Origin of the sequence: Enterococcus sp. DIV0703 (assembly GCF_051711065.1) — a bacterium.
GTDB classification, from domain to species: Bacteria; Bacillota; Bacilli; order Lactobacillales; family Enterococcaceae; genus Enterococcus_B; species Enterococcus_B hirae.
Window position 1 is genome coordinate 1 of the sequence record NZ_JBIOLX010000003.1, and the last position, 57,671, is coordinate 57,671.

Here is a 57,671-nt window from a genome sequence, read left to right on the forward strand (position 1 = left end):
AAAGAGATCGATCAACCTGCGGTCAATAACTGTATCATATTAGCGATGAAACTTTATGATTTTTCTTTTGAAGAAGCCATTGGCGATATTTTAGGCAGTGAAGTCAAGGTGTTGTCTGAAGCTGATTATCAAGTGAAGGAGAATGAACCGTTAAACTATCAACGAGACATTAAAGAACAGTCCAATTTTTCAGAAGTGTTTTCTTATTTGACCAAAGAACGAGAAATCGACCCAACGATTGTGACCTTATTTAATCAAGCCAATCTAATTGGTGAAGATCGCTATCAAAATATTATTTTCAAATTTTTTGATCGAACCCAAATCATGAATCCTACAGTGGTGGGCGTGGAATTAAGAGGAACACGTTATTTACCAGAAGAAAAACGGTTGATTAAGGATCGTCCTTATTTTCTTTTCCAACACCCAGGGAATCAAAAAGATGCGATGTTTTTTGCTAGTTTAAACTCGAAAATTCCTACTGGAGAACTAAAAGTATTTGAAGCACCGATTGAAGTGATGAGTTATCTTTCTTTATATAAAGAAAATTATTTTGGTGCGAAAAAAGTATTAGTAAATACTGATTTTTGTGCCATGTCAGGTTTGAAGCACCAAGTCGTAGAATCCTATTTTAGAAAAGTATTAGAATCCAATCGGAAGATGGCAGAAGGGAAGAAAACGATCGTCCCACGTATTTCATTGTGTGTGAATAATGATGAAGCAGGACGAGACTTTGTCGATCGTTTTAAGAAGTATTTGGCACAAAAGGGATATTCAGAAACATTTATCAATTATAATGTTCGTCAAGAATTGCCGGTATCACAATTGGGGAAGTCTGAATCCTTTGACTACAATGATTTATTAAAAGAAACCAATCATTTGAAAACTATCGATCGATCCATGATGGTTCAAGAAGACAACTTGATGGAACGATTTATATTGGCTAAAGAAGATAACGTGGTGGAACGATCCATAGTAACTGAAGAAGATAACATAGTAGAACAGTCTATGATAGCCAAAGAAGATAATGTGATGGAACAGGCGTAGAGGTATCTGAATGAAATGGAAACTAATAGTGTTTGGTTCAGGTCTTCTTTTATTGCTTTTTCCTTTTTTTATTATGCTAAATATGATGATACAAATGATTGGTTCAGTAGGAGCAACAGAGGAAACAAGTTCTTACTCAGAAGGAATGTTTACAGGAGAGTATACGGAAGATTTACCTATTTTTGAAGAAATCAAAGGAAGAGGGCCTATTACAGATGAACATGCGAGATATGCGGTAGGAGCGGCAGTTAAATACAAACTATTACCTTCAGTCATTCTTTCACAATTCGGATGGGAAAGTGCTTATGGACAATCTTATTCTGGAAAAAATGACCACAATTATTTTGGGATAACCTGGTATTCAGGTTGTCCTTACCCTAAAGGAAGTGCAAGAGGTGTCGGAGGAAGTGAAGGGGGAAACTACATGAAGTTTCCTAATGCAAAGGCATGTTATGCATATTATGGGTATATGGTGGCTACTCAATCCAATTTCAATGCGTGTGTGGGAAATAAAGACCCTGGACAATGCCTTTTAATTCTAGGTAGAGGTGGGTATGCAGCGGCAGGAATTACCGAAGGAAGCGCATATTATCAAGGAGCTATGGGAATTATTAAATCCTATAATCTAACTGAATACGATGAATTTGCGATCAAAAAATGGGGAAGTATTGGTTCAACTTCTAGTGGCGGAAGTACTGGTAGTTTAGGTGGTGGATGGTACAATCCGTTTCCTGGATCAAGTTTAGATCGAAGTTCATTTTTGGGAGGACAACTTTTTGGAAAAAATCCTGGAGGAGAATTTCGCGTGAATGGTTTCCATAATGGCTTAGATTTTGGATCGGTTGATCACCCTGGAAATGAGATACATGCGGTTCATGCAGGAACTGTCGTATTTGCTGGTAATCCAAGTATTGCAGCATTGGGTTCATGTGTCATTGTGATAAAGGATGGTGATTTAAGTATGGTGTATCAGGAATTTGGTTCTTCTCCTTCAAATGCACGTGTGAAAGTGGGAGATAAAGTCAAAGCAGGACAAGTAATAGGAATAAGAGATACGGCACATTTACACTTAGGATTTACTAAGAGCGATTGGTATGCTGCACAAGCTTCAGCATTTAAAAATGATGGTGTTTGGTTAGATCCATTACCTTATTTACAAAAAAGTAGAAAGTAGGAGAAAAGATTGAAAAAAGTTATATTATTCAGTTTACTAGCGGTTCTTTTTCTTTCGGGCTGTCATAAAAAAGAGGAAACGAAAGTAACAGAAACAAATACCAGTCATTCAACTATGGTTTTGGAAGATAAAATGACTGAAACAAGTAAAGAGCCCGAAAATCCACGTCCGATGTTATTAGCATTTGGCAATAAATTTCTAAACTTTAATTCATTAAAAGAACGGAATCAATCAGTTAAAGAATATATGACAGAAAAATGCCAAGAAGAGAATGGCATTAATGTGGATTTAGATGCTAAATTTCGTAGTGTAGGAAAAATTATCAAAGTGTTTCAAGACACAGATAGCGAAAAACAATATGCATTATTGGGTGAAGAAGATAGTCGTGGCGTGAAAAACGAAGTCCTATTTGTTGTTCAACTGATTGAAGAAGATGGTCAATATAAAATTGACAATTTCCGCTATGAACAACTTCATGTACATTAAATTCTTAATTTAAACAATTTCTATGTTCATTTATTTTCTATAACCAAAACATTGACGAACGTTAAAGCGTACGCTATAATCAGGGATGAATAAACATAAAAGGATGTGAACATAATGGAAGTCACTACACCGACAAATGCTCGTAATAATATTTATGGGTTGATTAGGCACGTTGTTTCTGATAATCAACCTGTAGAAATTATCAATACAAAAAATGAGAATGAGAGTGTCGTTATGATCAGTAAATCTGATTGGAATGCGATTCAAGAAACATTATTTTTACAAAATACAGGGGTTCTTGATCAAATTAAACGTCACGAAAATGAAGGCACAGAAGAGCTAGGTGAAATTGATTGGGATTCACTATAGAGATTAAGAAAAATGCCAAAAAGGATTTACCAAAATTGAAAGCAGCAGGATTGCATAAAAAATTTGATGAACTGATTCAAGTGATTCGAGAAAATCCTTTTCAAACTCCACCACCATATGAAAAATTAGTTGGTGTTCCATATTATTCAAGAAGAATTAATATACAGCACCGATTAGTTTATAGCGTAGATATAAAAGAAAATGTGGTAGTTATCCTTTCTGTATGGTCACATTATGAACGTGGATTAAATTAGAAAAAATATACTAGCACCATGTAACTCCCAAAGAAAGTTAGAGGTGAGAAAATGACTTATAATTTTTACGATGAATATTCTATCGCGCGTAATCAATGCACTTGAACAAATGGCCAAGGAAGAAAAGCGCCAAGAACAATTCATTGAAAAAGAAAAAGTACAGGAACACGATTTAGAGTTATAAAAAATTGAATAGAAAAGGGTACGCCTTTTCTAAGGAGGGGCGTATCCGCTCCTCCTTCTTTTATCTTTATGGGAGGAGAAAACATGTACAATCAAAAACAAGAAAACTTAAAACAATTATTTAAAGAAACGTTTCAACAAGTTACAACTGATTCTGAATCTTTCATTCAGTTTCTTAATCAAATAAAGTTGCTCCATAAGTATGATTTATCTAGTCAACTCTTTATACATGGTCAGAAGCCACAGGCAACACATATTGCAGATTTTGATACATGGAACTCTTTAGGTAGATATGTAAAAAAAGGGGAAAAGGCTATTACGGTACTTCAACGCGAACAAAATCATATGACTGTAAGCCATTTTTTTGATGTATCTCAGACTGTTGGAAAAGAGATCAAATTTCCTGATTACACATTTAACGATGAAAAATGGGCGCTCTTTTTTTCTCAAGAGATTCAAGATCAAATTGATGAACAAATTGATTTGAATGCTGATCCAATTATTCGTCGGTTATCTATAGATTTAGGAGTATCTTTAGCCAAAAGTAAAAGTTTAGGAGTTGAAATTCCTAAAATAAAGAATATTGAGTTAACTCAGTTACAAAATTTTTCTCTGTTTGTTGAAATTCTAACGAATGTAAACACAATCAATCAATTTCTAAGCAAAGAAATTTTAGTTTATAAAAAAGAAAGGGAGAGAGAAGATGAACTTAGATTACTACGAGAACGAGACAGGACAATTGATTCCGAAAATCGAGTATCCACACAACGAACCACTAGGCAGATTTGGAAAAATAGCCGTCGAAAAGCTTCAGGAAGAAAATCCAGTGGAATATCAGATCAAGTTGATGGAAGGCGAACTAATGAAGTGGGGACACGAGATCAACAAAAAAGTGTGGAACAGAGTAAGCGAATTGACGGAAGCATTGGAAGAAGCCAATCCACTGACACCAGCTCAACAAGCGAATTTCGAGGAAGCGTCGAAGATACGAATGCAATTTCGGGAACAAGCAATCGAAATCGCAATGAGCGAGATTCTATAGATGGAAAATCCAATTCAGATATAAAAGACTTTGAAGAAAAACAATCTTCGGAGTCTTTTTTTGTTGAAAAAAATCCTGATTACGAAGAAATTACTCCAGATTTTACAAAGGAAGAACTAAACAACGTATTGAGACGTGGATCAGGCGTTGAAGGTGGAAAAATACGTATTTACCATTTATATCAACGAACTCTCTCCAAAAAGGAAAGAGCTTCTTTTTTAAAAGAAGAATATGGTTGGTCAGGTTCTACTCTAGATATTCAGGGTTCTTCTTTTTCGATGATGGATTGTCGTCCAGGCAAGGGAATTACGGTAATTAAGAAAATCAATAATGAAGACTATGAACGTGTAATGAAATGGTCAGAGGTTGAGGAACGTATCGGTTTGTTAATTCGTCAAAATGAGTATCTAACTGAAGAAGAACTTAAACTTGTGCAATCAAAGAAAGAAGAATCAGTTAAAGAAGCGTTAAGTCAAATGGATACTGAAGCAGAGGAATTAACGCTATTTGATTTAGAAGAGATAGAAACAGAGGAAAAACCTGTTGTAACTGAAGGATATGGAACTGAAGTCGCATTTATTCCGAAAATAGAAGCTAAAAAAGAGATAATCAATCATGGTGAAACAATATTTGAACAAATTTATCGGAATAAAACAAATGGTTTTTCTTTTGAAAATATAGATGTTACTCAATTTTATCCAAGTAAAGCAAGAGAAAAAATCAAAGCTAATCTTGAAGCGATTCGGTTATCGAAAGAAATTAGTCAGACACCTGGGCGAATAACTACTGACAAAGAACGAAAAATTCTTGCTAAATATGTTGGTTGGGGTGGTTTGGCTGCGATTTTTGATGAACGTGATGATCAATATTTAAGTGAACGAAACCAATTAAAAGTGTTGTTATCTGCAGAAGATTACCGAGCAGCTAGAGAAAGCGTATTGACTGCTTATTATACTGATCCACGTATTATCCAAGCAATCTACAAAAAAATTGAAGCCATGGGCTTTAAAGGGGGTACAATTTTAGATCCTTCGACAGGAACAGGGAATTTCTTTTCTGCTATGCCAAAAACAATAAGAGAAAATTCTACGCTTTATGGAGTGGAATTAGATCCAATCACTGGCAACGATACGAAATCAATCCAAAAGAAACGATGTATGCACGTACGAAACAAGAAGAGCTACAAGAAACCTTTAAAAGTTGGGTGATGAATCATAGTGAGGTATTGGAAGAATTACATGCAATCTATGAAGAACGGTTCAATCGAATTGTGCCGAGGACTTATGATGGCAGCCAACTAGAATTTCCTGGTCTGAATCAAAAAATCACCTTACGTCCTGCACAACAAAATGTGGTTGCTCGTATCTTACATGAAGGAAGAGCGTTAATGGCACATTCTGTAGGTGCAGGAAAAACACTTTCCATGATTACAGCAGGAATGATGATGAAAGAACATGGACTAATCAAGAAACCATTGTACGTTGTGCCTAATCATTTAGTGGGAGATTTTGGTACAGAATTATTGCGCTTTTATCCTGCCAAAAAAGTATTGATTACCACAAAAAAAGATTTTGAGAAAAGTAAACGCAAAGAGTTTGTTTCTCGAATTGCCGTAGGAGAATACGATGCAGTCATTATCGGTCATAGTCAATTTGAAAAAATCACGCTTTCTCCAGAGCGACAAAAGAAAATGTTACAAGAAGAAATTGATCGAGTTTCTGAAGCAGTGGCGGAATATCAAATGAATAATGAAGAAGAATCTTGGTCAATCAAACAGATGATTTCTTTTGAAAAACGATTAAACGAAAAACTTGAGAAATTAAATAAACAAGATAAGAAAGACCATATGATCTATTTTGAAGATTTAGGCGTAGACTTTTTATTTGTCGACGAGGCGCATGTTTATAAGAACCTTTATTCTTATACGAAACTATCCAATGTGGCAGGTGTGAACGCTTCTAATAGTTTACGTGCCAGTGATATGGAAATGAAGGTTAAATATCTGTTAGAAGAAAATAATCAACGAGGGGTTGTTTTTGCGACAGGGACACCGATTTCCAACTCAATGTCTGAAATGTTTACGATGCAGAAATATCTTCAGCCAGATGTATTAGAAGCATATGGTGTCAGTCATTTCGACGCATGGGCGTCAACTTTTGGCGAGATTATTTCTTCTTTAGAGATTACTCCTGAAGGTAGTGGTTATCAAATGAAAAATCGCTTTGCCAAATTCCATAACTTGCCTGAACTGATGAACATGTTCAACTTGGTTGCGGATATTCAAACGCCTGATATGTTGAAACTTCCTGTGCCTGAAGTAAAAACAGGAAAAGCTCAAATCGTTGTTACTGAGCCAATTCCATATCAAAAAGATAAAGTCGAAGAATTAGGGAATCGGGCAATGGCGATACGAGAAAGAAAAGTGACTCCAGACGTCGATAATATGTTGAAGATCACGAATGAAGCCAAACTTATGGCTTTAGATCCACGTTTGCTTGAAGATTATGATCCAGAAAAATATGATTCTGAAGATTTGAAGAAAACGAAACTGGCTACTTGTGCCAATAAAGTATTTGCGATCTGGAAGGAAACGAAAAACACGCATTCTACACAAATGATTTTCTCTGACTCTGGTACTCCAACTCCTAAAAAATTTAATGTTTACGATGAAATGAAACGGTTGTTGGTGGATAAAGGAATCCCTGAAGAAGAAATTGTATTTATCCATGATGCGAAAAATGACAAGCAACGAGAAGAGATGTTTGAGAAAATGAGAAAAGGCTCGATTCGCATTATGTTGGGAAGCACAAGTAAGGTTGGGACAGGAACGAATGTCCAAAACAAATTAATTGCGGCACACCACATTGATTGTCCTTGGCGTCCTTCAGATGTAGGACGGATTTTGCGGACATTCAAAATAAAAAAGAATGTGGAGGTAACAGACAATGGCAAAGACAATTTTTGAGGAAATGGGCGGCAAATACGAAAGGCAAGGCGATTATTTAATACCGTGCTTAACTGTACCCGCCGAAGAAGAACAGCCGATAGGCATCTGGGGACAGCGGCATTTGGATTATCTGAAGCATCACTGCAAAGTTACATACACCAATCTTCTTACAAGCGGCAGACTTAACGCTTACCTTGCCGACATTGACAGACAGGCACAGGAACGCTTTGAAAGGCTCATAGAGGGTATGAAACAGGCACAGGGCATAACGGAACAGCTAAAGGCAGAAAACGCCTTAGAATGGACAGGATGCCTCAATAACATAAGGGCTTGTGCGAGGGAGATTGTGGAAAAGGAAATTATTTTTGCATAAACAGATGATTAGTGGCAGGGGGAAATCCTGCCGCTTTTTCTGCTTTAGTTTGTCAGCTTGACAAATAAAGGGTTAAGGAATATAATTAGATTCAGTATTATACAAGGAGTTAATAAATATGCGGCAAGGTATTCTTAAATAAACTGTCAATTTGATAGTGGGAACAAAAAGTAGCAGTCCCGTTTCACTTTTAATATGGGGCTTAGTTTTTTGTACCCAGTTTAAGAATACTTTTATCATGTAATTTTATATGCCCGAAAACATATAAGTGTTTTGGGGCTATTGGAGTTATTTACCCAGTGATAGGAGTATTTATCACTGGGTATTTTTATGCCCTTTTTTGGGTGTTGATAGGAGGAAAATCACATGAAAATAATTAACTTAGGCATTCTGGCTCACGTTGACGCAGGAAAGACAACATTAACGGAGAGTTTATTGTATACCAGTGGTGCAATTGCAGAACCAGGGAGCGTAGATAAAGGCACAACAAGGACAGATACAATGAATTTGGAGCGTCAAAGGGGAATCACTATCCAGACAGCAGTGACATCTTTTCAGTGGGAGGATGTAAAAGTCAACATTATAGATACGCCAGGCCATATGGATTTTTTGGCGGAAGTATACCGTTCTTTATCCGTATTAGACGGAGCAGTATTATTAGTTTCTGCAAAGGATGGCATACAGGCACAGACCCGTATACTGTTTCATGCACTACAGACAATGAAGATTCCGACAATTTTTTTCATCAATAAAATTGACCAAGAGGGGATTGATTTGCCAATGGTATATCAAGAAATGAAAGCAAAGCTTTCTTCGGAAATTATAGTGAAGCAAAAGGTTGGGCAGCATCCCCATATAAATGTAACGGACAATGACGATATGGAACAGTGGGATGCGGTAATTATGGGAAACGATGAACTATTAGAGAAATATATGTCAGGGAAACCGTTTAAAATGTCAGAACTGGAACAGGAAGAAAACAGGAGATTCCAAAACGGAACGTTATTTCCCGTTTATCACGGAAGTGCTAAAAACAATCTGGGGATTCGGCAGCTTATAGAAGTGATTGCCAGTAAGTTTTATTCATCAACGCCTGAAGGTCAATCTGAACTATGCGGGCAGGTTTTTAAGATTGAATATTCAGAGAAAAGGCGGCGTTTTGTTTATGTGCGTATATATAGCGGAACATTGCATTTGAGGGATGTTATTAAAATATCTGAAAAAGAGAAAATAAAAATCACAGAGATGTGTGTTCCGACAAACGGTGAATTATATTCATCCGATACAGCCTGCTCTGGTGATATTGTAATTTTACCAAATGATGTTTTGCAGCTAAACAGTATTTTGGGGAACGAAATGCTGTTGCCGCAGAGAAAATTTATTGAAAATCCTCTCCCTATGCTCCAAACAACGATTGCAGTAAAGAAATCTGAACAGCGGGAAATATTGCTTGGGGCACTTACAGAAATTTCAGATGGCGACCCTCTTTTAAAATATTATGTGGATACTACAACGCATGAGATTATACTTTCTTTTTTGGGGAATGTGCAGATGGAAGTCATTTGTGCCATCCTTGAGGAAAAATACCATGTGGAGGCAGAAATAAAAGAGCCTACTGTTATATATATGGAAAGACCGCTTAGAAAAGCAGAATATACCATCCACATAGAAGTCCCGCCAAATCCTTTCTGGGCTTCTGTCGGGTTGTCCATAGAGCCGCTCCCTATTGGAAGCGGAGTGCAGTATGAAAGCAGAGTTTCACTTGGATATTTAAACCAATCGTTCCAAAATGCGGTTATGGAGGGGGTTCTTTATGGCTGCGAGCAGGGGCTGTATGGATGGAAAGTGACAGACTGTAAAATCTGTTTTGAATATGGATTGTATTATAGTCCTGTAAGTACCCCCGCAGACTTTCGGCTGCTTTCCCCTATCGTATTGGAGCAGGCTTTAAAAAAAGCAGGGACAGAACTATTAGAGCCATATCTCCACTTTGAAATTTATGCACCGCAGGAATATCTCTCACGGGCGTATCATGATGCCCCAAGGTATTGTGCAGATATTGTAAGTACTCAGGTAAAGAATGACGAGGTCATTCTGAAAGGAGAAATCCCTGCCAGATGTATTCAAGAATACAGGAACGATTTAACTTATTTCACAAATGGGCAGGGAGTCTGCTTGACAGAGTTAAAAGGATACCAGCCAGCTATTGGTAAATTTATTTGCCAACCCCGCCGCCCGAATAGCCGTATAGATAAGGTTCGGCATATGTTCCACAAGTTAGCTTAACAGCTTGCAAAAGTCATATAAAATGAGATTTGAAAGGATTAGAGACTAATTATGATGAAATGCGAATGGATATTGTGTCCTGTTTGTGGGAGCAAAACCCGTAATAAAATTAGGAAGGACACTGTTTTGGAGAATTATCCCCTTTATTGTCCAAAATGCAGACAAGAAAGCTTGATTAAAGTTGACAACTTGAAGATAACTGTCATCAAAGAGCCAGACGCTTAAGACGCAGAGCCGATGAAATTGTGGAACAATTCACGAATCATCGGCTCTTTTTGTTTCGTATTTGAAAGAACAAACTCACCAAATAAAAAAAACGATATTCGGGTGGGTTATTTTGTTATACCCTAAATTACCCTCTGAATTTGTTTTTAAATTTGGAGGGATTTTTTTATGTTCTTTTTTCGGGCGGTTATTCATCTGCTCATACGAAGTAAAATTTATCAATACATAGCATATCAGAGAATGGCAGGAAACCAGTTAAAAAAATTTCTGCCAGTGCAGCGGTACTTCTCACCTTGAAAGTGGAAGTACAATCTCCATACAACAGAATTTGTATTTCCCATAACCGTGAAGGTCACAGAGCCTTTGCGGTTTTTCTTTTGTCGTTTTTTGTTGGAAAGTGCCGCAGGGCTGTTTCTGGTGTGCGTTGCCGCTCCCCGCCTCTCCATCTGGATTTTTACATTTCAAAAATTCAGATTGGAGGTATTAGCGGTGAAATACGCACCAAGAAAAGTATATATCAAAGAAAGCGGCGGCTATGTGGAACTGTCCTATACGGATTTCTGCCGCCGCAGGCAAGCCGACAAGGGATATATGGACAAGCTGTTTATCCCCGTCCAAGGTTGTCTGCTTGAAGTCGTAAGGGAGCAATATGCGGACTTCTACCGTGACAGGGAGCGGTGGCGTTACCTGCAAAAATTAGATGCGAGGAACAGCCTGCTATCTCTGGACGGATTTACGGACAGCGAGGGGAATCCTCTGGACTTTATCGCTGATGAAGCGGCGGACATTGCGGAAACCGTTGTCAATGCTGTTATGGTGGACAGGCTGAAAGCCGCCCTGCCTTTGTTGTCGGATAGTGAGCAGGAGTTGATACAGGCAATCTTTTTTGACGGACTTTCCGAGCGTGAAGTCGGGGCGAGGTTAGGCATAACCCAGAGCGTTGTGAACAAACGCAAAGCCAGAATCCTAAGAAAACTAAGAAAGATAATAGAAAATTAAAATTTAAGGCGTTCAGCCCCCTTGTTTTTTCCTTTGGGAAAATGAGGGGGCTTTTCTCTGCCCTCTCAATCAATTCTGATTGGAGGAAGAAAGAATGGCATACAACCACGGACGGGAGGACAGGAAATGGCGTATCTGGAAAGAAGCGGAGGAAAAGCTGCTGCGTGAGTGCGGCGTTGATGAAGTGACCATTGAGCAGATACGCATAGCGGACAGGGCAGACTTCAATTCCAACAGGCGGTTTTACCGATGGACGAATGACGTTGCGGAATACCTTGAGGACATGGCAGACAGGGAGCGGCAAGCGGAGGTGAATACAGTTGCGGAGTTACTGGACGAGATTGAGAGCGAAAATCTCTATCAAGTATTAGTCACGGTGGACGGGCGTACCTTGAAAATCGTCCTGCTGAAAATGCAGGGGTATTCCACAAAGGAGATTGCCCCACTTGTGCATTTGACGACTGGTGCCATCTATGCGAGGTTAGACCATCTGCGGAAGAAGCTTCGGAAAATTTTGTAAGCGTCTAATACATCCCATTATTCTGCGGGCTACTGGGTGGGGAGTGGAATCTCCCCGCTTATTTTTGGCAGGAGGAAAACGGGATGGCATATAAAGCTAAGGCGTACACGCTTCGGGAGGAATCCACGGAAAGCGGTATAAGGTATTTTATCAGTTTTAAGGACGGGCAGGGGGAACACCACGAACTGGAAGTATCCGAGCAGTTATTCTTTGAATTTCGGCAGATGGAACGCAGGAACAGGAATCTTCTCCAATGGGACGAGCGGCACAGGGAGTTTTCGGAAGTATGGGACGAAACGCTGAACAGGCGGGCGTTAAAGCTGCCTAAGAGCATTGAGGAACAAATGATTGAAGCAGAACGGGCGGAACTGCTCTGTAAGGCGGTTGACAGACTGCCAGAGATACAAAGGCGACGTTTCCTGCTCTACTACGAGTATGAGTTCAATTTTTACCAAATCGCCGCTATGGAGCATTGCACCGCTTCTGCAATACAGAAATCCGTTGCTGTTGCAAAGAAGAAAGTAAAAGCGGAAATGAGGAAATATCTCCAACCATGACCGACACCGCCCGAAAAAGAAATCTGTTTTTTATTTGTGTGGGATTGGCGGTATTACATACTCTCACTTTTTTCGTGGGAGTAAATCTATTTTTAAGGAGGTCAACGCCTATGTGCAACAAAAACAAGATAACTGCCCGAAAGGAGGAAACCCATGCAGAAGTTACAGACAGTCAACGCCGAAACGCTCCTTTATGAGCCGCTTGAGAAGCCGTCCTTTGTGGTGGACAGCCTTATCCCCACAGGCTTGTCGCTGTTCTGCGGCTCACAGAAGATAGGCAAGAGCTGGCTCATGCTGAAGCTGTGCTTATGCGTGTCGCAGGGAATCCCCTTATGGGACATGACGACAATGGAGGGCGATGTGCTTTACCTCTGCCTTGAGGACACGTTCTGCCGCATACAGGACAGGCTGTTCCGTTTGACGGACGAAGCGAGCGGGCGGCTTCATTTTGCCGTGGCAAGCTGCAAGCTGTCAGACGGTCTTATCGTGCAGCTTGAGGATTATCTGAAAGACTATCCAGACAGCAGGCTCATTGTCATTGATACCTTGCAGAAAGTCCGTACAGCTTCAAAAGACAACGCCTATGCAAGCGACTATGGGGACATCTCCCTAATCAAAGATTTTGCCGACAGGCACTCTCTGGCGGTCATTGTCGTACACCACATCCGAAAGCAGAATGACAGCGATGTGTTCAACAAGGTGTCTGGGACGACAGGCTTAACGGGGAGTGCGGACGCTACCTTTGTTCTGGAAAAGGAGAAACGGGCATCTGACACCGCCAAGCTGTATGTAACGGGCAGGGACACGCCCTATCAGGAATACACGCTCCGTTTCCGTGATTGCAGTTGGGAACTTGTGGAGAGGAAAACGCAGGAGCAGCTTGCGAAAGAAACGATACCAGATGTCCTTTTTCGGTTGGTGGATTTTATGAGGGATAAGGAAGAATGGGCAGGCACGGCAACGGAGCTGTTAGCCGCTATGGGGGAAACGGAAACCATACCCACGGTGATTACGAAATGGCTGAATGAATATCACACCACATTTTTAAGCGAGAACCGTATCTGCTACCAGTACAGCCGCAGGAAAGACGGCAGGCAGATTGCCCTTGCAAGGAGGGCGGGTGACAGCGGTGACGGCGGTGACAGCGATATTGGGATACCCCCTGTTACTGTCATTGACGCTTAAAGCCATGTAAAGTTGGCGGCTCTGCCCTGCGGGTGACAGCGGTGACGGCAGTGACAGTGATTTTAGGATACCCTGCCGCTGTCATCCCTACGGGAGAACACCCCGCAAACGCAAAATGCAGGCGTGGGATTCACCCGCCCTTTTCGGGCGTGTAAAATCACCCCTGCGGTCAGAAAAATCTCTCCGATTTTTCCGACTGCGTTTACAGGGTGTAACACACTACACTTTGCCCTGCAAAGAGCCGTGTGCCAGACGTTCCCTCTGGACTCCCTTATGGCAGGTCTTACGCCCTGCTATCCTACGCCTTGCGGCTTCGGATAAAAGAACGGCGGCATGACGGTTACAGCTCTTGCGAGGGAGTATCCCAAAAACACCGTCACCATCGTCATGACCGTCATGCAGGGGATAAGGGTGACAGTTACGGCAATCGGCAGGGGGCATCCCAAAACTGCCGTCACCACCGTCACCGCTGTCACCCAAAGGGCAGTTACCCGCCGAAGAAAGGAAGATGATGGATTATGCCCTATGCAATCCTGCGTTTCCAGAAACGCAAAGCGGGCGGCGTTGCGGCTTGCGAACGCCACAACGAGCGGAAGAAAGAAGCCTACAAAAGCAACCCAGATATCGACATGGAACGCTCTAAAAATAACTATCATCTTGTCGCACCGCCAAAGTACACCTATAAGAAAGAGATTAACCGAAAGGTAGCCGAAGCAGGGTGCAGGACAAGGAAAGACAGCGTGATGATGGTGGAAACGCTCATCACGGCTTCACCAGAATTTATGAACCAGTTACCGCCCGAAGAACAGAAAGCGTATTTTACGATGGCTCTGGATTTCATTTCGGAGCGTGTCGGGGAGCAGAATATCCTCTCCGCAGTCGTCCACATGGACGAGAGAACGCCCCATATGCACCTCTGCTTTGTGCCGATTACACCAGACAATAAGCTGTCCGCCAAAACAATTTTAGGCAATCAAAAGAGCCTGTCGGAGTGGCAGACCGCCTACCATGAGCGGATGTCCTCACGTTGGAATCAGCTTGAGAGAGGTCAATCTTCGATGGAAACCAAGCGGAAACACGTCCCCACATGGCTCTATAAGTTGGGCGGCAGGCTTGATAAGCAGTATGGGGAAATCGTGTCTGCCCTGTCCGACATCAACGCCTTTAACGCAGGGAAAAAGCGTGACAAGGCTCTGGAACTGGTTGCCGCATGGCTGCCCGAAGTGGAGAAATTCTCTAAGGAAATCGGCAGACAGCAGGCGTATATCGACAGCTTAAAGGAGCAAATCGGGCAGGAAGCCGACTATGCAGGGCGTATGCGTGATGAAAAGTACGAGCAGGAATTAAAGGTGCAGAAAGCCAACCAGAGGATATTTGAATTGCAGAGAACCAACGAGCAGATGGGGCGGCTGCTCTCAAAGATACCGCCAGAAGTGTTGGAAGAATTACAGAGAACAGGCAGAAACAAATCAAGAGAAAGGTAAAAAGTGAATGAAGAAACAGGATTTTAAGGTGTTAAAGACCAAAGATTTATACCCGTTTCCCGACAATCCGTTTCATGTTGTGGAGGATGAAACGCTGTCAGAGTTAGCGGAAAGCATCAAGGAATTTGGCATTGTCACGCCGATAATCACACGCCCGAAAGAGGACGGGAACGGTTATGAAGTGATTGCGGGGCAGCGGCGTGTCCGTGCGTCCGAACTTGCAGGTATAAATACCGTGCCTGCATTTGTCCTGCCCTTAGACCGTGACCGAGCCATCATCACCCTTGTAGACAGTAATTTACAGCGTGAAAATATCCTGCCATCGGAGCGGGCGTTTGCCTACAGGATGAAATCCGAAGCCATGAAGCGGCAGGGTTTCCGCACAGACTTAACCTCGTCACAAGTTGTGACGAAGTTGCGGACGGACGACAAAGTGGCACAGGGCTTCGGCGTGGGCAGGATGACCGTCCAGCGTTTTATCCGCCTGACGGAACTGATACCGCCGATTTTGCAGATGGTGGACGAGGGGAAAATCGCCCTCACACCTGCGGTGGAACTGTCCTTTTTGAAGAAAGACGAGCAGGAAAATCTCTTTGCCACGATGGAGAGCGAAGAAGCAACGCCCTCACTCTCACAGGCACAGCGGATGAAAAGCATGAGCCAGAGCGGGCAGCTTGACATGGATATGATATTTTCCATTATGACGGAGGAAAAGGGAAACCAGAAAGAAACCTTGAAAATCAACACAAGCAAACTGAAAAAATACTTTCCGAAGGACACAACGCCGAAGCAGATGGAGGAAACCATCATCCGACTTCTGGAACGTGAGTTGCAGAGAAAACGGAGCAGGGACAGCCGCTAACCTTCTTTTTTCGGGAAGTAAATGCAGGAATTTGGAACAGAAGAAAGACAGAATTTTAAGGAGAATGAGGTAAGGAATGAAAGAAATCCAGTATGAGATTGTAAAGGAAATCGCCGTATTGTCTGCGAGTGACAGCGGCTACACAAAGGAAATCAATCTTATTTCATGGAACGGGAGAGAGCCGAAATATGACATCCGCAGCTTTTCCCCGAACCGTGAGAAGTGCGGAAAGGGTATCACGTTGAACGCTGATGAAGCAGCGGCACTCCTTGAAGCATTACAGAAAGAAGTAAACAGCGGGGATTGATGGTATCTGATTGACAGGGCGGGGCGTTTCCAGACGTTCTCCTGCCCTGTCTGGAAAGGAAGATTTAAGTATGGGCGAGGATAGGAAAACAACTGGAAGAAGAAAGCGTATTGTGCCAAAAGGGCAAGTACAAATGATTATCAGTCGAGAATATATCGGCACACAGACCGTTGCAGAAGCGTTTGTCCCGATTATCTCCGAGGATATTCGGAAGAAGATTGCCGAGGGCGACACCTTCGACAATGAGGGGCTGTCCGCTTAGAATGTACGCAATGGAACATGAAAACGTTAGGACAGATATGGAGGTTTTACAGTATGGCAGGAATAAGAACGGAGAACAAGATTTATGAAGTCGGCATTTACTGCCGCTTATCAAAGGACGATGGCACGGATAACGAGAGTGCGAGCATTGCGACACAAAAATCCATCCTCACGGATTATGTGAAAAGGCAGGGATGGCATTTAGCAAAAACGTATGTTGACGATGGCTACTCTGGAACAAATTTCCAAAGACCAAGTTTCCAGAATATGATTAAGGACATTGAAAACGGGCTGATAAACTGCGTGATTACAAAAGATTTATCCCGTCTGGGGAGGAACTATCTTGATTGTGGGTTATATCTGGAAGTCTTTTTCCCAGAGCATAACGTGAGGTATATAGCGGTCAATGACGGCGTGGACACCTTAAACAAATCCGCTATGGACATCACGCCTTTCCGCAACATCCTAAACGAAATGTATTCTGCCGATGTGTCAGTCAAGATAAAATCGGCGTACCGTGCGAGGTTTCAGCAGGGGAAATTCATGGGAACAACAGCCCCTTATGGCTATGTCAAAGACCCTGCCGACCACAACCATCTGCTGATAGATGACAAAGTTGCCCATGTGGTAAGGGAGATATTCGACCTTGCGTTAGCGGGCAACGGCATCGCCAAAATCCGCAAGCACATCAACAAACAGCATATCCTACGCCCTGCCGCTTATGCGGTGGAGCAAGGGGCAACAGGCTATGAGCGGTACTTTGAGGATAACGAGGAAAACCGTTATATTTGGAGCGAGAACAGCGTGAGGGGCATTTTAAGAAGCCCGATATATGCGGGCAACCTTGCAGGCTACAAGCGGATTGCAGCCAACATGAAAAGCAAGAAACGCCCCTCTAAGCTGCCCGAAGAATGGGAAGTGATACCAGACACCCATGAGGGGATAGTCACGCAGGAGGAATTTGACACCGTACAGCAGCTTATGACGAGCCGCAGGCGGGAGCAGAACGCAGGGGGATTTGAGAATATCTTTTCGGGCGTTATCAAGTGTGCGGACTGCGGCTATGCGATGCGGGCGGCGAGTGCCAACAGGAGGAAACGCCCCGACATCATCGACTGCGTACAATACACCTGCAATAATTATGGCAGATATGGCAATGTTATGTGTACCGCACACAGCATTGAAGCGAGGGACTTATTCAATGCCGTCCTTGCCGACATCAACCGCTTTGCGGATATGGCGGTCAATGATGAAAAGGCGGTCAGAGCCATAGAAAGGCGGCTCACGGAAACAGACCAGAGCAGGGCGAAATCATTAGAGAAAGAAAAGAAGAAGCTGAACAAACGCCTTGCGGAGCTTGACAGGCTGTTTTCCTCTCTCTATGAGGACAAGGTAATGGAGCGTATCACGGAGCGGAATTTTGAGATGATGTCGGGGAAATACCAGAAAGAGCAGCTTGAAATTGAAGCACGGCTGAAAGAGGTAACGGAAACGCTCAATGACAGCTATGAGAAATCGCAGGGCGTGAGGGACTTTCTATCCCTAATCCGCAACTATCAGGGGCTGAAAGAGTTGGACGCAACCATCATAAACGCACTCATAGACAAGATACTTGTTTCGGAACGTGAGAAACTTGCGGACGGGACAGTAAGGCAGGAAATCAAGATTTACTATAAATTCATCGGCTTTGTCGGTGAATTACATATCACACCCACAAAGCGGTGGACGGCGTTAAAGCCTAAAAATTGTACGGTGTGCGGTGTTGAATACGTCCCCAGCTCTGGAATATCAAAGTATTGTCCCGCTTGTGCTAAGAGGATACAGAGGGAGAAATCAAACGAGAGCAAACGCAGGAGTAGGGAGAGGAACCGAAGGGCATGTATTGAACTGTCCGCAAAAAATGACCGACTGATATCCAACAACGTGATGGAAGAATCATTCGACAAGGCAATGAAAATAAAGAAATTCAAATCTTCCGTTATGTGACCAAAGGAACATTTGATAGCTTTTTGTGGCAGATCCAGGAACAAAAGCAAACGTATATCTCTCAAGTGATGTCTGGTAAAGCTATTTCTCGAAGTGTTGATGAATTGTCTGAAACGGTACTAGATGCCTCAGAAGTTAAGGCATTAGCAACAGGTAATCCATTGATTGCAGAGAAGATGAAACTGGACAATGAGATTAGTCGTTTACGGATGTTACAATCTTCTTTCTTAAATGAACAAGAGAGTCTAAAAAGAAAGGTAGAACAAAACTATCCGAAAAAAATACAAGAAATTAAACAATCAATCACTCAATTGGAAAAAGATATCGAATTGTCAAAACAATATTCCAATAATGAATTTGAAATTCAATTAATGAACATGACTTATGATTCTAGAACGGAAGCTACGCAAAAGCTTGAACAGTTGTGTCAAGCCTATAGTCGTTCTGAAGAATTTATAAAAGTGGGGATTTATCAAGGTTTTAGTATCCACCTAAAACGTAGTGAAATGCAATATGGACAGCTTGAAATGAAATTGCAGTCTGAAGGTGGACGTTATACAACCCTGATTGATCCACAAGCAGGTATTGGAATGGTTCGTCGGATTGAAAATATTGTTCAAAAATTGCCTGAACGGATATTAGAAAAACAAGAACAACTAAAAGAAACGGAAGAAAAGTTAGAAATAGCAAAACAACAACTTGGGCAACCTTTTTCACAAGAACAAGAATTAAAAGAAAAAGTAGCAGAACAAACTAGAATTAACACAGAAATTGAGTGTTCACTAAATAAGAAGAAAGGCTCACAATCAGTGACTGATGAAATAGAAGAAACTGTAGAATATGAAGAAGAACACTATACAGAAGAATACAATATAGAAGAAATAGAAATGTAGGGACTCCTACATTTCTATTATTTTGGAGGTAAATAAAATGACAAAAGAAACTCTTTCAATAAAAGATATTTTAACTAGATTAGAAGCTACAGAAGACGGAATATTGCTCATTCCGGAATCAGATGTAGCAATTGTTGATGAACGAGACCTTGAAGAGTTTGATATTCCTGAAACATTAAAAGATTCCAAGATTATTTGTTTCTGGACTACTGATGAAGTTCGAAATTATTTTAGTATAAAAGATGATAAAATGTTGTGGTTTGATAATGAATTAAGCGCACCTGTAAGTTTTTTTGAAGGAAATGTAAAAGAAGATATTGTATTTGTGATCGATGATAGAACGTTTGACTTAAAAATTTTATCAGACGATATTGTTCAGTATGAAGATCACAATTTTTTTGAGGATAGAGAAATAGAAATGTAGGATTCCTACATTTCTATTTTATTTATATACAGGGAAGGAGAAGAAATATGTTAAACAATCATTCTTGGGAAGAAAAGGGAAAGAAAATCTATTAGGCTGAAACGCTACCTGAAGGGTGGAATTGGCATGTTTTTACAGATTATAAAGCATGTTTAAAAGATCCAGAAGGTAAAACTTATTATGAGATTGATGGAATGATTGACGATTCTTATATTCACTTTACAAGTTATGAGGGATACTTATACGGAGCAGATTCTTTCGTAGAAGCTCAAAGAGAAATTGAAAAACTAGTGAGAGAATTATTACAGAAAGAACAGGAGGAAAAATCAATCATTCTGAGGATAAGAAAATTTGTCCTGCGGAAAAATTACCAGAAGGTTGGAAATGGCATATTTACAACGATGGAAGTGGTCATTTGGAATCACCAGAAGGCAATCATTACTGTGGATTTGAAATGCAAATGCATGGAATTGAATATAAAGATCTTTGTTAATGTAACAAAATACAATGTGAAAGAATCGCAAGATACACCAGTAAATCCAACGAATAAGAATGAAGGAATACCAACTAAAAACAATTTATCCAATAGTAGTAAGTACACAGTACCAACGGCTAGATATAATCAAATAAACAATCCTAAAGAGAAAAAATCTTCTGTGGATGGCAAGCGTACTTATTTACCACAAACAAGTGAGAAAACAAATAAATGGTTAACTTGGATTGGTGGAGGGATTTTTCTAGTAGTTAGTGTTGGGATATTTTCTTTAAAAAAGAATAAGTCATCAACCCAAACGGTTGATGACCGAGATAGATAATAATGGAAGATGTAGATTGAAATTTGTATAAAATCATTATATGAAGAAAAACAGTAATTTTATTCTTATTTTTAATCAAAAAAAGATAAAAAATAAGAATGGTTGAAAAACAAGATTTTTTTGATAAAATAGTATTGATAAACGTCCATACTATAGGCTTTATAGGTACTGTCCGTTAGTGAAGTTTCAGGCAGTACCTATCTTTATTAATTTGGTATATAGATGTTATAATCAAGATGCAGTAAGGTAGCATTTTTTGTCTGTTTCTGAAGCAAATTTAGGGGCTATGTTTACGCATAGCTTTTTTTATTTTATTCGTAGTATATCATTTGGTAATTTGCTAATATATTAAATGAAGAGGAAGTGAATAAGTTGTTAGTAGAAGCTGTTCATGTTCAACCAGCACATGGAAGGATAAATGATTCTGTCTACTTAAAAAATAAGATATTTACTTTTCGTGTAGCTGAAAAATTAGAAAAAAAGATTCTAAAGGGAATGCTTGTGTATTCTAAAGATGGTCAATTGGTTTATGTAAAAAACATAATTACTGGTAGATCCGAAGAAGAAGAAAATAAGTATACTGCGATTATTAGTAAAATTTTTAATGAAGCACCGAGTATTCTCCCTGTAAAAAAAGGAGAAAAGTTACCTAAAATACGATTAATAAACAAAAAGACAATTTTTGAAGGGCTATTTTTAGAATTAAAAGATAAGACCTTACACAAAACCAAGCAAAAGGTTTATTTCAAAGCACCATCAACTGTTCATAAAAAAATTGGCATAGGAGATATTGTGATCTTTTCTGTTAAAGATAAAAAGTATCATGTATTAATTATCCAAGTCTACAAACCAACAGAATTGAATAAAGAAGTATCTTTCATTCAACCGAAATTTAAACCATTTTTTTTGAAAAAAGTTGCGAAAGGCTTTAAAAAAACAGACTATATCACTATACCAAAAAAAGAAAGTATTATAACTTCTGAGAAAAATCAACCAATAAATCGTAAACGTCCATTTACGATAAGAAAAATAAGTAAATAAGATTTTGTACAAAAAAACATAAAGACAAACCTATTAATATAAATAGGTTTGTCGCTTTTTTTTAATATTTGAATTCTTGGTAGATTAACGTAAGAGAGTAATAGTTTTTTGAAATCTGATATTATTAGTATTGATATTCTATAGTTGAGTTTCTTATTCGTATATGATAATATAATTATAGAGATAAAGATATCTCTCAATGATCAGGCATTGTAATAACTCGATACTAGAATTGGACTTTGGGCCAATAGTTGGCGAGCAACAGAAAAACTCGATACTAAAATTGAACTTTGGGTCAATAGTTGGCGAGCAACAGAAAAACCTGATTTTTAATGATCTTTTGAGAGTCAAGCTTAGCTTGACTCTTTTTAATTTATTGTGGGAGTAAAATGATGATTGAAAAAAAACATTTCGAACTAATTAGAAACGCATTTTTTATTTATGATAAAGAATTCAATAATTATGAATTTACTTATACATACAAACATAGATTAACCAAAAAAAATATGCAGATGAAAATTGTATTTACTCCAGGTAATTTCATGCACCTGTGTGGCGTAAAATATGACTATAGTGCTACACAATTTTATAAAGCTATAAAAAGAAAGAAAATTTCATTAAAGAAAATACATGTAAAAGATGATGGATCAACAGGACAAAAACTACAAATTATTCATTTACTGGAATTATTATCTTCGTCAGGTGTTAGGATATGTGATAATGGTTCATTTTATAATTTGAGTTTTGACAAAGCTATTCGTACAAGTAAAATGATAATAGCTTTAACATGTGTTAGGACGGAAAACCAATATGCGCCACAGTCATTATTAGCGTTAAATGGGACAACCAATAAAAACTTATCTAAATCTTTATTAGAATCTCACGAAGTTGTAAAAATCGAGAAAGTAAAAATAGGCACAAATGATATTAGCAAAACTATTTTCGAGAAGACAGATAAAAAGGTCAAAAAATAAAAAAATTTTGACCTTTATTTTTTTACGCATTTTCTTACTTTTTTAGTAGTACATTTAATTTTGTTAACTTAGTGAAAACAAGAAGGTCAATTGAGTATACTCTGTTGGGTGTTGAACTATAATTAGAATATGTGTATTACTTTGAGGTCATCAATATTAGGCATAAGGGGTTATTTTTTAACTGTGAACTTGTAGTATAATATAAGTAAAATATATATTTGGGAGAATACAATGTCAAAGGATAACAAAGATGATGATTTAGTAAAAAATATTAGAAAATATGCGACTACGAAAAGATTGAATTTTTTGTTAGGATCAGGGGTTTCATATCCAGCTATTCCGTTAATGGGAAGTATAGAGGGTAAAAGTGAAGAAGAAAAAAATGGAAAATTATTAGAAAAAGTAAAATTAGTAAGCGATAAATTAGTTACAAATGAATTCTGTAATGATACTGATATATACCATACACTAAGAATGTATAGAGAATTTATTTTAAATATTATTGGTATTTTACATCTATCAAATTCTAGACAAATTCCTCGAACAGCCAATATTTTTACAACAAATTATGATTTGTTTATTGAAAAAGCAACAGATAAAGTTCTAAAAAACTTTAAATTTGTGTTTAATGATGGGGCAAGTGGATATTTCGATAGAAAATTGGAAAGTACTAATTATAATAGGACAGTATCTTATAAGGGGTTAAATGACAACTATACAAATGAGTTACCTTCTCTAACTTTAATAAAACCGCATGGTTCAGTAAATTGGGAAAAAAATGAAGAGTTTCTGTATATTAGAAATCATGTCATAGCAAATCCCTGTGTTGTAAAACCAACTGGAAGAGAAGAAGAAGAAACATTTTTAAGTAATCATTTTCATGAAATGCTGCGTATATTTCAACTTGAATTAGATAAACCACAAACTATATTATTTGTAATAGGTTTTTCTTTTCAAGATAAACACATTGCAAAAATGCTTAAACGTGCGTTGCAGAATCCAGAGTTAATGACGTATATTTTTGCATTTGATGAGGTTGATAAAGATAAAATAACAAGCAACTTATCGCATGAAGTTGGTCAATATAATTTGAATATATTGACCCCTAAAGATTTTTCGGAAAATCATAAGCAAAAAAATGATAAAGGAGAGGAATTTTTCACATTAAAAAATCTAAATTCTATCCTAAATAATGTAACGATAGGAGATAGTAAGTATGACTAGCCCCAGTAAAAAGTTAGGAGTAATTACTGCAGTGGATGGAGATATCGCTCAAGTAGGGATGTATAATATGTCTAATGATTCTGAATTTTTCTGGTATGGAGAGACATTAATAGGTCCAAAAATTGGTGCTTATCTTACGATAAACCAAAATGATAATAAAATTATTGCTACTGTAATCAATGAAAAAATAATTGATCAACAAAACTCAATAAAAAGTGAAGAGTTTGATAACAGATATTCAAAGCAATCAATAAACAGAATTATTTCTTTGAAAACAAAGGGCGTAATCGAAAACGATAAATTTCAAGTAACCAGTCAATATGTTCCCATGATTGGAAATGAAGTCTCACTAACAAATATGGAAGATTTAAAAATTATTTATGGTATTAACAATGCAAAAGATTCTATTAAAATTGGATATTCTATTTTAGAAAAACAACCTATCAGTTTATCAATAAATAAATTTTTTGCTTCTCATATCGGTATATTTGGTAATACAGGAAGTGGTAAATCTAATACACTACACAAATTGTACTTAGAATTGTTTAAATCAGAGTACTATGAAAAAATTGTAGAAAAATCTCAATTTTTTGTGATAGATTTTAATGGTGAGTATATTTCTTCTAAAACAAATGAAAAAACTCAAAAAGGTATATTTGGAGTTCACAAAGATAATAGAACACTTTTTAAAATAAATACTAGAAACGAAGACAAAAGTTCAAAGATTCCAGTAAAAAAAGAGTATCTGTTTGATGCAGATATTTTATCAATATTATTTGATGCTCGTTCTGCAACGCAAGTACCTTTTTTAAGAAGTGCAGTTAGAGAATTTATGAAAAAACAAAACGAACCCTTTTTCGATTTTGGATCATATGTTACAGGAACGCTAAAAAAAATATTAACATCAGGACTTTCGGTGAACCAAGATAGTTTACAAGATTGGTTAGATATAGCAAAAAAGTATTTGAAGAGAGATTTAGAGTTTAAATATTTAGATCAGTTAGTCCAATTTAATAATGGAGACTTTAAGATTAATTCATTAGATATCTGGTTCAGTAAAGGTGTTGAAACCAATATTTCAGATGATATATTGACTCGGTCTGGAATAAATAATATTTCTGTTATGTTAAAGGAGTACTTTGATAATAATAAAGATACTCCTTTACAACAATTGAGGATATTTCTAGATTTTCAAAAAGTACATCGGACAGCATGGGGAAAAATTAATAGAGAGCATTTAAATCCTCTATTTAATAGGATTAATTCTTCTTTAGAAAGTTTAGAAAAAGTAATAGAGATAAAAGAAGATGCTATAGGGTGCTATAAAACATTAAATATTATTTCTCTTGTTCATGCTAATCAAGAAATTACTCGTTTAGTACCAATGTTATTGTCTAAAATGATTTATGATGAACAAAAATCAAAAACTGCAGGAAAGAAAGTTAGTGGAACAAAGCATTTAATAATTGATGAAGCTCACAATATATTAAATTCGGAGTATAAAAATAATGGAGATAGCTGGCAAGACTATAGATTATCAGTATTTGAGGAAATTATAAAAGAAGGAAGAAAATTTGGCTTTTATTTAACATTATCAAGTCAAAGACCAGCTGATATTTCGCCTACGATTCTTTCGCAAACACATAATTATTTAATTCATCGTTTAGTAAATGAAAATGATCTACGCATGCTAGAAAAGACAATGCCAACCCTTGATAAAACATCTTACAATTTTATTCCTAGTTTAGGAAAGGGAGAAGCAATTATAACAGGAAGTGCTTTAAGCATTCCTGTATTAGTGAAAATAGATAAAGAAACAGAGCTTAGACCTAGTAGCGATGATATAAATCTTACGAGCTTATGGAATGATTAAATATCATTAGTATTCAATTTATACTGTATTAAGTATTTAGTTCATTTTTTATTCTATACACAGTTTGTCTCGTAACATTATATTCTTTTGCAATTTTTGAAATAGCAACACCCTTTTTAAGATCTTCAACGATGCTTTTATAAACAAGGCGACGTTGGGGATCTTTTGTGTCTACGCTGTATAACTTAGGACGTCCTTTGTAAACACCATTCGCTTTTGCAATCTTAATTCCTTGTGCTTGGCGTCGTTTAGATTCAGAACGCTCTTGCTCGGCAATCATGGCCAAGATCTGAATAATTAAGTCTTTGATGAACTGACTCAATGATCTCGTCATAATTTCTGCCTAAACGATCGATGGCTTCGACAATAAAAATATCTTGTTCTCGGACAAAATCTAAAGCTTCTTGGAAAATCGGTCGCTGAGTAATTGTTGCTCCAGATTGTTTCTCAATGAAAATTTTTTCTGCGCCATACTTTTTCATTTCTTCAATTTGTCGTTGTTCATTTTGATCAATCGATGACACTCGAATATAAGCAACTTTCAAAATTTTTACCTACTTTCTCAAAGTATTTAAAATACACCCTAATTATACATTTAAAAAGAAAAGTTACAGAAGTGTGTCACTTTTCTGGGAGCGTCAATAATTTTGTGTAAATGATTCTTCCCTACTGCAGATTGTTTCTAATTCTCAATCAGTTGGCTTAGCATTTGTTCAAGTTCGCCTTCGGCCTGTTGAAAGCCTTTATGACTGCGACCTAGGAATTTTTGGTTGTAAGTATCAAAAGACGAGACTAAGAAACGTTCCATCGACTCTTCGTTTTGGAACTGTTCCTTGCGGTGGCTGTATTTCTTGATTTGCTTATTAAAGGATTCAATCAAGTTCGTAGAATAAATACTCTTGCGTATGGCCAAGGGGAAATCATAGAAAGTGAGCAAGTGATCGTTCGAAAGAATCGATTCAACCACTTTTGGATAGCTGGTTTTCCATTTTTCCGCAAAAGCACCACGTGCTTCCAACGCCACCTCTTTAGATGAGGCTTGATACACCATTTTAAAATCATCACAGACTTCCTTACGATCATCGACACGCACTTTGTGACTGATATTACGGGAAACGTGTACACAACAATGTTGAAAACGAGCTTTGGGATAGAACCGACTAATCGCTCCTACCATCCCCTTTAAGCCATCCGTGATGAACAGGAGGACATTTTTCAAACCGCGCTCTTGAAGGTCCAATAAAATTTCCTCCCAAATCGTGATGGATTCAGTCGGTGCAATCGCATAGCTCAATACTTCCTTTGATCCGTCCGGGCGAATGCCAACTGCGATATGAATAGCTTCCTTGGCGACGGTTTTCCGCTTTAACGGAATATACGTTGCGTCCATATAAATAGCAGCATAACGGTCATGAAGCTCCCGCCCTTTAAACGCCGTTACCTCTTCTGTAAATGATTTTGTTATATTGGACATGGTTTGGGGCGTGTAGTGATGCCCATACATTTTCTCAATCAAGTCTGCGATTTCCGACATGGTAATACCTTTTCGGAAGAGGTGAATGACGGTCTCCTCTAACGTGTCATTCGTCCGTCTATAAGCAGGAACAGTCTGTTGCTTGAACTCACCATTGCGGTCGCGCGGAATCTGGAGATGAAGTTCCCCATACTCGGTCTTGACCGTACGGTCATAGGAGCCGTTACGAGAATTACCCGTGTTAAAACCAATGCGATCATACTTTTCGTAATCTAGGAAAGCCGTTAACTCCGTTTTGAGAAGCGTATTGACTGCTTTCTCCAAATGGACACGGAATAATTCATTCAAATCGCCTTTGTTCGCTAGAGTCTTTAGAATTTCTGTAGTAAAATCGTTCATAGGGAAGTCCTCTCTTCTGTGAATGTGTTGTGGTAACTCTATTCTACAGAAGGGACTTCCTTTTTTCTATTTACACAAAATATTTTACACTCTCACTTTTCTTTTTAAATGTCATAAATTTTTAGTTCTATTTGACACAAACTATAAATATTTAATCGATCAGAAAATCGTTCAAAATAATCGTGGGATTTTCTTAGTTTTTATTTTAAAACGAAGTGTTCATAAAATCAGGCGTTTCTGAACAGTCTATTTTTTTATCTTATTTCTATAATTTTGATTCTATTATGTGTTCATAAACCCATATCAAAATCTGTGTTCATTTATACCGTTGGTATAAAGTTATGTTACAATAAAATTAATGAGGGAGTGATTTTTTTGAAAATAGGATACGCCCGGGTATCTACCGGATTACAAAATTTAGATTTACAAGAAGATAGTTTAAACAAATTTGGTTGTGAGAAAATTTTCACCGATCACATGAGTGGAGCTAAAAGTAATCGTCCCGGATTGGAAATGGCTATCGACTTTGTTCGTTCTGGTGATACTCTAGTGGTTTGGCGTTTAGATCGGCTGGGAAGAAATATGGAAGATCTAATTTCAATCGTCAATCGATTGAACGAACGTGGTGTCAGTTTTCATAGTCTTCAAGAAAATATTACAATGGACAAATCAAGTTCTACTGGACAACTTATGTTTCATTTGTTTGCAGCTTTTGCCGAATTTGAACGCAACCTGATTTTAGAACGATCCGCAGCAGGACGAGCAGCAGCTCGAGCAAGAGGGCGATTTGGAGGACGTCCTGAAAAATTAAAAGCACAAGACTTAGAATTATTAAAGACTCTAGTTGATAGTGGAACACCTATTAAAACGATTGCGGAACGTTGGAACATCTCAAGGACCACCATTTATCGTTATTTAGCAAAAATGGAGGATAAAAATGGAAAGATAAATTTTCATTAGTTTTTGCCATTTAATGCTGAAATTTTTTACCATTTATCTAGAAAAGTGACAGACTGCGACTGAAGCTGGTTTAAGGTGGGGATATGATTCAAGCTATGTGAGACAAATGAAGAAAAAATATCCTAACAAAATACCAGAAGGGGAAATCAGATTATTTGGAAAAACTTTAGTAATAACTAGAGAGGGGATGGAAGATTTAACAGGTAGAAAAGAACCCATACAACGCTTTTTTGTTATTGAAGAAGATAATTGGTCTGTTCAATCGGAAAAAGAAGTTGGAACTTTTGAAGAAGGAAAAGAGATACTTAAGCAATAGATACTAAATAATTTAGAACTTGTAAACTTAGATCAAGTCGTACTCAAATATATTGATCCCGCAAAGCAGAAATTCGGACTATCAATTATTCCAGGTAAGAGAATCTATGTAGAATGTAGAAAATAATCAGGTATTTAGTGTTCACACGACGATTCTAAGATCATTTAGAATTAATTAGCTGTATAGTTGGGTGAACAAGATAAATTATGATGTGTAGATTCCTTTAGTTTTTATAATTTTTGAAAGTTCGAGCTATCATAGCAATCAATACTATATATCTATATGAGCGATGATTCTATGAAATCTACGAAAGTAAGTAATCGATTGATTTTTAGGAACGTAAGAGATATTGCGGTATTTTAGAATGTTTGATATACTTTTATTGTCAACGATATTTCTGTCGTTGTTCCCACTCTTAACCGCTTAAATATTTTTTGCAGTCTTCTGTCCATAATAGGGCAGAAGTTTTTTGTTTTTTCTCATAAATATTGAAGGACTTTTTCTCAAAATAATCTTATTGGATGAATCGTACGACGTTTGAAAATATCTATAATAATTGTAAATATGCCGTTGTCGTTTGTTAAAGGATAGCAATGTTAGGATAGTTTTGAAGCAATTCAACTGATGATCGCTTTTGCGACGTTAGTTTTGCTGATAATTGACCATAAAGACCAAAAAAAGTAACCATCTTCTAACTTTGGCGAGTTAAGATGGTTACAATATACACTTAATGAAGCCACCGTCTTTTTAACGGTTCTACATGGATCTATGTTTGTGCATAGCTCTTTTTTCTTATTGCGCGCCTCATAAGTTTTCATATCTATGACTATGTTTATATTTGCGTTTATATTCACGTTCATAAACATGTCTATGTTTATATTTATATACATAGATATGTTTATGACCAAAAAAAGAATAGGCAAAAGCCTATTCTTGATAGATAGAGTGTGCTATATTTTAGTTTGGAAATTGACGTGAGTACTCTGCGTTTATAAGATCACGAATTACTTCAGAAACTGATTTTCTATTTAGAGTTTGTTTAAGGATTTGTACCTTCTCTTTTTCTGAAGGATAGAGAGTTATCTGTGTTGGTTTTGTTTTTTCGACTTGTTCAGATGGATTTAAAGCAGTGTCTAATCTAGTACTAGTAGTATTAGAATCAGTTATTTCTGGACTAGTTGGTACTTCTTTAAAATTATTTTTTGCTTGTTCAAATCTATTTGCCATTATTGATCACTTCCGTTCAATTTATTTAAAATTGTATCGTATACTTTCCATGTCTGATTAAAGAAATTTTTATGTTTGTTGTAAAGCTCTTTATTTTCTGAATATTCAACTAAAGGTATCATTTCTAAGTTTGCTGTATTAATCAGTTCTTTATCGGGAATATAGCCTAAGTAATTTGGTTCTTTAGAAATAATTTCTAAAAACTCTTTACTAGAGTTAGTATTGTGTTTTACTTTATTTCCGATGAAATAATAGTCTGCTATTAGGTAACTTTCTCCCGTTCTAACCTCTACTAATTCTTTTCTTAATGTGTCAATATCTCTGCCTAATTTTAATAAAGCTTTAAAACCATCCATAGATGGGTCGGATACGCCAAGTATGATATCTGAAACTGCCCATGCATTTTGAGTAATCAAGCTTGTATCATTATGAGTATCTATGAAGATATAATCATACTTCTTCTGTAATACTTCAATATTCTTAACAAACCAAGAGAATAAAATCAAGCGATTATTTGGTTTATCCCTTATGAAATCTTCCATATCTGCTAGTTCGTGTCCACCAGCTAGCAAGTCTAAATTTTTATGAATATGAATAGGTTCTAAATTTTTTCCTTTGTACAAATTTGAGATTTTATTTTCATCTTTCATTAATCCGTAATCATACTTTGAATATCTATCTGTTAAGTTACCTGATTTGTCCTGGTCTATCAAAAGTACTGAAGCTGTTTTTGAAACTTTTTCAGCTACATTATAAACTGTACTAGATTTTCCTGTACCGCCTTTTTCAATATTCACTGTTAATGTTTTCAAATAATTGCCCTCCTTAATTATCAATATATATCAAGTTATCATATACATATACATAAACATAAACATATTTATGTGGTGTCTTAATCAATAAAATCCGATTTTTTCTTAGAATGTATAATTTTGATGCCTATCGTAGAACGACCATCCTTAACAGTTTGGTAATCGATTTTCATAGTAGTGCGACTATTTATATCTTCTTTTGCTTTTCTTAGATATGGAAGAACTCTATACCACTCAAGATGTTCTTTTTGAAATAAGATTTTTACTTCGTCTACAGACAAAAAAATTTCGTTGTCTGGTTTACAAGATTGTAGATATTCATAAAGCTTCTTAGCATGAATACTTTTCAAGTTAACAACGTCCATGAAAAAGAGTCTAGTTGATTGTCCTTCAACTAAGTTCAACAAATATGGCGCAAGATCAGAATCAAGGCGCAGTTTGACTCGACCGTTTTTAATATAAGGTTTATCAAGCCACCGACCGATTGTTTTTACTCCGTCAGGAAGCTCAATCCAGAAACCTTTATTAGCTAAATTTAGCAAAGCTTTTTCTGTGTTTAAATGAGCTGCCCCACCATGTCCAAACTTGCAAATTTCATTTAATTCAGCAATAGTTGTTTTTATTGTGAAGAAATCATCGTCAGTTTCTTTAACGTTGGTAACCATAAAATCGACTAAAGTGAGTTCTTTTGCTGTTAATGAATGCTTTGCTTTTTGAATAAGATTGGTTGATTTTTGAAGTGTTTTATTTCTCTTATTATCTATTTCATTTAAATCAAATAGCACAACATTTTCCATTTCATTCACCTGGCTACCTTTCTTATAGATTATATCTTCATGACTTATTCTACTACACATAAACATATTCATCAACATATTCATGTGTATATTCATATACATAAATATGTTGATGAGCTCCATTGGTTTTATATTTATGTGTGTATTTCTATGGATATAAACATAAATATAAACATAAATAAGTATATATTTATGTTTGTGTTCAGAATATTTATCTGCTTTAGTATTCTTATGAAATAATCTAATCTAAGGGAATGATATAGCATAAAAAATTCCATTCTGTATATTAAGATTAAACTAATTAGCATATTTTTTTCCATTTGTTTCTCATAGATATGTGAACATAAACATAAACACGTATATACACACGTATATGTATATGTTTATATATGTGTTTAAATAAGAATACAGTAACTTAAATGTACGATAGTAAAGAAGTTAAATGCAGTTTAAAGCATGCAGATCTACTTTTGAACAATCAATTATACTATAATCAAATTAAATCGTTTACATGGAGGGGATTTAATGACAAAGACTGGATGGTTAGAACATGCTAAAAGTAATTTGTTGCCTTTGAGTGAAGATAAAAATAATTTCTTTAAAGCAAAAAAAGAATGGATTTATGTCGGATTATTTGATAATGAGGAAGCTGATTTTGATTGTCAATTATGTGGTCATAAAGAAATAAGATATGAATATACAATCATAAATAAAATGAATCAGAATAAAATGATTGTTGGGAGTTCTTGCATAACAAAGTTCATAGAACATATGGCAGAGACACATGAACACTTATATGATACTTTAGGAGATACAGTTACTGTTCAGAGAGTAGAACAAGACAAAGTTGATTATTGGGAGAAAATTTTATTCGAAGCATTGGATAGTCGATTTTTTAGAACTGAATTTCAGCAAAGTATTACTAAACAAATCATAAAAGATGGAAAGTTAACAATTAATCAAGCAAAATGTTTAAGATCATTTTATGATACTTTAAATCAAAATGAAAAAACTGCATTTAGAAAAATTGTAAGTATAAGATTACGGAAAGACAATCATAAAGACCAATACAAAGATTTAACAGCATTAGAAAAACGCTTTGTTTTGAAATTATTAAATACCCAACAAAAGAAAAGAATGCGTGAATTGTATGAGGGTTAACCTAAAAGGTAAGTACTGGATATAGTTGTCTATAACTAAAAAATTTAAATGAACTGTTTTTTGATTCTTCCCTAATATCAAAAAAAGGCTAGAGATAATATCTTTTTACTCCAGTCTTTTTTGTTTTGCTCAAATTATTATGAAATTTTATGTGATTTTCGCTATAGATGGAATAACGTATGCTATGTTTAATAGTGGATAAAGCTTGATTTAAAGCTATTTGAATATTTAGCATAAAAAATTCCATGAAAAAGGTAGTTTACTTTTTTTAGATGAATAATGTAATATGGAGTAGAAGAAAATTACATAAAAAATAGAGACGGAAATAATTGACTTTGGTCGGATCAATTATTTCTGAATCACATGGTTAGGTCATGTGTTCGCGCTCGTCTCAATAAATAAATTAAGCGGTCTGTCAAACCACTTAGTTGTTTTATAAATGTGCTTAAAGTATAGCACATTTTAGACGAGCAATTCAATAGATTCAGGTATATTTTTCTAGGTTTTTAAAGGAATTTAAACCGAATATTGAAGGAGAACACAGAACAATTTTTAAAATTGGCATGTGTTCTCTTTCAATATAATTCGGAGGAAATTTTAGTATGGAAAACCTAGATCAATGCTATGCAGCTTTGTTGAAACAAGGCATTCGTACATACAAATATCGAAACAGCACCATGAAGCCTGTCGGGTATGAAAATACCAGTAGGAATGGTGCAGTCTTTGCGTACCGCAGTAAACAATTGATGAACGCAGGGCGTGGCATGGTTATTACGTCTGAAGAAGCGATTTTAGAAAATCAGTCAAAACTGAGCCATTGGACGCCAAACGTTTATCGCTATGGGACTTATGCAGACGAAAATCGTTCAGTTGTCAAAGGACACTCAGAAAAGAATTTAAGTCAAATCAATACTTTTGTGGTAGATATCGATTCAAAAGAAAATCACCAGGGAGAGATTTTCTTAGCTTGTGTGGATGAACTAGGATATATGCCAACGATGATTTTAGAATCGGATCATGGCTATCAAGTTTACTTTGTGTTAAAAACACCTGCTTATGTGACGAAAAAGAGTAATTTCAAAGTAATTGAAGTGGCAAAACGTATTTCTACAACGATTCGGACACAATTAGCTAACCAATTGCCAGGTATCGATGTAGGTTGTAACCATTTTGGGATTGCTCGATTCCCAAACCAACAAAATATTGTTTTTTGTGAGTTAGAAAATCAATATTCTTTCTCTGATTGGTTAAATTGGTCAATGAAAAGGGCGTCTAACCAAAAAACTGAAGCAGAAAGAAGTGCGAAATTGATTGTTTTTCCTGAGAAAAAAGAGTATCGCCAAGTCGATGAGCCTTGGTTTGATTTGTTACTACGAAAAGCAAACATTATTGGGGGAGAAGGTCGATTAGGACGAAATAACGTGATTTTTACACTCTCTTTGGCTTATTATTCTTCCGGTTACGGACAAGAAACTTGTGAGTATAACATGTTTGAGTTTAACGAACGCTTAATTGAGCCGTTGTCTGAAGGCGAAGTGCGAAAGATTATTAAAAGTGCCTATTCTGGCAATTATCAAGCTGCCAATCGTGACTTTATTTTGGAATTATGCCAGGAATGGGTAGCTTCAGATATTCAAGAAAACGAGTTGTTTATCCAACGTCGTGGGTGGTGGAAGTTCAAGAAACCACGTGAACAACGAGAATATAGTCATAAACATGAATGGCAAGAAGATATCATGCGCTATTTGAGCGAAAAAAGTGATCTTCGTATGCCTTATTTGAAACTGTCAAAAAAAGAATTCGCAGAACAATTAAATATGCCGTTAAGAAGTCTGGATCGTGCATTAAGCGCCTTAAAGCAAGAACACAAAGTGTTCTATCATGTCAAAAAGGGACGTGGTGGCGGACTGTTACTTGCTTCAGTACGTGTGTTAGTCGCAAGTTTGATCCAAGCGAAGAAAGACGAAAAAGAAGCCTATATTCAAGGGATTCTTGCGCAGTTTAAGCTAACCATCGCTGAATGGACAAGAACCATTCAGCAGCTATTACCTGAGAAAGAAGCCCAAGAAATCAGACTATTCGAGGTCGATACAGGTTGAAAAAATAAAAGACGTCAATTGCCTTTTACAATATATCTTTGATACTTTTAGATTTTTTCTTAGCCTAGTTAGTCTGTTATATCTGTGAGTGTTTCTTGGTCTTTTGCTGTTTCTCTTTCTTTTGTTTGCTAGTTATATGCTATTATTACGTATGTAATGATGTGTAGCTATCTGAAGGAGGGGTTTTTATGTCTATGAAGTTGTATGTGTACTCTCATGCGGTAAATGTGTATATTTTGCGGTATTTAGCTATGCCTGTCGAACAGTTTTGTGATCTATATGGGTTCAATCAAGGAACTGTAGCTAGTTGGGTATCGAGGGAGCGTTCAGTAGAGACATTGCCTGCGTCGTTTATTTATGCTCTGAGTTTAGCTTCTAGTCGGAATATGGGGGAGATTTATGAGGAATTGTTGAAGCTACAAGAAGACTATTATCGTTATCGTGAACGTGTAGGGTTTAAGAAGGGGAAGAAAGTGAAAAAACGCTTAGATTGATTTTAAATAAATTTTAGATATTACAAATGTTACAAATAGAATTGTTTATTTTATCACAAATCGTTATTAGATATTTATTAGATAAAATCATAATGGTTGGTTTTAGTTTCAAAATCGTTAACGAAAGAGGTAAAATTATATAAAGAGAACACTTGTTCCCGTTAAAATAGTGTGTTATGCTGTTTTTGTAAAGATTTTTACTAAAAAAGCGCTTTATTATCGTTTGTCAAGTAGACTTAATAAAAAATTAACATAAATATTTTGCGAAATTTCGTCAAATATTTAAGGTTTTTTGGGTTTTCAAACGAAAATAAATATGCCATACTTAGCTTGTCAATTGATCGAGCAGCTGTTCAAATTTATTCATGAGTAAATGATTTTGTGAGTAAAGGAGGGCGAAAGCCTACTGTTATCGACTTTTTGGAAGTAAAAAAAATAAAATGATAAATTTATTTGCAGATTGTGAATGAATATGTTATCGTTTTTTTAGAATTTTTCAAATTAAAATGAATTTAAAAGTAAATATACTTTTTTTGTTGTGCAATGTAGAGCCCAACAAAAAAAGGAGCGGTTTAGAAATCTCGCTGAGAAAGAGTTGGCGCTCTTTCAAAGGTCATAGATTTCTACCCCGACCGTTAAGATAGAGATAACGGTGCTGCTCCTTTTTGCCGCAGGGTCTTCCTGCAACGTGAACAATAATACCATAAATTTGTAGTAATGAACAATCATGTCTTTTGTACTTGTATTAGTTTTATTAAAAGTTTATGGAGTAGTGTATCTAATTTTATTGGGTACAGTGCGTATATTATTATCGTGTTGTGAAGAAGGCTCTGATGGCATAAAGAGAGAGACTGTTATTATCTTTGAAGGTAGTAGCTAGTCTCTCTCTTTTTTGTTGAGTTCTGCATTGTTCGACAACAAGTTGAGCAATAACGCTTAAAAAGGAGTTTAAACATGTTTGGAAGATTTTGTACAGTAGAGGATCTGAAGCGTCAAGCAATTACAATCAAGCTCTACAACAACAGTGTTTGGGCTAATTTAGGGGACGGACGGTTTATTAATCGTCAAACAAAGCAAATCCGACCAATTTCTTTGCTTTATCGTTCTACTCGAACAGTTGTGGGCGTGAATCATCAAGTGATTGCAAAACGTAAAAAGAAACAAGAAGGACTCTTGTTTTTGGAGAAACCCTACAGGATAAAACACATGTAAAAATAGAAAGATTTTTCTTGTTTGCAAGTAAATCTTTTTACTTGTGAACACTTTGATCCTTGAAAACTGAATAAAAAGAACACAGTTTAGGGGTGTAAGAAAACCGTCTGTTTTCTAAATGAGGAGGTGCAAAAGGATTTAGAAGGAGATACGAATGTTTTCTTACCAGTCGTAGATATTCTCGCTGTCTAATCTACGGTCGTGTTTGGAAGGACAGTACCTAAAGACGTAGTGAATCTTTGGGATGATTTTGTGAGGGCAAATTGCGGAGAAATAAGTAGCACAGGTAAGGGTTACCTCGGTAACTATCTGTTAGCAGAAGGATTTCTGATACTTGGTACATTTCGAGTGATTTGTGGTTCACAGGTTGAGCATTTACCTAATATGCGAAGTTATCGTTTTACTTAACAACGAACACTATATTTTATTTAAATTACTTTACGATTTACTTGTAAACAAGAGGAATTTTTACTAGGAGGTGTCCAAATGACGGAAATCCAACGATTGATTTGCTTTTTAGAATCTGGAAAACGTAAGGAAATTTCAATGGCTGAATATGTTTTTCTGCAAAAGAAGAAACATAAGTGGTCAGAAAGGCGTTATCGCCAGTTGTTGGCTGAATTATCAAGAAGTCAGGCGATTCCTCCAAAATATATTACTCAAAATGGGCAGGTTGTCCGAATATTGAAATTACGAACTGCTTAGGTTTAGAAAAATAGAGGGGACACCTACTAATAGAGAAGGGGACACCTGAATATGGGAACAAAGAAAAAAAGGATCAAGATTGCGCTCAGTGAAGAAACGATTCTAAAACTTCAGTGGATCGTCAAAGAAGACCAGAAGAAAAACAACAAGAGAATTTATCCTTGTGACTCTTTAGAGCGAATAATCGATAACGAATATGTTATACGTCAAGCATTTCGAGACAAGTAATTAAGAGAAGGAGTGACTGCCTATGGTAAAGGTTATGGGGAAATATACTGGACGTGTGTATTATTCCTGTCCAAGCAAAAAAGAAGCCAATGAATGGATTCTTGCGAAAAAAATCTTTGAGCCATTAGTTATCCTTGTTCTTCCTCGAAAGAAGGAAGTGACGACATGAGTACAAAATATCATTATCGACCTTTAGTAGACGGTTTTAATCAAAATTTCAATTTACAAGAAGAGCAGAAAATGATTCGACGTTTCGAGAAAGATATTTTAGCTGAGATCAAAAAAAGAAAAGATCGAAAGCTTCTAGTAAGTCAATATATTGCGAATTTTTCTCCTAAAGAAAAACGTTGTTTTTTCGGTCTTTTGAAACGGTTTGAACGAGTGAAAGTCTATTACCAATTGGAAGAAGGTATGTCGCGTCAATATTTGATTAAGGCATAGGAAAGGTGACGGAATATTGAAAACGAACATTAAAATTCTAGCAGAGGTGGAAAAAGGATGATTCAAACATTCGCAAAAATGAGCAGAACTGCATGGGTTGAAAAGCTTGAAAATGACTTAAGTGTCATGCGATTAGCTCCGAAGCAATTCAAACGAGAGATTGCAGAAAAAGAAGCAATTTTGTCGGTATTGAATGCGGTAGACGACAAATGTCCAGTAAAAATTAGTTTTTCAGATATAGCAACAATTATCGAAGGTATTTATTATGGTGAAGTTGATGAAGAGATATCTTCTACAAAAGATTTATTAGATTTTTTGGATAGAAACAAGGATACCTTTATAGTACTAACTAATTATAAGGAGGATACAACAAATGAAAAATTATGATCCAACTATTCGAATGGGCACACATACGATTAAAGTTTCTTTTCAACGTTGGGATTACAAAGGGTTTGTGACATTTAGAAGAGGTGGTAATTGCAAAGGATTAAGTGTCTTATCGTTAGACGAAGAAGATTTGTATTATCAACCATTGACTGATAACCCAATCGGGTTTGGATTACTTCCTGAAGATGATGAAGGTAATGAATGGTTCAAAATGACCCTGAAAAATGGAGAAGGGGACGAATTGTTAGTTGAAGATGTATGGGAAGAGTTAGGTGATTACATTGTAGGTCTTGAAATTATTGCTTTTGTAGCAGATAAAGAACAGTAAACGGAGGAATAGCCAATGAAATTTTTCAAAGTGAAAGCACCATGTTATTATGCGTTGATCGCAGCAAAGGATGAAGAAGAGTGCATGGATCTTTACGAGAGAGTAGTAACAGATATCGAAGATCGTGAAGAATTTGTACGATGCTTGCAAGAATTAGATCGAAATGAAGCGATTGAAGAAAATGCAGAAACAATCAGTGAAGAAACGTTAGAACCGATCGGTATGGAAGAATCTACAAAAGAAATTTTTAGTATTATCAATGAACAAAAATCTTGTGTGTTAAGCATTGATTCTGCACTCGTTTAAGGAGATAAGATGATATGAAAATAAATACGAGTAGCGCAGTTTCTCTAACTATATTTCGGCTAAAAAAAGGGTATCAAAATGAATTGATTAAAGCTAAAATTCCAAGTTTTGTACAAGAAAGAATCGAATATTTTGCAGAGTATCTTTCAAAAGGAATGACATTTTCAGATTTGTATATGTTTGTTGTAGTTGAGTCAGATGAAGAAGAACTGGCAACAATGTTTGAAGAGATTTTCGCTAGTCCTTATCTTGAAATGAGTTATGAATTTAGGAAATGGTATCGAGATCCAAACAATTGGAGACAGCGACAAGTCGATTTAGCAAATGCAGTTATCCATATATATCAACAAAAAACAAGGAAAGAACGGATGATTATATAAATGGGTATTTTTTTAATTTTTTGGGACTAGTTGGTTTTGTGATATTTCTTTTGCAAGATCGACAAGAAGTATGTGAGAGAAATTCTGATAGAAAAAATCCATGAAAATGAGTGTGAAGTTCACTTAAACAGAAAAATAACTAACAAATTTCAGTTACTTTCTTATGGAAGTAATTGAGATTTGCTAGTTATTTACTAGTGGAAACTAATTTCATTTTTACTCCTTTCTTTTCATAAAAAAATCTTACGAGGGGTGTTCCCTCGTAAGTAATAAACGATTATGATCCCAAAACAATATTTTGTGAATGAAAGCGTAACATTCTATGGAAAATTTGTTATAATAAGCAATGAAACTATGCTTACTTTTCTTTGTATGCGAAATAGGTATTCTCTTTTTTTGCTAAGCCAAAAGTATCCCCTATTTTTAGAGATTTTGGAGCATATTTCAATTTTGGAATTTCAAATAAATTTTTTTCTTTGTCAGTTACTTTGATTGGTAACTGAATTTCTTCTCCGGATTCAGGAGAAAGAACAGCAAGATTTTTATCTTGAAATAATACCGTTGTAATTTGTGTTTTCCCCAACACTTGAATATCAGCACCTTGAAGGGCTTTTACTTCGCTTAGCGAAGGATAATTAGAATCACTAATCACACTGCTAGAAGTTGTTGTGGTTGTGGAACTACTTGTTTCTGTTTTTCTAAACAGAGAAAAAGCAATGATAAGTACAGATATCAGTACGACACTGAGTGATAAGATTATGAGGGATTTTTTCTTCATAATAGTTATTCTCCATAATAAAATTGTTTTTTCAATAAAGAAGCAGAAACGACTTATTGTTGTTTCTGCTTTTTAGCTTGTAACTGTTTAGCGTAAGCTTCGACATCACTTTTTAAATATAATCTTACTAATGATGTTGCAGGATCACCGTCAAATTCTAGAAAAGGTGTTAATACTTTTCTATTGATTGCTTGAGAAATTCCAGCATAACTTTGACCGGTAATTTTAGCAGCACCTCTTCTAGTTACAAGATTTTCTTGAGCCCAAGATTGAAATGAGTTTATAGTTTCTTTATCCAATATTTATACCTCTTTTCTTATGATCATAAATTTATTATATCAAAAGAAAAAATTTTTTCAAAAAACTGTTTACAAAAGACTATAAGTTTAGTATCATAAGTTTGTAGTCATAAAGAATATAAAAAAGAAAGAAGGAATACAAATGAAAATATTACGAGTACTTGCAATTGGAGCGACTATTGGTGGAGTTGCATTGGCAACTGCTCACGAGAAAGTAAATGCGGAAGAATGGACACCACGCACGGTGGAACAAATTAAAGCAGATATGAAAGGTAACGAATATACAATCGTTTGGGGAGATACGCTAAGTGGAATTAGTCAAGCAACAAACATTTCTGTACAAAAATTAGCAGATATGAACAAAATTGCGAATGTAGACTTAATCTACGCAGGAAACAAACTAGTTTTTAATGGAAATGTAGCAACTGTGCAGAATAACAAAGGAGAAACAGTTGCACAATCAGTGATTCAGCCACAAGATAAAGTTGACTCAACGAAACCAGTTGGACAACCAGTGCAAAATACAACAAGCAATAATACAACAAATTCAGCAACTCAAAATACAACGACACCTTTAACAGATAACACAGTAACAGGTAACACACAAACTGGCGGTCAAACAACTGGAAATACAGAAACAACAACGCCAAGCACACCAGAAAACAACGGTGGCACAACTCAAACACCAACACAACCAAGTCAACCAGGTAATAATGGTAACCAAAACGGCTCGACAGGTGGAAATACTGGTGGAGGACAAACAACGCCATCAAATCCTGGCAACAATGAAGGAAATCAAGGTGGATCAACTGGAGGAAATGGGGGAACAACACCACCTGAACAACCAGAAAAACCACAAGAACCAACAATTGTAGCAGGTAAAGTTGGTAATTCAGGAATGATATTTATTACTGAAAATGAAGCATATGATTGGGCAGATCAACAAACATCGGATCATAATTCTGTGTGGTTTAATAAGGGATTTGTTGTTAGTCCAATTATTTATAGTGATGATTCTCAAAAATATACAATTGATTTTTATTAACATATAGCTAAATTTAGAATTTAGAAGCAATGACAAAAATGTTGTTGCTTCTTTTTTTATAGTTGTTTTTAGGAGGTGGTTGATGTGGAGGTAGTTGTTTAAGCGAAAAATCTTGTAGAAAAAAGTAAAAAAATATGGAGGGATCAAAATATTATGAAATTCGAAGGATTGAAGAAAGTTAAAAAAAGAATGGCTTCATTCATGCTTTTTTTGAGTTTGAGTGGGACAATTAGCCAACCAATCAGCGTATTAGCAGAAACAAAAGCCTTGAATCAAGCACAAAGTAGTAATGTAGTAGAAGAATCAAGTAAAAAAGCGACAGAAATAAGTAGTTCTGATCAAGAAGAAAATCAATCGTCAGAAAAACAAAGAAATGATACTTCTAAAACAAATCAAACGACAGAAACTACTGGAACGATATTAGAAGATAATGCTAAAAATGAGTTGCCTAAAGTGATTACTAAAGAAGTGCCTAAAGGAATGGAACAGTATTTTTTTGGTTTGAAAGATATTCAATCGGCAGATTCATTTTCTAAACAAGAAGAAATGGCTAAAAATTCTCAAGAATGGCAGTCTATGTTACAAAAAGATTATTTCTTACGTTCAGGAATGTTATTGTCTGAGAATGGAAGACAATATGTAAATATGACTAGAATAACACCAAGTGGAACATATTATACGCATGATTATATTATTCGTTGGCGTTTAAATGGAGAAGATGTATTTTGTCTTCAAGAAGGTGCATTTACGCAAGCAGGTATTTCATATAATCAGCAATCTTTAGACAGTGTTATTTCTAATACAGTAATAAAAAGTAAACTATCTAGGTTAAGTTATTTTGGATATTATAGTAATCCTACAATGAATAATTACGTTTTAACTCAAGTAATGGTGTGGGATACGATTGGTGGAAGCTTTGTAAATTATGGAAATATTGGACAAAGTACTTATGAAAACTTTAAGAATACCACTAATGCTGAAATTTCTAAATTTGAAAGAAAACCTTCATTTGACGGTAAAACATATACAGTTAAGTCTGGAGAAGAAATTGAGATAAAAGATACTAGTGGTGCTTTTTCAAGTTGGTCAGATTCTATAATTGCTAATACTTGTAATGTTCAGGTAAGAAAATCTGGTAATAGTTTATTTGTTAGAGCAACAAATGAATCGAAAAATGGATATATTGATCTTTCGTATTTACCAAGTGGAACAAAAGGTATAGGAACTCCGTTTGCGTATGTAAATTCTAATGCACAGACATTAGGTAGACTTTTTTTAAGAGACCCTAATAAGTCGACTGTAAATATTAAAGTTTTGAAAAATGGTAATGCCAAAATCAAGAAAGTAGATGCGGATACAGGTAAAGCTATTTCTGGTGCGAAATTCAAACTTTCTTATGGTGGAAAACAAGTAGAAGTTGTCACAAATGCCAATGGGGAAGCTGATCTGAAAGACGTTCCACATGGGACAAAAGTAACGATCCAAGAAATCCAAGCTGCTAATGGCTATGTAATTAATAAAACACCACAAACAGTCACAATCGAAGCGAATCAAACAGTTACGGCAACTTTTAAAAATAAAAAACAAGTGGGTCGTTTAGATCTTATTAAAGAAGATAAAGAGACAGGAAATCAACCACAAGGCTCAGCTCGATTAGATGGTGCAGTATACGGGTTATTCGAAACAAATGGTCAGAAAGTAAAAGAAGTCACGCTGAAAAAATCTGGAGATAAAGTCACTGGTTCTTTTGAAAACATGCAAATCATGCATGACTATTATGTTCAAGAAGTTAAAGCGCCAGAAGGTTATAATCTAGATACAACAAAATATCCAGTAAATATTGCTTATGCTGGTCAAGAGAAAGAAATTGCAGTTCAATCAATGACTGTAAAAGATCAAGTGATTAAAGGTGGCGTAGAAATCGTTAAAATCGGTGATAAACCACTTGTAAAAAAAGTAATGGACAAAGTGACTGGTAAGTCTGATAATGTGAAACCTAAACTAGAAGGGGCAGAATTTACAATCACTTCTAAAACAACAGGGAAACCAGTCAAAGTAATTACGACCGATAAAGATGGTAAAGCAAGTACAGGTAAAACATTGCCGTATGATTCTTATATCATGACAGAAACAAAAACCCCAGAAGGTTATTTAACCATTGAACCAATCGAATTTACGATTTCGGAAGAAGATCAAAAATTCTTCTGGGTATTGGAAGATAAAATCATTGAAGCTCGTTTGCATTTAGTCAAAGTAGACGCAGAAACAGGTAAAACTATTCCATTGAAAGATACCACGTTCAAAATTTGGGATCGATGGGCAAATGATGGAAAAGGCGACTATGTTTCAATGCGTGTTCCTAACTCATTAAAAGTTAGTGATGAGTTTAAGACGAATGAGGAAGGAGAATTAGTCACAAGTGATAGTCTAGCGTTCGGGAATGATCGTTATGAAATTCGTGAATTGCGTGCGCCAGAGGGCTATTTACTTGCGACTGAACCAGTTGTTTTTTCTGTAACTGAAGCTGATGCAGGTGGTGTGATTACGATTAAGTTCGAGAACATGCCACAAAAAGGGCAAGTGAAAATTCATAAAACTGGAGAAAAAGGGATTTCTACTGTCGAAAAAGAAGGCGAATATGGTAAATATGTCGATATTCAATACGATCAAGTGGATTTAGCAGATGTTAAATTCAAAGTTCGTGCGGCAGAAGACATTAAAACTCCAGATGGAACAATTCGATTAGCCAAAGGAGAATATATTCAAAAAGACGGAAAAGATCTTGAATTAGTGACAAATGATTTAGGAGATACTCTTTCTGATCCTAATTTGTATATTGGAAAATATGAAGCAATCGAAACTGAAGCACCAAGTGGTTACGTTATGCAAGAAAAACCAATTCCTTTTGAAATTAAATATAAAGGACAGCTGGTTGAATTATCTTCGACTGATGTAGAAGTTGAAAATCCATTACAAAAAATCAATGTATACGGCTATAAAAAACAAGAAGTCGTAACTGATTGGGAAGATGGAAAACCAACGATTGAGCTTGAAAATGCGAAAAATGGTCAAGTGTTCGGTTTATATGTTGGCGAAGAAGGACTACAAATTGGTTATAATGTCCTACCCGAAGGGAATGCTCTTGCGTATTCAAAAGTAGAAGACGGCAAAATTTCATTTGAAGGATTGACCTTGCCCAACGTTCCAAGTAATTACTACTTACAAGAAGTGAATGCTGGGAAAGATCATGTATTAGACGAAACGAAATATACGTTCCAGTATGTTCCATCAAGCAATGAGAAAGAACATAATATTCATGTATTTGCGGATGGATACGCTGAAAATAAAGAAATTCTAACGAAAATGTCTCGTAAAGAGATTGAAAATAAATTAGCATATACAGACGTTGAGCTAATTAAAACGGATAATCTAGGAAACAAACCGCTTGAAGGGGTTGAGTTCCAATTGATTCGTGTAGATGGTAAAAAAGAAACAGTGATCGACACGTATAAGACCGATAAAGACGGAAAAATCGCTGTGAAGAAGTTACCAACTGGAAGCTACAAATTCAAAGAAATAAAACCGTTGAATTGGTACTATCCAAATACAGACGATTTGAGCTTTGAAGTAACGCCAGAAACCAATGGGCAAGAGATTTCACTTAAAGCGGTCAATAAACGTCAATCAATGAAAATCACCACACTTTTAGCAACCGTAGACGGTAAAAAAGAAGCTGACCCGACTGTTGATAATACATTGCGTGATAAAGTAGAAATCAAAGGTGCGGAAGTTGGTCATACGTACTATATCGAAACGCCATACGTTGATCCAGCAACGAAAAAGGTGATTACAACTGTTGAGTCTACGTATACCGCAAAAGCTGAGAATGAAACAATTTATGTGGATATTCCAATCGCAAAAAATACGATGAAAGACGGTCAAAAAGGGGTAGCTACTCACTATATTTATTACGACAAAGAGAAAACAAAAGAAGTTGGTAAAGAAGATGATTTGAAAAATAAAGATCAAACTGTCACATTCAAAACGCCTAAATTCTTACCAAAAACGAATGAATCAAGCAACGTACTAATAAGTATGATCGGCTTGGTTCTTTTTGTTTGTGCTAGTGTTGTAGTTTTTGTTCGTCGTAAATCACACAAATAATTAATGAAATAGAGATAGTTGAAATGACTATCTCTATTTTTATTCAAGGAGAGTGAGAAAAATGTTTTCTAAATTTCTGAACAAACATAATAAGAAAAAACAAAATAGAAATGAACTTAAAAATATTTATGGAGATTTTTATTTGAATGCTAACAAATTGAATGAGAATGCCCTAAAACATGTTAGCCAATCAAAGAGAATAAAAAGAAGTGATTGTTTTATACAAGAAGACACTTCAAACTTTCTTATTATACCTAAATCAAGAAATCCTAAATGTGGAATAATACACGATTATTGTGAAAACAATTGAGGATTTTTGCCAAAAATAGCTTAAAAAAGGAGGTTTCTCATGGAAATAGTACAATGTGAATATTATAGAGAGCAGTCATCAAATCATCTATACAAAGCAATTGGCAACCAACCATTGCCTGATGAATACAGGGATAAGGAAAGTGAGGAATTTTATAAAGATTATTACTATTTTTTTGTGGTTGATCCAAAAGAAACTGATTTGAAAAAGCTGATGTTTCTTGATTATGTAGATATAAAAAAATTAGATTTAGTTCCTGCTACAAAAAAGGAAGTAGAGTTCTATAAAGCTGTAGAACACATACTTCAATATCAAGAAATGCAGATGTTATAGAAAGATTCTATGTAAATCATAAAAATTTTTTGAAAAAAATGTGAAGTTACTTTATTGCTGAGAGATTTTGACTAAAATGTAAGGAGGAAAATATGAAAGGTAAAGCTAGGACTTACAAAATAGGTTGTTTATATGGTTTTACGTATAATCCACTTATCCAGCAACCATATTGGTTTGACTTACTTTCTGTAAAATCTATTGAAAGATTAACAGAGTACTTGATTCTATGTTTTCCAACTAAAAATGGTTTTGTAATTGGTGAGTTCATAGATAATCAAAACGGAGAGTTATTATCTGATAAAATAAATGAATTATATTTAAATACATTTTCTTATGAGGTAATGTTTCCGTTAAGAAATGATTGTCCTATGGTTTACAATTTTCAAACAACATTTGACAGAGATAAGATTCAAAAGTTTTTTTATGATCTATCAATTTCATATGATATGTGGACAAATACATTAAACTTTTTATAACATGTTAATTTGATAACGATTTTTCTAATTTATATAATAAGAGTATGATCTTTATTTCGGAGGATACTTTTATGACAGAAATTTATTGGATCAATCTACCTAAGTTATTGGATAACATGGAAGAAAAAGGTTGGTATGTTACAGGTTATTCTTTTGATTATAAAACAAATGAATTTGTTTCAATTATCAGTAGAGCTCCTGAAGATATTAAATGTAAAGATTGTCCATTAGATGTAACTAGTCGCATGACAATTTATAAAAATGGAGATTTAGAGAGTCCCTTAGTTTGTTATACTACTGATCGTTGGATTCATATAAATGTTCCAGAATTTTATCATTTTTTTGAATTGGAAGGAAATAGTAATGTACCATTTAAGCTGATTTTGAAAAGATTTATTCACTATATTGACAATCACATTAATCCAGTATTTCAAAAAAAACAAATTGATAAAGTTGAAAAATGTATACTAAATTATCTTAGTGTCTCTGATAGTACTAGTCCAGAACGTATATATTGTTTTTCTGTTGGACATAGTAGATGTAAGAAGGACGGTAGTCCAGGAAAACGGTCCACTTTCAATTCAGAAAAGACAAAGCGATTAAGGCCAAATTTATATGAAAAATATGGTAAATATATCGAATTAAGTTTTAGTTATTCAGAAGATCCTAACAAACTAAAAAATGACTGGGAAATTATAAGAAATTTTGAAGCTAATGAAAGAAAGAAAGGAAATTTGTAGATGAAAAAAACGAGTAAACTATTGTCTGCGTTATTGTTATTAGGTCAAGTTGTTGGCTATACTCCATCTGTCTTAGCAGACGAAGAACAACCAACTGTTTCGACAGAACAATCAGCGACAGTGAATTCTGACCATTCTACAACAGATAGTACAAATACAACTAAGGAAGAAGATACAACTGATTCTTCCATTGAACAACCGGAGCAAAAACCAAGTGAATCAACTGATCAAACGACAGATAGTTCACAAGCAACAGAATCTAAACCAGAAACAACTACTCCTGGTACGACAGACTCTAGTCAGCCAGAAAATAATACGCAAGAATCTACTAAGCCTTCAGAAACGAAGCCTGTGGAACAGCCAACCAAAAAACCAAGTGAATCAGTGAATCAAGAAGTGACACAACTAACAAAACCTGCAGAAGTCACTCCTTCACAACCAGTTTCGAAACAGCCTTCAACCACTGGACAAAATGCACAACCAAAAGCAGAAACAAAGGCACGAACTCAAGCAACTGTGCAAGAAGAGTCAAAAGCTTACCGTCAATCACCAACTGCGCCAATTCAAGAATTAGTCCCTTCTAGCAAACAAGATAGCGAAGGAAATATTCATTTTGAAAAAGACGAGTCTGTCGAAAGTTTTATTCGTAAAATTGGCGAGTCTGCTCGTAAAATTGGACAAGAAAATGATTTGTATGCTTCCGTCATGATTGCCCAGGCGATTTTAGAATCAGCTAGTGGTCAAAGTCAGTTAGCCCAAGCGCCAAATTACAACTTGTTTGGTATTAAAGGCACACATAACGGAAAAGGTGTTTCTTTTGCGACACAAGAAGATTTAGGTAATGGGACACTTTATACTACCCAAGCAACTTTTAGACAGTATGAGAACTACGAGGATAGCTTAAATGACTATGCTCAACTATTGAAAGAGGGCTTAACAGGAAATAGCCATTTCTACGATGGTGTTTGGAAAACGAATGCGAAAACTTATCAAGAAGCAACGAAATTTTTGACAGGACGTTATGCGACAGATACTAGCTACGATAAAAAATTGAATGGTTTAATCGAAACCTATGATTTAACTAAGTATGATAAAGAAGTAGCGGGTCCAAAATTAAATAAAAAAGGATATGCCGTTCCATTAAAGAATTACACGATTTCTAGTCCATTTGGTAATCGTGGAGGAGAATTTCATAGAGGAATCGATTTGGCAGCACCACAAGGCGAGCCAATCTACGCTAGCAAAGCAGGAACGGTTATTAAAGCAGAGTTTCACCCTTCATGGGGCAATTATGTAGCCATTGAGCATGAAGACGGTACAACGGCTTTATATGCGCATCAACAAGAATATCAAGTCAAAGTTGGTGACAAAGTAAAACAAGGACAAATTATTGGTTATGTTGGCTCAACAGGAAACAGTACAGGTAGTCACTTACATTTTGAATTATGCTTAGATCACAGTTTAAACCAATCACAATTGATTGATCCAGAAACAATCTTATTCTAAGAAATATTCTAATATTGATTTTCTGAATAAGTTGAGTACAAAAATTATAAAAAGTTATGTTGAATAATTAAAAATTAGCAAAAGAAGTATGACGTATAGTAGTTTAGTTTGGTCGATATGAGAGATTTACGTAAGTGAAAAATTAATTATATAAGTATTCTCTATTTTCCAAAAAACTCTTACTTCAAGTATTTATAACTGCTAGATTTAGTTAAGTAATTAGCAGTATTAGTAAGGAGGTAGAGAGAATGACTTTTTATCAATTACTACAATTAGATCCTTTAATACTTAAGCAAAAAATAAAAAGTACAAAATCCAAGTATGATCGTAGAAAATATCTTTTATCCCTAGTTTTACGTTCATTTTTAATTGTTGGTTTTGCTATCTGTGTGATTGCTTTATCTACGAAGTTTTTTGGTGAATCCAATAAGTCATATGCTATTGTCTTTTTCTGTATGATGCTTAGTCTAAGATTCGTTGACTTTGGGTATAAATACGCTCAATCAATTTTAGGCTTGAGTGTTGTCTTTGGTGCTTTTTTTGTTGCACCATTTGTCCATTTATTACCACATTTTACTTTGCAAGTATTGTTGCACTTCCTTTTACTAGGAGGAATACTAATTGCTACTCTAAGTGATCCCAAAATGGGAAATCCGTCATTATATGGATTTTCTTATATATTTGTTGTTTATTCGACAATAACAGAACAAATAACGAAAAAATTATTGAATGATCGTCTTCTTTTCTTTGGTCTCTTTTTTCTTATATTTTGGTGGATAATTTATCACAATCATCGCAATAAGCACAAAAAAAAGACAATGTTTAAGGCTTTAAAAGAAAAGAGTGTTTCATTGAAAATTTGGTTGTTTTCCTATGTATTTCTCATTAGCTTATTATTGTCTATTAGTCAGTATCTATCTTTTGAACGATTCATGTGGGTTGGGTTTGCCTTTTCCTCTTTATTTGCGAGCTATGGATTTTCAATAATTGATTTGAAAACACGTGCAACCGACCGTTTGCTAGGCACAATTATTGGTATATTTTCTTTTATTCTATTAAGTATGTATTTACCAATTGAGATACTTAGTTTATTAGGTGGTATTTGTTTAGGATTTTGTTCTAGTTACCGTTATAAAACGGTTTTTAATTGTATTGGTGCGTTGACGATAGCTAGTCAGATGTATGGAATTCCTCAAACATTAGCAATGCGGTTTACTTATAACTTGTTAGGTGTAAGCTTAGCTATTTTGGGAATTTGGTTTGTAAAAATGTTGCTAAAGCAAAAAAACATTGTGAAAGAGGCTAATTGATAAAAGAGCTTACTTATATCATGTAGTAAGTATAATAATTATTCTAATAAAAATAAGGATAGAAAATAGATTTACATTATTATTTTGTTATTTAATTTATTTTTCAATCGCAATTGGTTGATTCAGAAACAGTCTTATTCTAAGGAATAAGGCTGTTTTTATTTTGGAGGTGAGTTTATATTGGAGAATTTCGTAGTGTTTCTAACGTATATTTTGATATTTGTAAATATAAGTATTTATATTTATATGATTTGTAAACATTTTGATTTAGATTGGATTCCGTTGCAGATAATATGGGGTACGTGGTTTTTATTTGTAGTGTGGTGTTTAAATAAGATATCATCTGCACTATTTACTTAAGAAAAATTAGATATAGAACAGCTAGTAAAAATCCTATACCGTAAATTCTCAATGTTTCATTGATCTTATTTGGATATAATCCAAAAGTTATTCTATAGTCTTCTCTATACTTAGGAAGACCGATTTTACCTCTTAATTTATTTAAATCTTTTAGATAGGAATTGGAAAACTGTCGATATTTTTTGTTATATGTTTTAAATTGCTTTTTTGATACAGGAATATTTGATTCTACAATTTCTTTTAAATAGTAAACAGTGTAAAAAGATAGTCCGAATTCTAACTCTGTATCTTTCACTTCATTGTAAAGTTTTGTTAAAGCTGAATGTATTTCAGTTATAGTATCTTCATTTACTTGTTTAAATAGTTTTTTGTTAATTGAATTTTGGAATGGGACAAATATTTTGTTTAATTGACTTTCAAGAATAGGATTAATTCGAATTGCTTTTGGTTGGTTTATAGCAATATATATACTAACTATAATATTAATAAAACTTATGCCAAGAGTAATATATGTTGTTATTTCAGTGTGTTTCATATTTCTGTAAAACTCCTTAACTATATTGATTAATATCATTTTAGTAAAATTAGTTTGAACAGACAACAGTGTGATACTTATAGCTTAAATCTGATTTATTCACAGTCTTATTTTAAAGAATAAGACTGTTTTTGTTTGATATGAATAAAAGAAGGGAGAATTTATATGTTATTTTGTGCAGGTCTATTTGTGGGTGCTATGTTTGGAATAGGAATCATGGCACTATTAGATGCAGGAAAGCAAGAAGATCAACAATGTGGAAGAGAATAAAAAACAAATTTATCTAATTTTTAGGAGGAAATTTTATTTTGAACAACCAAGAATCAAATTTATATCCTGTGAAGGATTTATTATTAGAAGAGAAAGATTATAATTTTTATGCCTATAGTAGAGACATTATCAAATCTCGTGTTTCAAGAAAATTAAGAAAGAAAAAGAATGGCATAATTGAAACTGAATATTGTTATTGCTTACCTGACAATGTTATTAAGAGTCAACCAAACTATCAAAAACAGTTGCCAAATGCTCGATATATTAAGAATCTTTGTATTTTAGACGATCAGAAAAATGTCATTCAAGAAGTTCCTATTTTGAGAGTCATTCAATCACGAAGTGGGGCATTAAATTTTGGGATTGATCGACAAGCTTTTACGGAAAATTTGATGAAACAAACGATAAAAGATAAGTAGGTATTATTTGATTTTTAGAATTTTAGTTAGGAGGATGTTTCATTTGGAGAGACTGGATGAATTAAAATTGTTAATAGAAGAATTGCGAGAAGTAGTTAGTGAAGTACAACAATTGCCAGATTTTATTAAAGATTTGGAAAATCAACGAATAATCGGCAACAAATATAATGATTCAATGATAGACAAGGAAACAATTTGTTTTGAGCTAATTGCGCATTTGTTGGCATTTTTTATTCCAGAGTTAGATCCTTCAGGCGAATCCCGAAATCAGACAAAAGAAGAACGAATCAAAGAAATGGATATAATTTGTTCTAAATTGAATCAGTATTTCATACGAAATGTCCTATTTCGCCTTCAGACGACATTGGATTCAAAGGAATTTTTACAATATATGACAGTGTGTGAGAATTTCTGTCTTCAAAGTGAAAAGTTAATAGGTAATAGTAAGTAAAAAGAGTTAAATGAAAAGAGGTGATCATGTTGTTATTAGAACATGTATTGAAACAAGTCATTCAAGAGACCTATCCAGATAAGAAAATCTATCAGGACTTTACAATTAGGATCGTTCCTAAAGAACTAAAATCAAAACATGGACAATATATTCAAAATGATCGAAAAATCGAAATCTATAATTTGAGTCGTGCGCCTGGCGCAAACTTTTTAACGACTTTGCATGAAGTGGCTCATCATATAGAAGCTATGGATCTCGGCGAAACAGCGCATAAAGAAACGTTCTATGCTCGTTTCTATCCTTTAGTCTGTACAGCGTTAAATAAAGGATATCTCAATCAAGAAGATCTTTTAATGGATAGTCAAGATTCTTCTGATTATAAGAAACTCTGTCAGTACTATGGCAATTCTTTTGCAAAGGAGTTTACAGAGTCAAAAGAAAAAGATACGGTGGTTGTTTTGGGTGCTTATCATGCACGTGCTTTATTAAAAAGACGTGATTTTTCTTACTTATCTAGTCAACATATGTGGGTAAGAAAATTTGAGAACGAAGCACAAGCCATGAGAGAACGACAAATTTTAGAAAGTTTTCACCAAGATTTTGAGTTGAAAGTCGTTTCCTTCTTAGAACCACTTTTCGTTCAAACGTATTATATTGCTGTTCCTGGTGCTTATCAATATCGTGAAATTTTACGAAAAGAAGGGTTTATCTGGAATGGATACGGTTATAAAAACGCATGGATAAAGAAAATTCCAAGTACGGAATATCATAAAGTACGTGATTTTCTAAAAGAACAACGATTGTCAGGAAAACGAGTACCCGAATTACAAAAATAATTGAATCAAGTGTTTTTCAATAGAAGATTTTGTATCTTCTATTTTTTTTATAAAAAAATAAAGGAGAAATGAATATGGCATTATCTGTAGAACAACGAAAAACAAAAGAGGTCGCAATGGCAGTTTTAGAAGCCAACGGCCAAGACTATGATACGGCATTAGATCAGTTCCACCAGAAAATTATTTCCGAAAATCAAGAACTGATTTTAAAAAGCTTGAAAAAACAAGCAAATAACAATCAATTTCAGAAAGGACAATATAATGGAAAATAATCAAATGAATCTTTTAGGGCAAAGGAAAAAATATGGCATTTCTTCGTGGATGAAATTTAGTTTAAGTGCATTTGCGGTTATTTTGCTATTTCAACTATTATTTCCCATCGATGCTTTTGCAGACATTCAAAGCTCGGTAAATAAAGCCGGAAATGAAGCGACAAAGTTAGTACGAAATGTAACTGCTGCAATCGGAACAGCGATTATTGCAGGAGGCTTTTTAGCAAACATGATGCCCATTATGGAGATTAGTCAAAAAGCGAAGATGATTATTGTTCGTGCTGGAGTCTCTATTCTAGGGATTTCATTCGCGGCACAGTTAGTCGATTGGATTATGTCTATTAAATAGATTGAAATGAAAGTTGGTGAGAATGTTGATTGAAGTTAAGATTGAGGAATCTAATGCCGTACGAATTAGAAAAGAATGCTATTCGTATGTGGAATTTGAACAACTTTCAGAAGAATTACGTCCAGAAAATTCAGTGACTTATCTTTTGGTACAAGATAAAAAAGTCTTATATCAAGGGAAATATCAATGTGTTTCAGGGTTATCTTTTCATGAATCAATCCATTATAGTATTGAGCAAATGATTCAATCAGGCACATTAAAACAGCGTAAAGGACAGAAATTGTTGGAGTTGTTAGATCGAGAATTAGCTTTTCCTGGTGGAACTCAACCTTCGTCTACTTCAGTTTCTTTCACACCCTCTTCTGAAAAGAAGAACAAAAAATACTTTTCTCTCAACCTTGTTTCTTTGCAATCTTTTTTTAAGATTCATTGGAAAAAAATAGGTATAGGAGGAAGTATTTTTTTTCTTCTTTTTATTGGTATTTTGTGGAGTTCAACTCAAAAAATTAAGACAAACCAAATCGATTCTTATCAAACATTAGTTGATAAGAAAGAATATACTGTAGCGTTGAAAGAATACCCACAAAAAGAAGAAGTGTTAGTAAAGCAACTTTATAAAGAAAAAAACAAGGAAGAGCTTTCTACATTAGCAAAAGAAGGAGAATCACACCTTGCTTTATTTTATTTGCTCTTTTTAGAACACCAGTGGAAAAAAATCACAGAAATGACTGATCTGCCTGTGAATGAAGAAACACAAGGTATGCTTGGTTTTGCCTATTTAAAGCAAGGAAAAATCGAAGAAGCAGAACTAATCAACCAAGAAATTAAAAGTAAGGTATTAGACGAGCAGATTCAGCTTGCAAAAAAAGAAGAAGCTTATCAAGCCATTCATGAGAAAAATGTCAAAAAAGCAGAACAAATCAATCAAGAAATTCATGACGAAGAATTAACTGAAGATCTATCTGTGGCTAAAAGTATTGTGAATCTACTTGAAAAATATCAAAAAGACAAAGAGAATACGACACTTTCTGAATCTGAACGTAAGGAAGCAGAAGAAAACTATAAACTTTGGGAAGAAAAATTACAACAACTAGGAGGAGTTTCAAATGACGAATCAAACAACGAACAATAAAGGAAATGGATTTCAATCGATTCCGAAAAAATGGTGGTTGATCGGATTATGTTCCGTCTCTATTCTAGGCGTAGGAGGTCTTATTACTTATAGTTATAGTACTTCACCACAACAAGAAGTAGCCAAAAAAGAACAAGTGTATTCTAAGGATAGCGATAAAGAAAGTGCAAAAGCATGGGAAAAAGTCATTGAAAAAGAAACAAAAGGTAAAGAAAAATCAACACCACAGAGAAAAAGTAATATGGATAAGCTTTTAGGTGTATTAACAGGAGAAAATAACGAAGATGATTCAAGTATTTTTGGATTTAAAGTGTCAGATAATGACAAGAAAGATCGAACAAATCTCATTGGGGAATTAGCTAAAGCGTTAGATATACAAGAAAGCAAGGAACAAAAACGAGAAACTAAACCAAATAGTGAAAATAAGAAAGAACCTTTATTCTTACTGACAGATAAACAACAATCATCCAAAGAAGAACTGATTGATTTATCGAACCCTATTTTGCCAGATAAAAAACCAGAAGTCGTTTTACCTGAGAAACCTGAAAATCCAGGAATAGACGAAGAAAAACCAATCGCTCCAGATATACCTGTTTTACCAGAGGATCCCAATGTACCAGTCCTACCAGATATTCCTGATATACCAGTAGACCCTACTCCCGAGCCAACGCCTGATCCAGAACCAGTGCCGCCAGTTACACCAGATGAACCAGATCATACATTAGATCAACTCATTACTACGAATAAGCTTGCTTTAACCACGGTTAAAAATAAAGCAGAACAATTGAATCAATCATTGAATCAAGTAAAGAAAGAGTTAGAAAACTTAACAATGATTGAAGAAAAAACTGCACAAACTGCAGAACAAGCAACGAATGAATGGCAAAAAGTTTCTGATCTAGTCAATGAATACAATCGTCTATCACAAGAAATCAAAAAATTGATTGAAGTCGATGGACAAGTATTGCCAATCAACTATGATTTATATCGTGAAACGTATGAACAATTGACTCAAAAAGTAACTGAAATCAAAGAAGCACAGAACAAAGCCAATCAAACGACTACACAAATGAGTGAATCAGTTCAACAAGCACAAGAAACAGCCAATCGGTTACCAGAAATGAATCAACAATATCAAGAGTTACAGACACAAGTTTCGACAACTAAGGATGAGATCCAAGCAACAGTATCTAATGCACAGTCGAATGAACAAGTGAGCCATGCAGTACAGAATGAAATCACCCAAGCGACACAAGCTTCAGAAGCATTAACTACAACAAATCAAGTGGTAGGTAGTCAAATAGAAAAGAGCCAACAAACCGATTATCAACCTGTTTTGGAACAAGCAAGCCAAACTGTCGAAACAGTAACGAATGAAGCGAATCAACAAAATAGCGCTGTAGATTCCGTTTTAAATGATTTTCAATCATTGCCTACTGTAGAAGAGGTAGAAACTCCTTCTACGCCTGAAACAGCTCCAGAAACGCCAGAAATGACTGATTCATCGTTGAATGAACAAAATCAATCGGAATCCTCCCTGAATAAAGATCCAAGTGATCAATCTACCATTTTGTCAGAAGGATCTTCTTCAGATAGCGGCACTCAAATAGGAAATGGAGGAATCGTATAATGAGTAAAAATGATTATTATTCGTTAGTTGTTCGTCGATACATGCAAGAATTTCTGGTTCTTGCATGTATTTGGTTTTCTTTACCAGTGATTTTTTCTGGTTATGATCATTTGAAATCTTATAAAATTTTTTTTAGAGGATTAGGATCTGGTGACTTAGGCAGTTTGTTTCTGCTTGTTGGAATCTATTACGGTATCTTTTTGATAGTAAAAGTATTTTTTTATTATCTAAGAGGGAAATATCATTTATTTTCTTTTATTCGACGCCAATTTTTAAAATGGTGGGGGTTCTATTTACTGACAGGCACATTCGGTTATTTTGATGGTTTTATTGCAGGAGATTGTTCTATTTCTGCTTTTCGTTCCTTCTTGATTTTATTTGTTTTTACATTTTTAGAAATTCGTTTAAATCAAGTATACGATCAATTCATTATTACAAATTATGATTTACCTAAAAAGCAGAAATCATTGAACTATCTGACTTATATAGGTTTTGAAAAAGTAACAGAAGATTTGATTATGATCACTCATGGAAATATATCTGTTGAAAAGATTTTTCATCATTATCGTGTCAAACGTACGCCTTTTACTTTGGTTGTTTCAAGAGATTTGTCTAAATGGACTTTCTTTTATCGATGTATATTGAATCTAGTATTTAGTTTTTTGGTTTTCTATTTAAGTATAAATGGAATGATTGAAGAGAAGAATGTTTTACGGTACACAGGGCTTATTATAATAAGTCTTTTGGTGGTTTTGTCTGAAATTCCAACTTTATATGAAATCGTTGAGAATTTGAAACAATGGTTTAGAGAATATCGCAAGGGAGGAAAAAACTAATATGGTTTTAAGTAAAGAAGAAGTACAAGAAGAACTTCGTAAGATGGACTTACGAGAAGTTTATCGGCGCTATTGTGAGCGTACAGGATTAACTGAAGAAGAATGT

At 35.4% G+C, this 57,671-nt stretch carries 63 protein-coding genes and 3 pseudogenes (1 of these 66 running past the window's edge); 58 read left to right on the forward strand and 8 right to left on the reverse strand.

Going from position 1 to position 57,671, the window contains the following annotated elements; all coding sequences use genetic code 11:
- The 26 genes and pseudogenes from IGK81_RS13850 to IGK81_RS13975 form a co-directional block, all read left to right on the forward strand.
- Positions 1–1,044 (forward strand): DUF3991 domain-containing protein (locus tag IGK81_RS13850; RefSeq protein ID WP_438758247.1); only part of this gene is annotated, 1,044 nt, incomplete at its 5' end.
- A 10-nt stretch (positions 1,045–1,054) separates the two neighbouring features.
- Positions 1,055–2,218: a glucosaminidase domain-containing protein gene (locus IGK81_RS13855; protein WP_104761968.1), complete on the forward strand. Its 1,164-nt coding sequence runs from the start codon at positions 1,055–1,057 to the stop codon at positions 2,216–2,218.
- 9 nt (positions 2,219–2,227) lie between these two features.
- Entirely contained in the window at positions 2,228–2,704 is a 477-nt protein-coding gene (locus IGK81_RS13860) for an EF0163 family protein (protein WP_104761969.1), read from the forward strand.
- Between the two features lie 114 nt (positions 2,705–2,818).
- Positions 2,819–3,073, forward strand: coding sequence for a type II toxin-antitoxin system Phd/YefM family antitoxin (locus IGK81_RS13865; RefSeq protein ID WP_104761970.1), 255 nt, complete (start codon positions 2,819–2,821; stop codon positions 3,071–3,073).
- A complete protein-coding gene (locus IGK81_RS13870) occupies positions 3,058–3,327 on the forward strand; it encodes a Txe/YoeB family addiction module toxin (RefSeq protein WP_104761971.1) in 270 nt (89 codons plus the stop codon). The genes IGK81_RS13865 and IGK81_RS13870 overlap by 16 nt, the downstream gene beginning before the upstream one ends.
- A 267-nt stretch (positions 3,328–3,594) precedes the next feature.
- A complete protein-coding gene (locus IGK81_RS13875) occupies positions 3,595–5,760 on the forward strand; it encodes a hypothetical protein (RefSeq protein ID WP_431393534.1) in 2,166 nt (721 codons plus the stop codon).
- Positions 5,760–7,517, forward strand: a complete 1,758-nt coding sequence (locus tag IGK81_RS13880) for a DEAD/DEAH box helicase family protein (protein ID WP_438758272.1) — start codon at positions 5,760–5,762, stop codon at positions 7,515–7,517. The genes IGK81_RS13875 and IGK81_RS13880 overlap by 1 nt, the downstream gene beginning before the upstream one ends.
- Complete coding sequence (locus IGK81_RS13885) at positions 7,498–7,872, forward strand: TnpV protein (protein WP_001140406.1); 375 nt, start codon at positions 7,498–7,500, stop codon at positions 7,870–7,872. Before IGK81_RS13880 ends, IGK81_RS13885 begins: the two co-directional genes overlap by 20 nt.
- A gap of 366 nt (positions 7,873–8,238) precedes the next feature.
- Positions 8,239–10,158, forward strand: a complete 1,920-nt coding sequence (gene tet(O), locus IGK81_RS13890) for a tetracycline resistance ribosomal protection protein Tet(O) (protein WP_000691759.1) — start codon at positions 8,239–8,241, stop codon at positions 10,156–10,158.
- A 51-nt stretch (positions 10,159–10,209) separates the two neighbouring features.
- Positions 10,210–10,399, forward strand: a pseudogene (locus IGK81_RS13895) (cysteine-rich KTR domain-containing protein).
- Positions 10,400–10,872: 473 nt separating this feature from the next.
- Entirely contained in the window at positions 10,873–11,382 is a 510-nt protein-coding gene (locus IGK81_RS13900; RefSeq protein ID WP_000872511.1) for a sigma-70 family RNA polymerase sigma factor, read from the forward strand.
- Positions 11,383–11,476: 94 nt separating this feature from the next.
- On the forward strand, positions 11,477–11,902 hold the full coding sequence (locus tag IGK81_RS13905; protein WP_000323896.1) for a sigma-70 family RNA polymerase sigma factor: 426 nt from the start codon (positions 11,477–11,479) through the stop codon (positions 11,900–11,902).
- Positions 11,903–11,985: 83 nt separating this feature from the next.
- Positions 11,986–12,459, forward strand: coding sequence for a sigma factor-like helix-turn-helix DNA-binding protein (locus tag IGK81_RS13910; protein ID WP_000323521.1), 474 nt, complete (start codon positions 11,986–11,988; stop codon positions 12,457–12,459).
- Between the two features lie 153 nt (positions 12,460–12,612).
- Positions 12,613–13,637, forward strand: a pseudogene (locus IGK81_RS13915) (AAA family ATPase).
- Between the two features lie 525 nt (positions 13,638–14,162).
- Entirely contained in the window at positions 14,163–15,128 is a 966-nt protein-coding gene (gene mobV / locus IGK81_RS13920) for a MobV family relaxase (protein ID WP_001145977.1), read from the forward strand.
- 7 nt (positions 15,129–15,135) lie between these two features.
- The gene (locus IGK81_RS13925) at positions 15,136–15,990 is read left to right on the forward strand and encodes a ParB/RepB/Spo0J family partition protein (RefSeq protein ID WP_000743701.1); all 855 of its coding nucleotides are present in this window, start codon (positions 15,136–15,138) and stop codon (positions 15,988–15,990) included.
- Positions 15,991–16,066: 76 nt separating this feature from the next.
- Positions 16,067–16,297, forward strand: coding sequence for a YdbC family protein (locus IGK81_RS13930; RefSeq protein ID WP_000659121.1), 231 nt, complete (start codon positions 16,067–16,069; stop codon positions 16,295–16,297).
- A 70-nt stretch (positions 16,298–16,367) separates the two neighbouring features.
- Positions 16,368–16,559: a hypothetical protein gene (locus tag IGK81_RS13935; protein WP_000503424.1), complete on the forward strand. Its 192-nt coding sequence runs from the start codon at positions 16,368–16,370 to the stop codon at positions 16,557–16,559.
- 53 nt (positions 16,560–16,612) lie between these two features.
- The gene (locus IGK81_RS13940; RefSeq protein ID WP_104761974.1) at positions 16,613–18,544 is read left to right on the forward strand and encodes a recombinase family protein; all 1,932 of its coding nucleotides are present in this window, start codon (positions 16,613–16,615) and stop codon (positions 18,542–18,544) included.
- Positions 18,545–18,567: 23 nt separating this feature from the next.
- A complete protein-coding gene (locus IGK81_RS13945; RefSeq protein ID WP_438758255.1) occupies positions 18,568–19,437 on the forward strand; it encodes a hypothetical protein in 870 nt (289 codons plus the stop codon).
- Between the two features lie 37 nt (positions 19,438–19,474).
- Positions 19,475–19,861 (forward strand): hypothetical protein, encoded by a 387-nt coding sequence (locus IGK81_RS13950; RefSeq protein WP_010720568.1) that lies wholly within the window; start codon positions 19,475–19,477, stop codon positions 19,859–19,861.
- A gap of 194 nt (positions 19,862–20,055) precedes the next feature.
- Positions 20,056–20,676: an LPXTG cell wall anchor domain-containing protein gene (locus IGK81_RS13955; protein WP_104761976.1), complete on the forward strand. Its 621-nt coding sequence runs from the start codon at positions 20,056–20,058 to the stop codon at positions 20,674–20,676.
- Positions 20,677–21,039: 363 nt separating this feature from the next.
- Positions 21,040–21,717 carry a hypothetical protein gene (locus tag IGK81_RS13960; RefSeq protein ID WP_258075875.1) on the forward strand — a complete coding sequence of 226 codons (678 nt, stop codon included), beginning with the start codon at positions 21,040–21,042 and terminating at the stop codon, positions 21,715–21,717.
- A gap of 392 nt (positions 21,718–22,109) precedes the next feature.
- On the forward strand, positions 22,110–22,691 hold the full coding sequence (locus tag IGK81_RS13965) for a PBECR4 domain-containing protein (RefSeq protein ID WP_010720572.1): 582 nt from the start codon (positions 22,110–22,112) through the stop codon (positions 22,689–22,691).
- A 231-nt stretch (positions 22,692–22,922) separates the two neighbouring features.
- Positions 22,923–23,915: an SIR2 family protein gene (locus IGK81_RS13970; RefSeq protein WP_096710541.1), complete on the forward strand. Its 993-nt coding sequence runs from the start codon at positions 22,923–22,925 to the stop codon at positions 23,913–23,915.
- Positions 23,908–25,788, forward strand: a complete 1,881-nt coding sequence (locus IGK81_RS13975) for an ATP-binding protein (protein ID WP_104761978.1) — start codon at positions 23,908–23,910, stop codon at positions 25,786–25,788. Before IGK81_RS13970 ends, IGK81_RS13975 begins: the two co-directional genes overlap by 8 nt.
- Before the next feature lie 28 nt (positions 25,789–25,816).
- On the opposite strand, the pseudogene IGK81_RS13980 reads toward IGK81_RS13975, so the two are convergent.
- Together IGK81_RS13980 and IGK81_RS13985 are read right to left on the reverse strand one after the other, a co-directional pair.
- Positions 25,817–26,333: pseudogene (locus tag IGK81_RS13980) on the reverse strand (recombinase family protein).
- Between the two features lie 137 nt (positions 26,334–26,470).
- Positions 26,471–27,661 (reverse strand): IS256-like element ISLgar5 family transposase, encoded by a 1,191-nt coding sequence (locus IGK81_RS13985; RefSeq protein ID WP_002324630.1) that lies wholly within the window; start codon positions 27,659–27,661, stop codon positions 26,471–26,473.
- Positions 27,662–28,027: 366 nt separating this feature from the next.
- On the opposite strand from IGK81_RS13985, the gene IGK81_RS13990 reads away from it, so the two are divergent.
- From IGK81_RS13990 to IGK81_RS14000, 3 genes are all read left to right on the forward strand, one after another.
- Entirely contained in the window at positions 28,028–28,621 is a 594-nt protein-coding gene (locus IGK81_RS13990; protein ID WP_181046065.1) for a recombinase family protein, read from the forward strand.
- A gap of 106 nt (positions 28,622–28,727) precedes the next feature.
- On the forward strand, positions 28,728–28,937 hold the full coding sequence (locus tag IGK81_RS13995) for a helix-turn-helix domain-containing protein (RefSeq protein ID WP_373415136.1): 210 nt from the start codon (positions 28,728–28,730) through the stop codon (positions 28,935–28,937).
- A gap of 615 nt (positions 28,938–29,552) precedes the next feature.
- On the forward strand, positions 29,553–29,621 hold the full coding sequence (locus IGK81_RS14000) for a hypothetical protein (protein WP_222708154.1): 69 nt from the start codon (positions 29,553–29,555) through the stop codon (positions 29,619–29,621).
- 273 nt (positions 29,622–29,894) lie between these two features.
- Here IGK81_RS14000 and IGK81_RS14005 read toward each other — a convergent pair whose 3' ends face one another.
- The 3 genes from IGK81_RS14005 to IGK81_RS14015 form a co-directional block, all read right to left on the reverse strand.
- Positions 29,895–30,164 (reverse strand): ribbon-helix-helix protein, CopG family, encoded by a 270-nt coding sequence (locus IGK81_RS14005; RefSeq protein ID WP_096710516.1) that lies wholly within the window; start codon positions 30,162–30,164, stop codon positions 29,895–29,897.
- The gene (locus tag IGK81_RS14010) at positions 30,164–30,976 is read right to left on the reverse strand and encodes a ParA family protein (protein WP_104761935.1); all 813 of its coding nucleotides are present in this window, start codon (positions 30,974–30,976) and stop codon (positions 30,164–30,166) included. Before IGK81_RS14010 ends, IGK81_RS14005 begins: the two co-directional genes overlap by 1 nt.
- A gap of 80 nt (positions 30,977–31,056) precedes the next feature.
- Complete coding sequence (locus IGK81_RS14015) at positions 31,057–31,773, reverse strand: replication initiation protein (protein ID WP_104761981.1); 717 nt, start codon at positions 31,771–31,773, stop codon at positions 31,057–31,059.
- Positions 31,774–32,298: 525 nt separating this feature from the next.
- Between IGK81_RS14015 and IGK81_RS14020 the strand changes: the two genes are divergently transcribed.
- From IGK81_RS14020 to IGK81_RS14075, 12 genes are all read left to right on the forward strand, one after another.
- Positions 32,299–32,934, forward strand: coding sequence for a hypothetical protein (locus IGK81_RS14020; protein ID WP_081123753.1), 636 nt, complete (start codon positions 32,299–32,301; stop codon positions 32,932–32,934).
- A gap of 602 nt (positions 32,935–33,536) precedes the next feature.
- Complete coding sequence (locus IGK81_RS14025; protein ID WP_104761936.1) at positions 33,537–35,033, forward strand: primase C-terminal domain-containing protein; 1,497 nt, start codon at positions 33,537–33,539, stop codon at positions 35,031–35,033.
- Positions 35,034–35,221: 188 nt separating this feature from the next.
- Positions 35,222–35,527: a type III secretion system protein PrgN gene (locus IGK81_RS14030; RefSeq protein ID WP_104761937.1), complete on the forward strand. Its 306-nt coding sequence runs from the start codon at positions 35,222–35,224 to the stop codon at positions 35,525–35,527.
- Positions 35,528–36,481: 954 nt separating this feature from the next.
- Positions 36,482–36,739: a hypothetical protein gene (locus tag IGK81_RS14035; RefSeq protein ID WP_104761938.1), complete on the forward strand. Its 258-nt coding sequence runs from the start codon at positions 36,482–36,484 to the stop codon at positions 36,737–36,739.
- Positions 36,740–37,225: 486 nt separating this feature from the next.
- Positions 37,226–37,444: a hypothetical protein gene (locus IGK81_RS14040; protein WP_104761939.1), complete on the forward strand. Its 219-nt coding sequence runs from the start codon at positions 37,226–37,228 to the stop codon at positions 37,442–37,444.
- A 51-nt stretch (positions 37,445–37,495) separates the two neighbouring features.
- Positions 37,496–37,672 (forward strand): hypothetical protein, encoded by a 177-nt coding sequence (locus tag IGK81_RS14045; RefSeq protein WP_104761940.1) that lies wholly within the window; start codon positions 37,496–37,498, stop codon positions 37,670–37,672.
- 22 nt (positions 37,673–37,694) lie between these two features.
- Positions 37,695–37,841: a hypothetical protein gene (locus IGK81_RS14050; RefSeq protein ID WP_164907440.1), complete on the forward strand. Its 147-nt coding sequence runs from the start codon at positions 37,695–37,697 to the stop codon at positions 37,839–37,841.
- A complete protein-coding gene (locus IGK81_RS14055) occupies positions 37,838–38,113 on the forward strand; it encodes a hypothetical protein (protein WP_104761941.1) in 276 nt (91 codons plus the stop codon). The genes IGK81_RS14050 and IGK81_RS14055 overlap by 4 nt, the downstream gene beginning before the upstream one ends.
- Before the next feature lie 57 nt (positions 38,114–38,170).
- On the forward strand, positions 38,171–38,500 hold the full coding sequence (locus tag IGK81_RS14060; protein WP_104761942.1) for a hypothetical protein: 330 nt from the start codon (positions 38,171–38,173) through the stop codon (positions 38,498–38,500).
- On the forward strand, positions 38,487–38,828 hold the full coding sequence (locus tag IGK81_RS14065) for a DUF5406 family protein (protein ID WP_104761943.1): 342 nt from the start codon (positions 38,487–38,489) through the stop codon (positions 38,826–38,828). Before IGK81_RS14060 ends, IGK81_RS14065 begins: the two co-directional genes overlap by 14 nt.
- A 15-nt stretch (positions 38,829–38,843) precedes the next feature.
- Positions 38,844–39,134 carry a hypothetical protein gene (locus IGK81_RS14070; protein ID WP_104761944.1) on the forward strand — a complete coding sequence of 97 codons (291 nt, stop codon included), beginning with the start codon at positions 38,844–38,846 and terminating at the stop codon, positions 39,132–39,134.
- Positions 39,135–39,148: 14 nt separating this feature from the next.
- Positions 39,149–39,514 (forward strand): hypothetical protein, encoded by a 366-nt coding sequence (locus tag IGK81_RS14075; RefSeq protein ID WP_104761945.1) that lies wholly within the window; start codon positions 39,149–39,151, stop codon positions 39,512–39,514.
- Positions 39,515–39,872: 358 nt separating this feature from the next.
- On the opposite strand, the gene IGK81_RS14080 is transcribed toward IGK81_RS14075, so the two are convergent.
- Both IGK81_RS14080 and IGK81_RS14085 read right to left on the reverse strand, forming a co-directional pair.
- The gene (locus IGK81_RS14080; protein ID WP_104761946.1) at positions 39,873–40,292 is read right to left on the reverse strand and encodes a hypothetical protein; all 420 of its coding nucleotides are present in this window, start codon (positions 40,290–40,292) and stop codon (positions 39,873–39,875) included.
- A gap of 53 nt (positions 40,293–40,345) precedes the next feature.
- Positions 40,346–40,591: a hypothetical protein gene (locus tag IGK81_RS14085; protein WP_104761947.1), complete on the reverse strand. Its 246-nt coding sequence runs from the start codon at positions 40,589–40,591 to the stop codon at positions 40,346–40,348.
- Between the two features lie 142 nt (positions 40,592–40,733).
- Between IGK81_RS14085 and IGK81_RS14090 the strand changes: the two genes are divergently transcribed.
- The 7 genes from IGK81_RS14090 (at position 40,734) to IGK81_RS14120 (ending at position 50,475) form a co-directional block, all read left to right on the forward strand.
- Positions 40,734–41,636 carry a LysM peptidoglycan-binding domain-containing protein gene (locus tag IGK81_RS14090; RefSeq protein WP_104761948.1) on the forward strand — a complete coding sequence of 301 codons (903 nt, stop codon included), beginning with the start codon at positions 40,734–40,736 and terminating at the stop codon, positions 41,634–41,636.
- A gap of 153 nt (positions 41,637–41,789) precedes the next feature.
- Positions 41,790–45,800, forward strand: coding sequence for a SpaA isopeptide-forming pilin-related protein (locus tag IGK81_RS14095; RefSeq protein ID WP_104761949.1), 4,011 nt, complete (start codon positions 41,790–41,792; stop codon positions 45,798–45,800).
- Positions 45,801–46,149: 349 nt separating this feature from the next.
- Positions 46,150–46,443, forward strand: a complete 294-nt coding sequence (locus tag IGK81_RS14100) for a hypothetical protein (protein ID WP_010720542.1) — start codon at positions 46,150–46,152, stop codon at positions 46,441–46,443.
- Between the two features lie 92 nt (positions 46,444–46,535).
- Positions 46,536–46,919, forward strand: coding sequence for a hypothetical protein (locus tag IGK81_RS14105; RefSeq protein ID WP_010720543.1), 384 nt, complete (start codon positions 46,536–46,538; stop codon positions 46,917–46,919).
- A gap of 71 nt (positions 46,920–46,990) precedes the next feature.
- Complete coding sequence (locus tag IGK81_RS14110; protein ID WP_104761950.1) at positions 46,991–47,659, forward strand: DUF6037 family protein; 669 nt, start codon at positions 46,991–46,993, stop codon at positions 47,657–47,659.
- Positions 47,660–49,165 (forward strand): peptidoglycan DD-metalloendopeptidase family protein, encoded by a 1,506-nt coding sequence (locus tag IGK81_RS14115; RefSeq protein ID WP_010720545.1) that lies wholly within the window; start codon positions 47,660–47,662, stop codon positions 49,163–49,165. It abuts the gene before it with no gap.
- A 248-nt stretch (positions 49,166–49,413) separates the two neighbouring features.
- Complete coding sequence (locus IGK81_RS14120; protein ID WP_104761951.1) at positions 49,414–50,475, forward strand: FUSC family protein; 1,062 nt, start codon at positions 49,414–49,416, stop codon at positions 50,473–50,475.
- 352 nt (positions 50,476–50,827) lie between these two features.
- Here IGK81_RS14120 and IGK81_RS14125 read toward each other — a convergent pair whose 3' ends face one another.
- The gene (locus IGK81_RS14125; RefSeq protein WP_010720547.1) at positions 50,828–51,370 is read right to left on the reverse strand and encodes a hypothetical protein; all 543 of its coding nucleotides are present in this window, start codon (positions 51,368–51,370) and stop codon (positions 50,828–50,830) included.
- 165 nt (positions 51,371–51,535) lie between these two features.
- Here IGK81_RS14125 and IGK81_RS14130 point away from each other — a divergent pair, with 165 nt between their 5' ends.
- The 10 genes from IGK81_RS14130 to IGK81_RS14175 all read left to right on the forward strand — a co-directional run.
- On the forward strand, positions 51,536–51,640 hold the full coding sequence (locus IGK81_RS14130; protein ID WP_088764531.1) for a DUF3789 domain-containing protein: 105 nt from the start codon (positions 51,536–51,538) through the stop codon (positions 51,638–51,640).
- A gap of 38 nt (positions 51,641–51,678) precedes the next feature.
- Entirely contained in the window at positions 51,679–52,059 is a 381-nt protein-coding gene (locus tag IGK81_RS14135) for a hypothetical protein (protein ID WP_010720549.1), read from the forward strand.
- A gap of 43 nt (positions 52,060–52,102) precedes the next feature.
- A complete protein-coding gene (locus tag IGK81_RS14140; protein WP_104761952.1) occupies positions 52,103–52,510 on the forward strand; it encodes a hypothetical protein in 408 nt (135 codons plus the stop codon).
- 26 nt (positions 52,511–52,536) lie between these two features.
- Positions 52,537–53,346 (forward strand): hypothetical protein, encoded by an 810-nt coding sequence (locus IGK81_RS14145; RefSeq protein WP_104761953.1) that lies wholly within the window; start codon positions 52,537–52,539, stop codon positions 53,344–53,346.
- 74 nt (positions 53,347–53,420) lie between these two features.
- Positions 53,421–53,618, forward strand: a complete 198-nt coding sequence (locus IGK81_RS14150; protein WP_002334239.1) for a hypothetical protein — start codon at positions 53,421–53,423, stop codon at positions 53,616–53,618.
- Positions 53,608–53,967, forward strand: a complete 360-nt coding sequence (locus tag IGK81_RS14155; protein WP_104761954.1) for a hypothetical protein — start codon at positions 53,608–53,610, stop codon at positions 53,965–53,967. Before IGK81_RS14150 ends, IGK81_RS14155 begins: the two co-directional genes overlap by 11 nt.
- A gap of 25 nt (positions 53,968–53,992) precedes the next feature.
- On the forward strand, positions 53,993–55,099 hold the full coding sequence (locus IGK81_RS14160) for a hypothetical protein (RefSeq protein ID WP_431393528.1): 1,107 nt from the start codon (positions 53,993–53,995) through the stop codon (positions 55,097–55,099).
- Positions 55,074–56,729, forward strand: coding sequence for a hypothetical protein (locus IGK81_RS14165; RefSeq protein ID WP_104761956.1), 1,656 nt, complete (start codon positions 55,074–55,076; stop codon positions 56,727–56,729). Before IGK81_RS14160 ends, IGK81_RS14165 begins: the two co-directional genes overlap by 26 nt.
- A complete protein-coding gene (locus IGK81_RS14170) occupies positions 56,729–57,565 on the forward strand; it encodes a hypothetical protein (RefSeq protein ID WP_104761957.1) in 837 nt (278 codons plus the stop codon). Before IGK81_RS14165 ends, IGK81_RS14170 begins: the two co-directional genes overlap by 1 nt.
- A 1-nt stretch (position 57,566) precedes the next feature.
- Positions 57,567–57,671: the beginning of a hypothetical protein gene (locus IGK81_RS14175; RefSeq protein ID WP_104761958.1), read on the forward strand. Its footprint extends 291 nt past the window's final position; only the first 105 of its 396 coding nucleotides appear in the window; its start codon is at positions 57,567–57,569; its stop codon lies beyond the right edge, outside the window.

Excerpts from the sequence above, each read along its gene's own strand:
- IGK81_RS13855 (WP_104761968.1), top strand. The coding sequence starts at position 1,055 with ATGAAATGGAAACTAATAGTGTTTGGTTCAGGTCTTCTTTTATTGCTT.
- IGK81_RS13865 (WP_104761970.1), top strand. The coding sequence starts at position 2,819 with ATGGAAGTCACTACACCGACAAATGCTCGTAATAATATTTATGGGTTG.
- IGK81_RS13875 (WP_431393534.1), top strand. The coding sequence starts at position 3,595 with ATGTACAATCAAAAACAAGAAAACTTAAAACAATTATTTAAAGAAACG.
- IGK81_RS13880 (WP_438758272.1), top strand. The coding sequence starts at position 5,760 with ATGAATCATAGTGAGGTATTGGAAGAATTACATGCAATCTATGAAGAA.
- IGK81_RS13885 (WP_001140406.1), top strand. The coding sequence starts at position 7,498 with ATGGCAAAGACAATTTTTGAGGAAATGGGCGGCAAATACGAAAGGCAA.
- IGK81_RS13905 (WP_000323896.1), top strand. The coding sequence starts at position 11,477 with ATGGCATACAACCACGGACGGGAGGACAGGAAATGGCGTATCTGGAAA.
- IGK81_RS13910 (WP_000323521.1), top strand. The coding sequence starts at position 11,986 with ATGGCATATAAAGCTAAGGCGTACACGCTTCGGGAGGAATCCACGGAA.
- mobV (WP_001145977.1), top strand. The coding sequence starts at position 14,163 with ATGCCCTATGCAATCCTGCGTTTCCAGAAACGCAAAGCGGGCGGCGTT.
- IGK81_RS13925 (WP_000743701.1), top strand. The coding sequence starts at position 15,136 with ATGAAGAAACAGGATTTTAAGGTGTTAAAGACCAAAGATTTATACCCG.
- IGK81_RS13930 (WP_000659121.1), top strand. The coding sequence starts at position 16,067 with ATGAAAGAAATCCAGTATGAGATTGTAAAGGAAATCGCCGTATTGTCT.
- IGK81_RS13935 (WP_000503424.1), top strand. The coding sequence starts at position 16,368 with ATGGGCGAGGATAGGAAAACAACTGGAAGAAGAAAGCGTATTGTGCCA.
- IGK81_RS13940 (WP_104761974.1), top strand. The coding sequence starts at position 16,613 with ATGGCAGGAATAAGAACGGAGAACAAGATTTATGAAGTCGGCATTTAC.
- IGK81_RS13950 (WP_010720568.1), top strand. The coding sequence starts at position 19,475 with ATGACAAAAGAAACTCTTTCAATAAAAGATATTTTAACTAGATTAGAA.
- IGK81_RS13955 (WP_104761976.1), top strand. The coding sequence starts at position 20,056 with ATGATTGACGATTCTTATATTCACTTTACAAGTTATGAGGGATACTTA.
- IGK81_RS13965 (WP_010720572.1), top strand. The coding sequence starts at position 22,110 with ATGATTGAAAAAAAACATTTCGAACTAATTAGAAACGCATTTTTTATT.
- IGK81_RS13970 (WP_096710541.1), top strand. The coding sequence starts at position 22,923 with ATGTCAAAGGATAACAAAGATGATGATTTAGTAAAAAATATTAGAAAA.
- IGK81_RS13975 (WP_104761978.1), top strand. The coding sequence starts at position 23,908 with ATGACTAGCCCCAGTAAAAAGTTAGGAGTAATTACTGCAGTGGATGGA.
- IGK81_RS13985 (WP_002324630.1), bottom strand. The coding sequence starts at position 27,661 with ATGAACGATTTTACTACAGAAATTCTAAAGACTCTAGCGAACAAAGGC.
- IGK81_RS13995 (WP_373415136.1), top strand. The coding sequence starts at position 28,728 with ATGAAGAAAAAATATCCTAACAAAATACCAGAAGGGGAAATCAGATTA.
- IGK81_RS14005 (WP_096710516.1), bottom strand. The coding sequence starts at position 30,164 with ATGGCAAATAGATTTGAACAAGCAAAAAATAATTTTAAAGAAGTACCA.
- IGK81_RS14015 (WP_104761981.1), bottom strand. The coding sequence starts at position 31,773 with ATGGAAAATGTTGTGCTATTTGATTTAAATGAAATAGATAATAAGAGA.
- IGK81_RS14020 (WP_081123753.1), top strand. The coding sequence starts at position 32,299 with ATGACAAAGACTGGATGGTTAGAACATGCTAAAAGTAATTTGTTGCCT.
- IGK81_RS14025 (WP_104761936.1), top strand. The coding sequence starts at position 33,537 with ATGGAAAACCTAGATCAATGCTATGCAGCTTTGTTGAAACAAGGCATT.
- IGK81_RS14030 (WP_104761937.1), top strand. The coding sequence starts at position 35,222 with ATGTCTATGAAGTTGTATGTGTACTCTCATGCGGTAAATGTGTATATT.
- IGK81_RS14035 (WP_104761938.1), top strand. The coding sequence starts at position 36,482 with ATGTTTGGAAGATTTTGTACAGTAGAGGATCTGAAGCGTCAAGCAATT.
- IGK81_RS14040 (WP_104761939.1), top strand. The coding sequence starts at position 37,226 with ATGACGGAAATCCAACGATTGATTTGCTTTTTAGAATCTGGAAAACGT.
- IGK81_RS14045 (WP_104761940.1), top strand. The coding sequence starts at position 37,496 with ATGGGAACAAAGAAAAAAAGGATCAAGATTGCGCTCAGTGAAGAAACG.
- IGK81_RS14050 (WP_164907440.1), top strand. The coding sequence starts at position 37,695 with ATGGTAAAGGTTATGGGGAAATATACTGGACGTGTGTATTATTCCTGT.
- IGK81_RS14055 (WP_104761941.1), top strand. The coding sequence starts at position 37,838 with ATGAGTACAAAATATCATTATCGACCTTTAGTAGACGGTTTTAATCAA.
- IGK81_RS14060 (WP_104761942.1), top strand. The coding sequence starts at position 38,171 with ATGATTCAAACATTCGCAAAAATGAGCAGAACTGCATGGGTTGAAAAG.
- IGK81_RS14065 (WP_104761943.1), top strand. The coding sequence starts at position 38,487 with ATGAAAAATTATGATCCAACTATTCGAATGGGCACACATACGATTAAA.
- IGK81_RS14070 (WP_104761944.1), top strand. The coding sequence starts at position 38,844 with ATGAAATTTTTCAAAGTGAAAGCACCATGTTATTATGCGTTGATCGCA.
- IGK81_RS14075 (WP_104761945.1), top strand. The coding sequence starts at position 39,149 with ATGAAAATAAATACGAGTAGCGCAGTTTCTCTAACTATATTTCGGCTA.
- IGK81_RS14080 (WP_104761946.1), bottom strand. The coding sequence starts at position 40,292 with ATGAAGAAAAAATCCCTCATAATCTTATCACTCAGTGTCGTACTGATA.
- IGK81_RS14090 (WP_104761948.1), top strand. The coding sequence starts at position 40,734 with ATGAAAATATTACGAGTACTTGCAATTGGAGCGACTATTGGTGGAGTT.
- IGK81_RS14095 (WP_104761949.1), top strand. The coding sequence starts at position 41,790 with ATGAAATTCGAAGGATTGAAGAAAGTTAAAAAAAGAATGGCTTCATTC.
- IGK81_RS14100 (WP_010720542.1), top strand. The coding sequence starts at position 46,150 with ATGGAAATAGTACAATGTGAATATTATAGAGAGCAGTCATCAAATCAT.
- IGK81_RS14105 (WP_010720543.1), top strand. The coding sequence starts at position 46,536 with ATGAAAGGTAAAGCTAGGACTTACAAAATAGGTTGTTTATATGGTTTT.
- IGK81_RS14110 (WP_104761950.1), top strand. The coding sequence starts at position 46,991 with ATGACAGAAATTTATTGGATCAATCTACCTAAGTTATTGGATAACATG.
- IGK81_RS14115 (WP_010720545.1), top strand. The coding sequence starts at position 47,660 with ATGAAAAAAACGAGTAAACTATTGTCTGCGTTATTGTTATTAGGTCAA.
- IGK81_RS14120 (WP_104761951.1), top strand. The coding sequence starts at position 49,414 with ATGACTTTTTATCAATTACTACAATTAGATCCTTTAATACTTAAGCAA.
- IGK81_RS14125 (WP_010720547.1), bottom strand. The coding sequence starts at position 51,370 with ATGAAACACACTGAAATAACAACATATATTACTCTTGGCATAAGTTTT.
- IGK81_RS14130 (WP_088764531.1), top strand. The coding sequence starts at position 51,536 with ATGTTATTTTGTGCAGGTCTATTTGTGGGTGCTATGTTTGGAATAGGA.
- IGK81_RS14145 (WP_104761953.1), top strand. The coding sequence starts at position 52,537 with ATGTTGTTATTAGAACATGTATTGAAACAAGTCATTCAAGAGACCTAT.
- IGK81_RS14150 (WP_002334239.1), top strand. The coding sequence starts at position 53,421 with ATGGCATTATCTGTAGAACAACGAAAAACAAAAGAGGTCGCAATGGCA.
- IGK81_RS14155 (WP_104761954.1), top strand. The coding sequence starts at position 53,608 with ATGGAAAATAATCAAATGAATCTTTTAGGGCAAAGGAAAAAATATGGC.
- IGK81_RS14165 (WP_104761956.1), top strand. The coding sequence starts at position 55,074 with ATGACGAATCAAACAACGAACAATAAAGGAAATGGATTTCAATCGATT.
- IGK81_RS14170 (WP_104761957.1), top strand. The coding sequence starts at position 56,729 with ATGAGTAAAAATGATTATTATTCGTTAGTTGTTCGTCGATACATGCAA.